General features: G+C 44.2%; 48 protein-coding genes and 2 tRNA genes (1 of these 50 only partly in view). 24 read left to right on the plus strand and 26 right to left on the minus strand.

Annotated features, from left to right (window positions below):
- Positions 1-73: 73 nt before the first annotated feature.
- Positions 74-952 carry a PPK2 family polyphosphate kinase gene (locus tag B0I21_RS12890; protein WP_133640899.1) on the plus strand — a complete coding sequence of 293 codons (879 nt, stop codon included), beginning with the start codon at positions 74-76 and terminating at the stop codon, positions 950-952.
- A gap of 23 nt (positions 953-975) precedes the next feature.
- Here B0I21_RS12890 and B0I21_RS12895 read toward each other — a convergent pair whose 3' ends face one another.
- The 5 genes from B0I21_RS12895 to B0I21_RS12915 all read right to left on the minus strand — a co-directional run bounded on the left by B0I21_RS12895 (position 976) and on the right by B0I21_RS12915 (position 9881).
- On the minus strand, positions 976-1764 hold the full coding sequence (locus B0I21_RS12895; protein ID WP_133640900.1) for an SDR family oxidoreductase: 789 nt from the start codon (positions 1762-1764) through the stop codon (positions 976-978).
- A gap of 8 nt (positions 1765-1772) precedes the next feature.
- Entirely contained in the window at positions 1773-3647 is a 1875-nt protein-coding gene (locus B0I21_RS12900) for an Nramp family divalent metal transporter (protein ID WP_133641119.1), read from the minus strand.
- Positions 3648-3907: 260 nt separating this feature from the next.
- Positions 3908-5779, minus strand: a complete 1872-nt coding sequence (locus B0I21_RS12905; protein ID WP_133640901.1) for a RagB/SusD family nutrient uptake outer membrane protein — start codon at positions 5777-5779, stop codon at positions 3908-3910.
- A gap of 12 nt (positions 5780-5791) precedes the next feature.
- Positions 5792-9025, minus strand: coding sequence for a SusC/RagA family TonB-linked outer membrane protein (locus B0I21_RS12910; RefSeq protein ID WP_133640902.1), 3234 nt, complete (start codon positions 9023-9025; stop codon positions 5792-5794).
- Between the two features lie 472 nt (positions 9026-9497).
- Complete coding sequence (locus tag B0I21_RS12915; RefSeq protein ID WP_133640903.1) at positions 9498-9881, minus strand: hypothetical protein; 384 nt, start codon at positions 9879-9881, stop codon at positions 9498-9500.
- Between the two features lie 131 nt (positions 9882-10012).
- On the opposite strand from B0I21_RS12915, the gene B0I21_RS12920 reads away from it, so the two are divergent.
- The gene (locus B0I21_RS12920; protein WP_133640904.1) at positions 10013-10393 is read left to right on the plus strand and encodes a hypothetical protein; all 381 of its coding nucleotides are present in this window, start codon (positions 10013-10015) and stop codon (positions 10391-10393) included.
- Here B0I21_RS12920 and ribD read toward each other — a convergent pair.
- Positions 10390-11448 (minus strand): bifunctional diaminohydroxyphosphoribosylaminopyrimidine deaminase/5-amino-6-(5-phosphoribosylamino)uracil reductase RibD, encoded by a 1059-nt coding sequence (gene ribD, locus B0I21_RS12925; protein WP_133640905.1) that lies wholly within the window; start codon positions 11446-11448, stop codon positions 10390-10392. The genes B0I21_RS12920 and ribD overlap by 4 nt on opposite strands.
- 63 nt (positions 11449-11511) lie before the next feature.
- On the opposite strand from ribD, the gene prmC reads away from it, so the two are divergent.
- The 6 genes from prmC to B0I21_RS12955 all read left to right on the plus strand — a co-directional run bounded on the left by prmC (position 11512) and on the right by B0I21_RS12955 (position 17354).
- Positions 11512-12375, plus strand: a complete 864-nt coding sequence (prmC, locus tag B0I21_RS12930; RefSeq protein WP_133640906.1) for a peptide chain release factor N(5)-glutamine methyltransferase — start codon at positions 11512-11514, stop codon at positions 12373-12375.
- Between the two features lie 142 nt (positions 12376-12517).
- A tRNA-Lys gene (locus B0I21_RS12935) sits at positions 12518-12590 on the plus strand.
- A gap of 801 nt (positions 12591-13391) precedes the next feature.
- A complete protein-coding gene (locus tag B0I21_RS12940; RefSeq protein WP_133640907.1) occupies positions 13392-13961 on the plus strand; it encodes a Crp/Fnr family transcriptional regulator in 570 nt (189 codons plus the stop codon).
- Positions 13962-14041: 80 nt separating this feature from the next.
- Positions 14042-15016 carry an aldo/keto reductase gene (locus tag B0I21_RS12945; RefSeq protein WP_133640908.1) on the plus strand — a complete coding sequence of 325 codons (975 nt, stop codon included), beginning with the start codon at positions 14042-14044 and terminating at the stop codon, positions 15014-15016.
- A gap of 371 nt (positions 15017-15387) precedes the next feature.
- Positions 15388-16386: an aldo/keto reductase gene (locus B0I21_RS12950; protein WP_133640909.1), complete on the plus strand. Its 999-nt coding sequence runs from the start codon at positions 15388-15390 to the stop codon at positions 16384-16386.
- Positions 16387-16454: 68 nt separating this feature from the next.
- Positions 16455-17354: a helix-turn-helix domain-containing protein gene (locus B0I21_RS12955; RefSeq protein ID WP_133640910.1), complete on the plus strand. Its 900-nt coding sequence runs from the start codon at positions 16455-16457 to the stop codon at positions 17352-17354.
- Between the two features lie 295 nt (positions 17355-17649).
- Here B0I21_RS12955 and B0I21_RS12960 read toward each other — a convergent pair whose 3' ends face one another.
- From B0I21_RS12960 to B0I21_RS12980, 6 genes are all read right to left on the minus strand, one after another.
- Entirely contained in the window at positions 17650-18039 is a 390-nt protein-coding gene (locus B0I21_RS12960) for an AAA family ATPase (RefSeq protein WP_208292339.1), read from the minus strand.
- Positions 17951-18283 (minus strand): hypothetical protein, encoded by a 333-nt coding sequence (locus B0I21_RS20585; protein ID WP_394346360.1) that lies wholly within the window; start codon positions 18281-18283, stop codon positions 17951-17953. Before B0I21_RS20585 ends, B0I21_RS12960 begins: the two co-directional genes overlap by 89 nt.
- An 18-nt stretch (positions 18284-18301) precedes the next feature.
- Positions 18302-18955: an NAD-dependent epimerase/dehydratase family protein gene (locus B0I21_RS12965; RefSeq protein WP_133640911.1), complete on the minus strand. Its 654-nt coding sequence runs from the start codon at positions 18953-18955 to the stop codon at positions 18302-18304.
- 421 nt (positions 18956-19376) lie between these two features.
- Positions 19377-19736 (minus strand): DUF4345 family protein, encoded by a 360-nt coding sequence (locus B0I21_RS12970; RefSeq protein ID WP_133640912.1) that lies wholly within the window; start codon positions 19734-19736, stop codon positions 19377-19379.
- Between the two features lie 284 nt (positions 19737-20020).
- Positions 20021-20551: a GNAT family N-acetyltransferase gene (locus tag B0I21_RS12975; RefSeq protein WP_133640913.1), complete on the minus strand. Its 531-nt coding sequence runs from the start codon at positions 20549-20551 to the stop codon at positions 20021-20023.
- 99 nt (positions 20552-20650) lie between these two features.
- On the minus strand, positions 20651-21682 hold the full coding sequence (locus B0I21_RS12980; RefSeq protein WP_133640914.1) for a helix-turn-helix transcriptional regulator: 1032 nt from the start codon (positions 21680-21682) through the stop codon (positions 20651-20653).
- A 362-nt stretch (positions 21683-22044) separates the two neighbouring features.
- Here B0I21_RS12980 and B0I21_RS12985 point away from each other — a divergent pair, with 362 nt between their 5' ends.
- Together B0I21_RS12985 and B0I21_RS12990 are read left to right on the plus strand one after the other, a co-directional pair.
- Positions 22045-23466 carry an RtcB family protein gene (locus B0I21_RS12985; RefSeq protein WP_133640915.1) on the plus strand — a complete coding sequence of 474 codons (1422 nt, stop codon included), beginning with the start codon at positions 22045-22047 and terminating at the stop codon, positions 23464-23466.
- 282 nt (positions 23467-23748) lie between these two features.
- Positions 23749-23821: transfer RNA gene (locus tag B0I21_RS12990), tRNA-Lys, on the plus strand.
- A gap of 283 nt (positions 23822-24104) precedes the next feature.
- Here the strand turns inward: B0I21_RS12990 and B0I21_RS12995 are convergent.
- Complete coding sequence (locus B0I21_RS12995; RefSeq protein WP_133640916.1) at positions 24105-24683, minus strand: Crp/Fnr family transcriptional regulator; 579 nt, start codon at positions 24681-24683, stop codon at positions 24105-24107.
- Positions 24684-25087: 404 nt separating this feature from the next.
- Here B0I21_RS12995 and B0I21_RS13000 point away from each other — a divergent pair, with 404 nt between their 5' ends.
- From B0I21_RS13000 to B0I21_RS13015, 4 genes are all read left to right on the plus strand, one after another.
- Positions 25088-25663, plus strand: a complete 576-nt coding sequence (locus tag B0I21_RS13000) for an isochorismatase family protein (protein WP_133640917.1) — start codon at positions 25088-25090, stop codon at positions 25661-25663.
- A 70-nt stretch (positions 25664-25733) separates the two neighbouring features.
- Positions 25734-26465 (plus strand): pirin family protein, encoded by a 732-nt coding sequence (locus B0I21_RS13005; protein ID WP_133640918.1) that lies wholly within the window; start codon positions 25734-25736, stop codon positions 26463-26465.
- Positions 26466-27177: 712 nt separating this feature from the next.
- Positions 27178-28329 (plus strand): serine hydrolase domain-containing protein, encoded by a 1152-nt coding sequence (locus B0I21_RS13010; RefSeq protein ID WP_133640919.1) that lies wholly within the window; start codon positions 27178-27180, stop codon positions 28327-28329.
- A 93-nt stretch (positions 28330-28422) separates the two neighbouring features.
- Entirely contained in the window at positions 28423-29463 is a 1041-nt protein-coding gene (locus B0I21_RS13015) for an MBL fold metallo-hydrolase (RefSeq protein ID WP_133640920.1), read from the plus strand.
- Positions 29464-29565: 102 nt separating this feature from the next.
- On the opposite strand, the gene B0I21_RS13020 is transcribed toward B0I21_RS13015, so the two are convergent.
- The gene (locus tag B0I21_RS13020; protein ID WP_133640921.1) at positions 29566-30477 is read right to left on the minus strand and encodes a sugar phosphate isomerase/epimerase family protein; all 912 of its coding nucleotides are present in this window, start codon (positions 30475-30477) and stop codon (positions 29566-29568) included.
- A 48-nt stretch (positions 30478-30525) separates the two neighbouring features.
- Positions 30526-30915, minus strand: coding sequence for a DUF1398 domain-containing protein (locus B0I21_RS13025; protein WP_133640922.1), 390 nt, complete (start codon positions 30913-30915; stop codon positions 30526-30528).
- A gap of 290 nt (positions 30916-31205) precedes the next feature.
- On the opposite strand from B0I21_RS13025, the gene B0I21_RS13030 reads away from it, so the two are divergent.
- Together B0I21_RS13030 and B0I21_RS13035 are read left to right on the plus strand one after the other, a co-directional pair.
- Positions 31206-32084, plus strand: coding sequence for a hypothetical protein (locus B0I21_RS13030; protein ID WP_133640923.1), 879 nt, complete (start codon positions 31206-31208; stop codon positions 32082-32084).
- A gap of 64 nt (positions 32085-32148) precedes the next feature.
- Complete coding sequence (locus B0I21_RS13035) at positions 32149-32664, plus strand: hypothetical protein (protein ID WP_133640924.1); 516 nt, start codon at positions 32149-32151, stop codon at positions 32662-32664.
- A gap of 47 nt (positions 32665-32711) precedes the next feature.
- On the opposite strand, the gene B0I21_RS13040 is transcribed toward B0I21_RS13035, so the two are convergent.
- Together B0I21_RS13040 and B0I21_RS13045 are read right to left on the minus strand one after the other, a co-directional pair.
- On the minus strand, positions 32712-33029 hold the full coding sequence (locus B0I21_RS13040; RefSeq protein ID WP_133640925.1) for a hypothetical protein: 318 nt from the start codon (positions 33027-33029) through the stop codon (positions 32712-32714).
- A 242-nt stretch (positions 33030-33271) separates the two neighbouring features.
- Positions 33272-33487 carry a hypothetical protein gene (locus tag B0I21_RS13045; RefSeq protein ID WP_133640926.1) on the minus strand — a complete coding sequence of 72 codons (216 nt, stop codon included), beginning with the start codon at positions 33485-33487 and terminating at the stop codon, positions 33272-33274.
- A gap of 256 nt (positions 33488-33743) precedes the next feature.
- On the opposite strand from B0I21_RS13045, the gene B0I21_RS13050 reads away from it, so the two are divergent.
- Positions 33744-34127 (plus strand): hypothetical protein, encoded by a 384-nt coding sequence (locus B0I21_RS13050; RefSeq protein WP_133640927.1) that lies wholly within the window; start codon positions 33744-33746, stop codon positions 34125-34127.
- A 40-nt stretch (positions 34128-34167) separates the two neighbouring features.
- On the opposite strand, the gene B0I21_RS13055 is transcribed toward B0I21_RS13050, so the two are convergent.
- From B0I21_RS13055 to B0I21_RS13075, 5 genes are all read right to left on the minus strand, one after another.
- Positions 34168-36048 (minus strand): MGH1-like glycoside hydrolase domain-containing protein, encoded by a 1881-nt coding sequence (locus tag B0I21_RS13055; RefSeq protein ID WP_133640928.1) that lies wholly within the window; start codon positions 36046-36048, stop codon positions 34168-34170.
- A gap of 123 nt (positions 36049-36171) precedes the next feature.
- The gene (locus B0I21_RS13060; RefSeq protein ID WP_133640929.1) at positions 36172-36759 is read right to left on the minus strand and encodes an NAD(P)H-dependent oxidoreductase; all 588 of its coding nucleotides are present in this window, start codon (positions 36757-36759) and stop codon (positions 36172-36174) included.
- A 46-nt stretch (positions 36760-36805) separates the two neighbouring features.
- Positions 36806-37378: a Crp/Fnr family transcriptional regulator gene (locus B0I21_RS13065; protein ID WP_133640930.1), complete on the minus strand. Its 573-nt coding sequence runs from the start codon at positions 37376-37378 to the stop codon at positions 36806-36808.
- Between the two features lie 74 nt (positions 37379-37452).
- On the minus strand, positions 37453-38871 hold the full coding sequence (locus B0I21_RS13070; RefSeq protein WP_133640931.1) for a sugar MFS transporter: 1419 nt from the start codon (positions 38869-38871) through the stop codon (positions 37453-37455).
- A 384-nt stretch (positions 38872-39255) separates the two neighbouring features.
- Positions 39256-40086: an SMP-30/gluconolactonase/LRE family protein gene (locus B0I21_RS13075; RefSeq protein WP_208292340.1), complete on the minus strand. Its 831-nt coding sequence runs from the start codon at positions 40084-40086 to the stop codon at positions 39256-39258.
- 293 nt (positions 40087-40379) lie between these two features.
- Here B0I21_RS13075 and B0I21_RS13080 point away from each other — a divergent pair, with 293 nt between their 5' ends.
- The 4 genes from B0I21_RS13080 (at position 40380) to B0I21_RS13095 (ending at position 47156) form a co-directional block, all read left to right on the plus strand.
- Positions 40380-43439, plus strand: coding sequence for a SusC/RagA family TonB-linked outer membrane protein (locus tag B0I21_RS13080; protein ID WP_133640933.1), 3060 nt, complete (start codon positions 40380-40382; stop codon positions 43437-43439).
- An 11-nt stretch (positions 43440-43450) separates the two neighbouring features.
- Positions 43451-45130, plus strand: coding sequence for a RagB/SusD family nutrient uptake outer membrane protein (locus B0I21_RS13085; RefSeq protein ID WP_133640934.1), 1680 nt, complete (start codon positions 43451-43453; stop codon positions 45128-45130).
- Between the two features lie 212 nt (positions 45131-45342).
- On the plus strand, positions 45343-46461 hold the full coding sequence (locus tag B0I21_RS13090; RefSeq protein WP_133640935.1) for an aldo/keto reductase: 1119 nt from the start codon (positions 45343-45345) through the stop codon (positions 46459-46461).
- Positions 46462-46565: 104 nt separating this feature from the next.
- Positions 46566-47156: a DUF4202 domain-containing protein gene (locus B0I21_RS13095; RefSeq protein ID WP_133640936.1), complete on the plus strand. Its 591-nt coding sequence runs from the start codon at positions 46566-46568 to the stop codon at positions 47154-47156.
- Positions 47157-47365: 209 nt separating this feature from the next.
- Here the strand turns inward: B0I21_RS13095 and B0I21_RS13100 are convergent, their stop codons facing one another.
- The 3 genes from B0I21_RS13100 to B0I21_RS13110 all read right to left on the minus strand — a co-directional run bounded on the left by B0I21_RS13100 (position 47366) and on the right by B0I21_RS13110 (position 54455).
- Positions 47366-49750 (minus strand): TonB-dependent siderophore receptor, encoded by a 2385-nt coding sequence (locus tag B0I21_RS13100; protein ID WP_133640937.1) that lies wholly within the window; start codon positions 49748-49750, stop codon positions 47366-47368.
- A 313-nt stretch (positions 49751-50063) separates the two neighbouring features.
- On the minus strand, positions 50064-52655 hold the full coding sequence (locus B0I21_RS13105; protein WP_133640938.1) for a TonB-dependent receptor: 2592 nt from the start codon (positions 52653-52655) through the stop codon (positions 50064-50066).
- A gap of 435 nt (positions 52656-53090) precedes the next feature.
- Positions 53091-54455: a MutS-related protein gene (locus B0I21_RS13110; protein WP_133640939.1), complete on the minus strand. Its 1365-nt coding sequence runs from the start codon at positions 54453-54455 to the stop codon at positions 53091-53093.
- 252 nt (positions 54456-54707) lie between these two features.
- Here B0I21_RS13110 and B0I21_RS13115 point away from each other — a divergent pair, with 252 nt between their 5' ends.
- Positions 54708-55397, plus strand: a complete 690-nt coding sequence (locus B0I21_RS13115; RefSeq protein WP_133640940.1) for a hypothetical protein — start codon at positions 54708-54710, stop codon at positions 55395-55397.
- A 528-nt stretch (positions 55398-55925) separates the two neighbouring features.
- On the opposite strand, the gene B0I21_RS13120 is transcribed toward B0I21_RS13115, so the two are convergent.
- The gene (locus B0I21_RS13120; protein WP_133640941.1) at positions 55926-56273 is read right to left on the minus strand and encodes a hypothetical protein; all 348 of its coding nucleotides are present in this window, start codon (positions 56271-56273) and stop codon (positions 55926-55928) included.
- A 192-nt stretch (positions 56274-56465) separates the two neighbouring features.
- Here B0I21_RS13120 and B0I21_RS13125 point away from each other — a divergent pair, with 192 nt between their 5' ends.
- Together B0I21_RS13125 and B0I21_RS13130 are read left to right on the plus strand one after the other, a co-directional pair.
- Complete coding sequence (locus B0I21_RS13125; protein WP_133640942.1) at positions 56466-57596, plus strand: MBL fold metallo-hydrolase; 1131 nt, start codon at positions 56466-56468, stop codon at positions 57594-57596.
- A gap of 50 nt (positions 57597-57646) precedes the next feature.
- Positions 57647-57671 carry the 5' end (the start) of an alpha/beta hydrolase gene (locus tag B0I21_RS13130; protein WP_133640943.1) on the plus strand. It continues 620 nt past the right edge of the window, so 25 of the gene's 645 nt are visible here — the first part of the coding sequence; the start codon lies at positions 57647-57649; its stop codon lies beyond the right edge, outside the window.

Consider the following 57671-nt stretch of genomic DNA (forward strand, 5'->3'; position numbering starts at 1 on the left):
AAAAATATTCCAGTAAATAGTCAAGAGAAATATTGCGGTATAATTTTGGATGTATTGTGGATAAAGCATAGTTATGAATAAATACGCTAAGAAATTACGGGCTTCAAAAAATTTTAGGCATAAGGAGTTTGCCACCGATATCGCTACCGAGATAGATCCAGCATTTGCTACCGATGAGTTGAAGAAAATTCGCAAGAAGCTAGCAAAGCTACAGGATATGATGTATGCGCACAACCGCTACAACGTATTGATATGTCTACAAGGCATGGACACCGCCGGTAAAGACAGCCTAATACGCGAATTGTTTAAAGATTTTAATGCGCGAGGTGTGGAAGTAAAAAGCTTTAAAACACCGACCTCATTGGAGCTGCAGCACGATTACCTTTGGCGACATGCGATCAATCTGCCTGCGAAAGGTAAGTTCGGCGTTTTCAACCGAACACATTATGAAAACGTATTGGTTACCCGCGTGCACCCGAACTATTTATTGAATGAACACATTCCCGGTATTGAAGATGTTGCGTCTATTCCGAAGTCCTTTTGGAAAGACCGTTATCAGCAAATCAACGCCTTCGAAAAACTGCAGACGGATAATAAGATGATCATCTTAAAATTCTATCTGCATTTAAGCAAGGATGAGCAGAAACGCAGGTTGCTACGTCGCATCGAAAAGGGTCAACACAACTGGAAGTTTTCGCCAGCAGATCTCAGTGAAAGGAAGCTTTGGGATACCTATATGGACTGTTATGAAGATACCATCCAGCACACCAGCAAACCCAATGCTCCCTGGTACATTATACCGGCAGACAACAAAGCGGTTGCTCGATACTTAGTCGCCAACATCCTCTTGGAGACCCTCAGCAAATTTAAAGACATCAGCTACCCGGTACTTGATGATGAAATCCAAGAGCAATTGAATCATTACAGAAAGGAGCTGCAAAATGAATCCTGAGGATTTCATCAGCATTTCACCAGCTATAAAAACCCTATACTTGCACCTCCATCCAATGGAATAGCTGTACCCGTAAGAAACGAAGAATAATCAGATGCCAGAAACGCTACTAAATTGCCGTATTCTTCGGCTTTGCCTAACCGCCCCATCGGGATAGCCGATAGACGTGCTTCTTTAATATCGGAAAAAGGGACGCTTCGCTTATCCGCTTGCATTTGCATGAGCGATTGAAGCCTGTCAGTATCAAAAAATCCGGTAAGTATAGTATTTACCGTGATGTTGTCTTTGGCCACTTCCGATGCCAGTGATTTGCTCCAACTCGCTAGCGCGGTTCGCATGGTATTGGATAGCACAAGCTCTGCACTTGGCTCTTTTACGGTCATCGACGACACGTTGATCACGCGACCGAAATGTTGCTTCCGCATGTGCGGGATGGCTAGGGTTGTCGTCCATACAGCGTTCTGGAACAATAAATCAAATGCTTGTTGGTAGTCGTGCTCGCCCTTTGAAAAGATATTTCCTGCAACGGGGCCATTGGTATTATTGATTAAAATATCAACTTGCTCCTTCGCAAAAAAGTCTTTCATCGTGCTTTTGTGTGCTTCGTAGTCGTTAAAATCGGTCAATAGATAGCGATGATGCTGCCCTTCGCTCGTATCCAATTCTTTAACGACCGCTTGAAGCTTGTCCTCATTTCTTGCCATCAATATGACATCTGCTCCGCAAGAGGCCAATACGGTGGCTATCCCCTTCCCTATGCCGGCGGTGGCTCCGCCTACTAATACTTTTTTTCCTATTAATGATATATGCATAACAATTTTTATTGTGCAATTAAAACCGGAATGTTAACTGCATGTCTTAATTTATTTACCGTTTCACCAAATATAATGTCTTTTACACCGGTGTGTCCATGACTTCCTACAATCAGCAGATCAGCACCATAGTCCAAGCAACATGCTTTTATAGCTTTGATCCGATTGTTGTAGCCTAATGTGTAGCGCACCTCATAGTGCTGCTGCGCCAGAAAATCTGCATATCGTTTCACTCTGGCTAAATCTTCACGGGTTTCAAAATCATCGCTGTGCCCACCAGTGTATTTCACGCCTGCACTTTCCACCACGTGGATTAAAATGAGCTTGCACGTATGCGGATTGTATTGAAGAACTTGATTGATAACGTGCTCATCGGATTTTGAAAAGTCCAGTGCTAAAAGTATAGTACGAAAGGAGGATGCAGGCTTAAATTGCAGCTCTTCAAACGACGTGTGCACATCAACTTTCGTGGGCCTTAATTTAGCGATCCACGGATACACGACTGTCATCACCAGTAACACCAGTAAGCCTACAGCGGCGGCAACGAGGAGGATCTGCAAAAAAACATTGTCGATATGTGCGAGCCAGCCGGTCACCTCTTCAAAAACCAATTGAAAATTTAATACGGCGATGACAATAGCAATGAGCCAGCTAAAAAACTTTAGATAAGGGCCAATCACGAATTGCCCCATCTTTTCCTTATCGCTAACGAAGTGAATCAACGGAATCACGGCAAACGCCAGTTGCATACTCAATAACACTTGGGAGAATAGCAACATCTGCCCTACTTCCTTATCACCAAATAGGAGGATAACGATAACGGCCGGAACAATAGCTAATAAGCGGGTAAGCAAGCGCCGTAATAGTGGGCTGATGCGCAAGCGCAGGTAACCTTCCATGACAATTTGCCCAGCCAGTGTACCGGTAATTGTGGAGCTCTGGCCAGCCAAAATGAGCGCTATAGCAAAGAGCTTTGGTGCCCATTCCGATCCTAAGGTAGAGCCTAGCAGTCGATAGGCATCCTGTAACTCTGCCACGTCATGCATTCCATTGTTATGGAAAACAGATGCCGCTAAAATGAGAATGGCAGCATTGACCAAAAAGGCAATGTTCAAAGCGATAGCGCTGTCCAGAAAGTTATATTTCAACGCCCGCCGGATGGACGGAGCTGTCTTTTCGATCTTCCGTGTCTGCACGAGGGCAGAATGCAAATATAAATTATGCGGCATGACGGTGGCCCCGATAATACCGATCGCAATATACAATGCCGCATTGTTTGGCAAAGATGGTACAAAGCCTTGTATCACCTCTCCAAATTGCGGTTGTGCAAAAAACATCTCCACCAAAAAACACATACCTATCAACGTGACGAGGCCAACGATAAAAAGCTCCAGCTTGCGCATACCTAGCCGCTGGAGATAAAGCAGTAAAAAGGTATCTGCAAAGCTGATCAACACGCCCCACAGGATATCGATGCCAAACAGCAGGTTGAGGCCGATAGCCATACCCAACACTTCGGCCAGATCGCAAGCCGCAATGGCAAGTTCGGCCAACGCATATAAGGCGAAATTCATCCGTTTGGGATATATCTCTCGATTACATTGTGCTAAATCTTTTCCGCGTACAATACCTAAGCGCGTACACAAGCTCTGTAGCAGTAGTGCCATCAAATTGCTCATCAGCAAAACCCATAACAATGCATAGCCAAACTGACTGCCGCCAGCAAGGTCAGTTGCCCAGTTCCCCGGATCCATATAGCCCACACTGATAAGATACGCAGGGCCAAAAAAACTAAGCAGACGTTTAAATTTTGATTTTCCTTGATGTACCTCTACACTCCCATGTACATCGTCTAACGACTTCGTGTGCTGCCCATCCTTCATGACGTGTAATTTACCGAACTTTCCATAAATTACCATCATCAAAAAGCATAATGCGAAAATATTTAAACTCGTTTTTAGCTATCTCCTAAAAAAATGATGCTGTCTAAAAAGTGATTAGTTTTCGTCATCGAGAAGGAGTGACGACCACCAAGCAATCTTAGCAAACACAATGCAGATTGGTTTCCTTCGGCGGTCGTCATACTTCCTCGCTATGGCGCAATTTGAAGTTAATCAATTGTCTTTTTAGATATCCTCATTGTTTAATAGCCGGGGTTCTGCACCAGCTTTGTATTTCTATTAATTTCATCACGGTGGAAAGATGTGAAATACATCTTATCATTCCAGGCGCGGTTTTCAATACCTGGATCTATTTCGCCCACGGTGTACGTGTAGGAATAGTTATCGGTGTTATATCGATAGCGGTTCACTACTTGCCCTGCCTTTAGTCTGCCTTCTATACGGATAAGCGTCGCCTTGCGTCCTAAGGTCTGCGCCGCGATCATCCATCGGCGTGCATCGAAGTATCGGTGCTCTTCATAAGCGAGCTCTACGCGGCGCTCATTACGATAGCGCGCCCGGAGCGCATCCCCGGCATCTGTTATCGCTGGCATCCCAACCCGAAAGCGAATTTTATTCAACCACAACCGCGCTTCGGCCTCTTCGCCTAACTCCATGCAGGCTTCTACATAGTTGAGAACGGCTTCTGTGTACCGCAACAGCGGCCAAGGCACACGTTGCCGGGTATTTTGATCGATTATAGCCGGGTCTGCATCAACAAACTTACGGTAGTAATAGCCGGTATACGACCCGTTCCAATCTTCCACCGGACTGTTCCGTGTGTCCAGCCCATATTGGACAACTTTTGCGCCCGAACTATTGATCACTTCATATTGCCCCGTCTGAATCTGGTTGAAAGGGTCGCGCTCTTTGACATCATCCGTACGGGGCTTCCAATTGGCGCCATCGTACAAAATACTTGCATACAAACGCGGATCCCGATTTTGATAGGGAGCTGCCCTATGCGCTGGATTGTTCCAATCAAAGCGTGCCCCATCCGTCATTTCGTAATCATCCACCAAAAGTTGCGTAGGCGTATTTCCCGCCCAATTATGGTAGCCGTTGGGGCCATTATCACGCCCGACCCAACCGCCGCGCTCATCTTTGAGGTCGTTAAAAAAGCGTCCCAAGATCAGATCGCTCTTGGCGGCAGCATCGCCTAATGTACTACCTCCGCCCATAGCGATAGACCGGTAATTTTCTGTCCCCTCGTCCACAGTAGCCTTTTCGGTCAAATCCAGCTTGTACGCGTACTCCGTATGATCGAGAACAGCCTTAGATGCCTGTTTGGCCAAGTTCCATCGCTCCGTTCTGCTGCCGGATGCATAGCCGATAAATGCTGGATTTGCATAGCCATTGATCAGTGTTGATTTCGATTTGGCAGTGGCATTGTCGTGCAGGTCGCTAGCCGCATACGTCAATACGCGGGCTTTGAGGGCTAATGCGGCAACATCATTTATCCGACCGTCCACTTTAGCCACGCCATCTAAGAGTAATGCTGCAGAATCACAATCGTTAACAATGAAATCGACGCAGGCGGCGTACGTATCACGCGGACGGGAATGATCTGTATCCTCCAGCTTAAATGTAAAATTGATCAGCGGAACCCCGCCATAGGTGCGCAAAAGTTGTTGGTAGAAATAGCCCCGCAAAAAGTACGCTTCGCCCAATAGCCGATTAGCCCGTGCCTGATCATCAAACTGCGGATTTCGCAAATTGGCAATGGCGATGTTCGCAGCGCGGATGCGAATATACATCTGCTCGTAGCTGTAAGTGTCCATAAGCCGTCCCTGATCGGCATCGTTAGCACGTCCTTCCGTAACCGTATTGATACCTCGACCAGGATGCGTAAACAAAGCTTCATCGGTCAACGAGGCCATCTGTTCCTCATAAAATCCCCCTACCCCAAATCCGTTGTATATTTCAAAAACAAATGCTTCCGCTAAAGCAGCATTTTGCCACACCAATTCATTAGGGACTTCTTCCAAAGGTTGCGTGCTTACAAAGTCATCGTTGCACGCTGTAGCTAGAACCAGCGCTAATGCTGCGCCTATAAAATATCTTAATGTGTTCATGTATTCCATCGTTTAAAATGATACCATTACTCCCCCATTAACCAACCTTGCCTGCGGGTAATACTGCCCCAGCTGATTCGTTGATTCCGGATCGTATACTTTCAGTTTGCTCCACGTCAAAAGATTCAACCCGCTTACAAAAAGACGCAGGTTACTGATTTTCATCTTCTCCAGCACCGAAGAAGGAAGGTTGTAACCCAGCTCGACGTTCTTCAATCGAATGTAATCGGTGCTACGCAGCCAGTAGGTATTATTGTTTGAATAGTATTGATCACTCCGATCCGTGATCCGCGGGTGCTCGCCGCTTGGATTATCTACGGTCCATCGGTTTTCATAGAAGTCCAGCAAATAGTTTCCAATTGCCCCAGATTCATCAGTAGCCACGCGCAGTTCGCCACCGGTTGCACCCTGAAACAAAATACTGAGGTCGAAATTTTTGTATGTTAAGCCGAGGTTGATCCCTCCCTGAAAGGTAGGATCCGTGTTTTTATCGCGGCGCACGCGGTCATTGGGCGTTATTCTTCCATCACCATCGTAGTCAACGTATTTCATGTCTCCAGGTCGTAAGTTGCTCGTGATGGCACCATAGTCAATGGTATTGGCGTCGATCTCCGCCTGATCGCGAAACACGCCGTCATAGACGTAATACAATCCGGCATTGATAGCGCGTCCTGTGCTTTGCTGCCATAGCGGAGCACCCGGTGCCTCATCCCAGAAGATAATTTTATTCTTTGCATAGCCCCCATTGACGGACACACGGTAGCCTACCTCGCCGATCTTGTCTTGCCAACCTATATTAAATTCCCAGCCGGAATTATCAACTTTCCCTATATTCTCTGCCGGAAGCGTCATTCCACTGCTATGAGGTATCGAGGCGTTGCGTTGCCAAAGAATACTTTGCCGGCTATTCCTGAAGACATCAAATTCCACATTCATTTTTCCGCTGAATAATTGCAGATCGACGCCGAGATTATAATTGTTGGCTACTTCCCACGTAATGAACCTATTTGGAACCCGACTTTCAAACAATGATTTTACCACATCACCGCCTATGATATAGCTGCCAAATGCGTAGGTAGAAAAATATTGGTACTCCTGAAGCGCATCGTCGTAAAAAATATTGTCATTTCCCATCTGTCCGTAGGACGCGCGCAATTTGAAGTAATTGACGACCGGCACATTGTCTTTCCAAAAGCTCTCTTCCGAAACCAAATAGCCCAACATCACGCCTGGGAAAAATCCATAGCGCTTGTTTTCGGGAAACATGTATGAACCATCGTAACGCCACAAAAACTCGCCGATATACTTCCGCTTATAGTTGTAGCCCACACGACCGAAATAATTAAGCCGAGCCCGCTCCCAAGCGCCACCGTTATTATCCTTTTCGGCATCGCCACCGGCAAAAAGATAATCGATATCCGTAGAAAGGAAGTACCGTCTGAAAGCGCTTAAATAGTCGTTTCGAATGGTTTCGCGGTTCACGCCCGCAAGCAAACTCAAGCTATGGTCGCCGATGGTTTTATCATAACTTAGTACGGCACCCATCAAGATATTAAGTTGGTCTTCATCTTCGTGCGTCAATCGCGGTTCAGCAGGGCCGCGTATGCCCCGCACCAATCGCGGCGTTGTGCCATCATCTTCATAAGCGCCCTGCCAGGTGTATAGATACCAAGGAATTTCCCAGTTTTTAGTTTTTTTGATATACTTATCTACCGATGCATTTAGCGATAGCTTCAGCCCCTCTACCCAAGGATTTGTAATATCCACCTGTCCATTGGTTTGCAAATAATACCGTTTATCCCGATTGTATCCGGTTTGGTCGGTGGTGATGACGACCGGATTTTCACCATGTTCAATGTCTGGCCCGGGCATTCCATTGGGCCAAAAGGCGGGCATGGTTGGGTTTCCCCGCATTAGCATTCGAAAAATTGTGGCGGCAGACTTTGTGGGATAGTTACGGTCTTCCTGTCTTCCCATCACGCCAAACTGCGTTTTTATATAGGGATTTATATTGGCATCCAAATTAATCCGAAAATCATACTGCTTGTAGCCAGTAGCGGAATTTTTGTAATAGCCGTCTTGGTTTTGGTAACCCATTGACAGGAGGTAGCGCATGTCTTCCGAACCGCCATCGATCTGGACATTATGCCTTTGCTGCGGCGACCAATTTTTCAACGTAGCGCCGTACCAGTCGGTATTGAGGTGCCCCCAAGGATCGTTTCCATTGGCAAAGAGAGCTTTATCTTCTGGCGTAAACGGGGCTTCGAGCGTTGTTCCATTCGGACGTTGGTAGTTGCCGCTGGTGTTAAAGCCATTTAATGCGCTGGACCACTCCGAAACGGGGAGCTTAAATATCTCCAGCTCATTCCGCATTTCAGCATACTGACTGGCGTTGGCAAGCTTAGGAATGACCGTCGGCTGCGAGTACCCTTGATTGAAATTGTAAGACAATTTTGGCTTTCCGGTCTTACCGCGCTTCGTTGTCACGAGGATGACGCCGTTAGCAGCGCGGGCTCCATAGATTGCCGCAGAGGCATCTTTTAATACCGATATGTTTTCTATCTCGCCAGGATTTAAGCGCTCGAAACCTCCCTGACGCGCAGGTATGCCATCAATAACGATCAGCGGACCACTATCTCCCAGCGTGTTAGAACCCCTAATTCGGATTGCTGAACCGTCGTTTCCAGGCTCGGCACTCCCGTTTGTCGCGATTACGCCAGGAACACGTCCTGCAATAGCGTTGGATAGATTGAGCGCCGGGGATTTTTGTAGCTCTTCTCCTTTTACCGCTACAACTGATCCGGTTACCGTCTCCCGCCGCTGCGTGCCGTAACCTACCACAACAACCTCATCGATGTTGGCGTTGGAAGTAAGCAACAGTACGTCTATGGCCGTTCGCCCATTGACCTGCTCGGTCACCGGATCCATCCCCACCATATTGAAATGTAATTGCCCTTGCGCAGGTACATTTGGCAGTTCGTAGAAACCTTGCGCATCTGTTGTCGTAGCCAAAGCTGCGCCTACGACCGTTACGGTCACTCCGGGTACACCTTCACCATTTTCTTGGTTTCGTACCACGCCTTTTACCGTAATTTTTTCCTGCTGGAGATTGATCAGCGGAAGCGGTCGATCTTCCGAGGCATACAGCCGCTGATGCGGCAAGGAATAACCGAAGCAGATCAAAACTGACGTTCCCACATACAGAAACCGTCGAAAATCTTTCTTGTAGTTTTGTGTTGTTCGCATAAGTATAAGTTTATGATGATTAGAAAAATTTTAGGAAAGTCGGTTACTTGAGGTTTCATTGTGGGCAGTGCGAACCATCGCTTTCTGTTCGAGGGCAAAAATTCTTCCACAGCACAGCCCGACAAGGTTGTTAGCGGACCTTATCAGTCAAAATGAATATCAAGTATTTAACAGAAATGTGTTTGAATCGTACTCCGGTTAACGTTACCCTTAAGCAGCGAAATGAGTACCATCATCATTCACCATTTTCGATCACCGAATTAAAAAACTATTCGAAAGTAACAGAAGATGGGAGCGTAGATGATTTTTTGTGCGTCAGGAAAATTTGAAGGGATAGGATGAAATAAGTCATAACAATAGTCAGTTTATTAAAAGTTGTTTATAGTAGTAGCTTTATAAAGCTAGGCATTAAAAACAAAAGGAGCGAAATTTTTCCATATCGCTCCTTTTAAAAAACTGATTATCAGCAATTTTAATTTTTCTTCGGATAACCTTCCTCATCCAAATCATCTCGAAAGTCTTCCATATCTTCAGCAATCTTTTTATCGTAGGGACTGGTTTTTAACGCATCTTCCTCCACAATATGCATATTGGAGTTTTCTAAATTATCTTCTTTCAACTCGTCTTTTTCTGCATATTCATCACCCACGAAAGGATTTGCTTCGTCATAGGTGGAATCATCGTCTTCAGCTCCCTCACTCAAAGTTGGGTAATCTGCAGGATGTTGGTAGTCAGGGTTGTCTCCCGCTACATCGTATTCATATGATTCTTTTTCGGAATCGTAGATTAGATCGTCCGACGGTCTAGCAACCGCATCTTCTTCCTCTTCATTTCTTTTATTTGATTCTGGTATCATGTTTCCTCCTATTTCTTTTATCTATGGGTAGAACGCTCGTTAAGCACATCTGGTTTTTATAAAAAATTGTTTACGCTTTTAGAAATCTTTTCTTTTTGCTACCTTTAATCTAGATTATAAACTTCTTTATTATGCACACGAAAACAGAATACCTGATATGGGATAAGATCGTCCATAGTGCTAGAAGCAGAATTGACTTAGCGACATACGGCGAGAAAGCAGCGAAAATCCGCCCTGAAATTCTCGACAAACTGGTATTGCATATCATTGTAGCTTTTGCTTCCGGCGAGGATCACTGCAGCATATCGACCAACTTGCACAATGAACTACAGCATATTGGTATAGCGGTAAATGAAGACGTTATCGACAAAATTATTGCGGATAAGCATGTGCTGTTCAGCGCTGAAATTTACGCCGCTTACCTTACTTTTTCTATGTTGGAAGACGGGCATACCGAACATGAGGTGTTGGGTTATGTTTCGGATTTATTGGATAACCCGAAGGTCTATTAACGATCGTCCTTGAAGTAGAACGATAACCTATCATTGCCAACTTTCATGGACGAAACCGGGTCTTTAGCTAACCTTGGAGACGCAATACCTGATTCCCAACGCACATCGGATCGAAACACGCGTGCCTCATCCCAAATGCCTGCATCAATAAAAAGCTGTAGCGTCTTTGCGCCGCCTTCTATGATGATGGATTGCACATCCATCAGGTAAAGCTGGTACATAATATTCTGCGGGAGATAAAGCGAAAAGTTTTCCAGCGCAATGTGCTTTCGCTTGGCTTGCCAATTGGTTTCCTTCGCATTGAAAACAATGGTCTCGGTAGCGTCATCAAACAAAGCTGCATCTGCAGGAACACGCAAATTCCGATCGATCAAAATCCTTTTCGGATTACGCCCCTTCCATAAACGCACCGTCAAAGCAGGGTTATCAACTAAAGCAGTAGTAGTTCCTACTAACACGGCATCCTCTTCAGCTCGCCACTTGTGTACCAACTGTTTACTTGCGGCATTACTAATCCACTGCTGGCCGGGCACCGAAGGAGCAAAAAAACCGTCCTTGGTCTCCGCCCATTTCAAAATAACGTAAGGACGTTGCTGCAAAATGCGCGTGAAGAAACGGCGATTGGTAAAAAGACATTCATCTTCAAGGACGCCAACACGTGTTTGAATTCCCGCATCTGCTATTTTTTTAAACCCCAAACCGTTTACTTTCGGAAATGGATCAAGACAACCTATGACGACGCGGGCAAATTGATAGCGCACCAACATATCCGCGCAGGGCGGTGTTTTCCCTTGATGCGCGCAAGGTTCCAAGCTGACATATAATGTGGATGACCTGAACAGGGTTTGTGCACGCTCCTCGCCATAGGTATCGATAACGCTGCGAACGGCATTAACTTCGGCGTGTGCCCCGCCATAAGGCGACGTATAGCCTTCCCCAATGATGCGATCTTCGTAAACGACAACAGCGCCTACCATTGGATTTGGACTTACCGACCCCGCCCCTAAAACGGCTAAATCCAAACAGCGACGCATATACAATTCATCCTTTGTCATGATACAAACATAGTATTTAGCAAAGAATATCAAAAGTGTTTTTAGCTTTTGTAAGTTTGTGTTATGAAAGATTACAAAGCATTGGCGGAACGTTATGCGCAAAGCCTCTCTTCCCTTTACGATGCAGACGAAAGCAAGCAACTTTTTCTGATGGCCTATAGCTTTATCACACAAAGGAAGACGATCGATTATGCTTTGGAAAAAAGCAAAACGGTGGACAAAAACGTGTTGCCTAAATTTGAGTTGATTTTAAATGATTTGCTGACCGGCAAGCCTATTCAACATATTATTGGCGAAGCCGATTTTTTTGGTTTACGCTTCCAGGTTAACGAACATACGCTTATTCCACGTCCGGAAACCGAAGAGCTCGTTGATTGGATAATCAGACAGCATCAGCATGAAAAAAGCTTATCCATTCTAGACATTGGCACCGGCTCTGGCTGCATAGCGATAACTTTAGCGCAGCATCTAGAGTCGGCGAGGGTCGATGCCTTAGATATATCAAACGCCGCCATCGCTACAGCTCGCCAAAACGCGAACAGACTGCATGTCGACGTCAACTTTATCGAAGCGGATGTTTTGGAATGGGACGTCTTTATGGAGCAGTCCCAACAGTATGACATCATCGTGAGCAATCCCCCCTACATCACACCAAAGGAGCAAGAGCATATGCATACGAATGTCCTACGCTATGAACCGCATGCTGCGCTATTCGTTGAAGAGCATAATCCTTTACTTTTCTACGCAACGACTGCAGACTTGGCCAAGCAACATTTGAAAGACGGTGGAACCATGTATTTTGAGATCAATCAATATTTGGCAGAACAAACAATGGATTTAATTCGTAAAAAAGGGTTTGCCGATATTGTCCTCCGAAAAGATTTGAATGCAGTGGAGCGTATGATCGCTGCTCGGATGGATTTTTAACGATTTTTTCAAACTGAAAAACAAGCATTTAATTCCTTTTGCAAAAAATAAAACTGCGTAGATTTGGCTTAAATGAACATTTTTTCTACCTTTGCATCACTTCAAACAAGGAAAGCAAGTTTGTTTTTTTAGTACGAAGAACGATTCTGTAGCTCAGCTGGTAGAGCAATACACTTTTAATGTATGGGTCCTGGGTTCGAATCCCAGCGGGATCACGGAAGGCACAAGAAATTGTGCCTTTTTTGCTATTTAAGGGATTCGAACAGAAGGGTTGGGATGGGTTCGAACTCCCTCGTTCCGGACTTGTGTGCGGGGATGCGCGACGGAACATATCCCAGCGGGATCACGGAAGGCACAAGAAATTGTGCCTTTTTTGCTATTTAAGGGATTCGAACAGAAGGGTTGGGATGGGTTCGAACTCCCTCGTTCCGGACTTGTGTGCGGGGATGCGCGACGGAACATATCCCAGCGGGATCACGGAAGGCACAAGAAATTGTGCCTTTTTTGCTATTTAAGGGATTCGAACAAAGGGGTTGGGATGGGTTCGAACTCCCGGATCATTTACAAAAGTTGTGGAGGAGATAAAAAATAATTAGATCTTTGTTGCTTTATATTTTACCTAGATACACGATTCTTTTAAAGCCCTGCTCCCTATAACGGATCAAGCGGAATTTAACATCCCCCCTAGCCCTTGTTTGCAGTATTAAAGCTTCCTTTGGACTAAAAGTTGCAAGTAAGCCATTAGCTTTTAGATAAGCGGGTACAGCACGTTCCGGATCGATATTGACTACAACCTCCGCTTCAAAAAAAGCAGCTCTCGCATTTAGATATTCATCGGATCCCCGATATTCTTTTCCAACTTTTCAAATTCCAATGCCATTTCCAGATCACTTTTACAAAATTTATCGACATGCCGAAAACACGGCGCTGCTTTCTCATTGTTAGAGAGCTTCTTTAATTTCTACTTTTTACCAAATGGCAAATCGGCCGCAAAGAAAGATTATTAACTTTATGTGATGGAAAAATTTATTGAATACATATTGCAGTTCGGCAATTTAAATAAACAACAAATTGAACTTATTACAAGTAAAGGGACAGAACTGAAACTCGGCAAGGACGAGTATTACTGGGAAGCAGGAAAAATAGTAAAACAGATTGGCTTTCTTATCGAAGGCGTTATCCGCGTGTCTTATTACAACAATACCGGTGAAGAAATTACCCGTTACTTCATTGACGAAAATCATTTGATCCTATCAGGTAATAGCATTGATGAAGTATATACGCCATCGGAATACCTGTCTGCTATCACAAGTTGTAAGCTTATCATTTTTTCCAAAAAAGATTGGAAGGAGATCAACGAAACAATCATTGGCTGGGAAACTATTCTCCAGAAAATAACCACGAAATATCATAAGGAAAAAATAGCAAGAAGAGGCGAAATGGTTGCGCAAGATGCCACTACACGGTATCTTGATTTTATCGACAAATTCCCGACCCTGATAAATCGTGTGCCACTATCCTTTATTGCTTCTTATTTAGGGATCACACAATCTTCATTAAGTAGAATACGAAAGAAAATCCGCTAAAATCATTTTTTGTCAAATGGCAAATGATTTTATTTTTTATTGGACAATCTTTGTAGTATAAATTTTAAAATCAGGAAAAAATGGAATCAAGAAAATTAGGGACCAATGGATTAGAAGTATCCGCATTAGGTTTCGGTGCTATGGGGTTAAGTTTTCCGAATGCTCCTACAAAAGAGGAGAATATACAGTTATTACGCTGGGCAGTCGAACTGGGTATTACTTTTTTTGACACAGCGCAAGGTTATGGAGAAAATGAGCTCCTTGTTGGCGAGGCGCTGGAGCCATTAAGGGATAAGGTAATCATTGCCACCAAATTTGGTCTTAAAAACGGAGATGTCAGGCAGGGATTAGATAGCCGCCCTGAAAATATAAGAGCCGTTGCTGAGGCATCTTTAAAAAGGCTAAGAACGGATGTGATCGATTTATTTTATCAGCACAGGTTCGACCCCAATATTCCCATTGAAGATGTTGCAGGCGCTGTAAAAGATTTAATTCAACAGGGTAAAGTAAAATACTTCGGCTTATCTGAGGCAAATGCCGAAACCATCCGCAAGGCTCATACCGTTCTGCCTGTAACTGCGCTGCAAAGCGAGTACTCTATGTTTTATCGTGAACCTGAACATGAAATTATTCCGGTACTGGAAGAGTTGGGAATCGGTTTCGTACCATTCAGCCCATTAGGTAAAGGTTTTTTGACCGGGACTGTCGGTGCTGATGTTGAGCTGGACAAAACAGATGTCAGAAGCATGTCGCCGCGCTTCAGTAAAGAAAACCGGGAGGTCAATCAGGTATTGGTTGATCTGGTCATTTCTATCGGAAAAGAAAAAAATGCCAGCCCTGCACAAATTGCTTTAGCCTGGCTTCTGACACAAAAGCCCTGGATCGTTCCAATTCCGGGAACCTCAAAACTACAGCGCTTGCAAGAAAATATTGGTGCTACCATTGTTTCGTTAACTATTGACGAGCTCAATAGCATAAACGCTGCATTAGCTGCAATAAATGTCGTAGGCGAGCGCTATCCTGCCCATATACAAGCAGCTACAGGAAGGAAATAAAATAAAGATCCGAGACTTCAGTATTCCGCCTTTTCAACCGACTTTAACCGCCCTATTTTAAATTACACAAAATGTACAATTTTTAGTATATTTTGATGTATTAAAAGTTGGTCTATATGAAGGTAAAGATACTCAAGTTAGACGAGGATATTTTGGTAGATGCGGATATACTAGATCCAAAAGCGACAGGACATATACTACCTTCATCGACCGACGGATGTATTCTTTTTTAAAATTATCTCCCCCCAAGAATTCGGTATGATCCCTTTCTTTTGCTCTTCCTTGGTTTGCATACAACGTTCAGGGCTTTGCAAACATCCATTACGGTATCCTTTACGAACTTTGATCTATCAACAAGGAATAGTTTAATCATGAAAAAAGTAAATTTAGGAAGTCACGGGTTGGCGGTGCCCACTATAGGTTTGGGTTGTATGGGTATGACCGGCTTTGAAGAAGGAAATATGTATGGCGAAGCGGATGAACAAGAAGCCATCGCCACCATTCATCGCTCGCTGGAATTAGGTGGCAATTTTTTAGATACGGCAGACTTATATGGCCCATTTAAAAATGAGCAGTTGATTGCTAAGGCTATAGCTGGCAAAAGGAATCAATACATCATCGCGACAAAATTTGGCTGGGAAATCGATGATAACAACAAGGTGACCTGGGCTATTAATGGTAAAAAAGAATATGTAAAGAAGGCGGTGGAACGTTCGCTGAAGAACCTTAACACAGACTATATTGATCTGTACTACATGCACCGCCTGGACAAGACGACACCCATCGAAGAAACCGTTGAGGCCATGGGCGAGCTGGTAAAGGAAGGGAAAGTTGGCTACCTTGGACTATCCGAGGTATCTTCAGAAACCATCAGAAAAGCGCACGGCGTCCACCCGATTACGGCTGTACAAAGTGAATATTCACTATTCGAGCGTACAGCAGAAGAACGGGGCATACTGGCAACCTTGCAAGAACTCGGAATAGGCTTCGTTGCTTATTCGCCATTAGGCCGGGGCTTTCTGTCCGGACAAATCCGAACGATAGACGATTTACCGGAGAATGATTTTCGCCGGGCCATCCCCCGCTTTCAGGAAGCTTATTTTTATAAAAACATAGAATTGGTTAAGGCGATCGAGACCATGGCCGACGAAAAAGAGGTGACTTCATCACAATTGGCGCTGGCTTGGATTATTAACAAAGGCATCTTGCCTATTCCAGGCACCAAGCGAAGAAAATATCTAGAGGAGAATCTAGCAGCTTCCGGAGTTGAATTAACCGAAGCAGATCTTTCAAAACTCGAAAGCATTGTGCCCTTAGGAACTGATACCGGTAACCCTTACGACGAATTTAGCATGGGGCTTATCGATTAACATGCGTGTACGGTTGCATGAAAAAATGCAACCGCTACGCTATCCATTAAAATGTTTACATTAGTAGTATGAACGCTATCCGATCCGTATCAGAATTTCACCGCCTGCTCTCCTTACCCGAGCCACGCCACCCTTTGGTAAGTGTGATCAACCTTGCGGAGAGTATTTTTTTGGAAGATGATGTGTGGAAAGGATTTGTGAATAGCTTTTATTGTGTGGCCCTGAAGAGAGAGGCCAAAGGTAAAATACGATATGGCCAGCAACATTACGATTATGATAAGGGAGTGCTGAGTTTTACAGCTCCAAATCAGGTTCAATATCTTGATCTGAATAGTGTTGAGTGCGGATCAGGCTATTTACTTATTTTCCATCCTGACTTTTTACTCGCCCATCCCCTAGCAGCTAGCATTAACCGTTACACGTTCTTCTCTTACGCGGTTAGCGAAGCCCTTCATCTTTCTGCCGAAGAGGAAGATGATCTCCTTGCTATTTTGAATAAGATCGATAAAGAATGCTTGCATATTGATAAATATACGCAGGAAATTATTTTGGCACAGATCGAATTGTTGCTCCATTATTCCAATCGATTTTATGAGCGGCAATTTATCACCCGGAAAAACCACAACCATCAATTGCTCACCAAATTTGAACGCCTCGTAGACGAATATTTCCAAAGCGTTGAGACCTCGCAACCGCAACTCTTGACGGTACAACGCATAGCTGAAAAGATGAGCTTGTCTCCAAATTACCTAAGCGATCTACTCCGCATGCATACCGGGCAAAGTACGCAGCAGCATATCCACCAGCGGCTGATCGAAAAAGCGAAAGAAAAACTTTCTACTACAAATTTGTCGGTGAGTGAAATTGCGTATGGGCTTGGCTTTGAACATGCCCAGTCGTTCAGCACGCTATTTAAGAAGAAAACAAGTTTGTCGCCCCTCGAATTCCGCCAAGCATTTACTGCCTAATCGAGATATTCCTCCATGCGATCGATAGCAAGGCCTATTTGAAGCGCGCTACACTTCGAAATTTGCTATCCATCCGAATAGTCCGACTTATATCGATGGGAACATAACCATCTTATTTTAAGCGTTTATCCTGAATATGTTGGAGAATAAACTTCACCCGTTCCGTGGTATTGGATTTTGGAACCATGATGATGTTGTAGCCGAATTCAAGATACGTTGCTTTCATCATTTCGAACGTATGCTCAGCTTCATCCCAGTTTTGCTTTCGTTCAGCATCCGTCTCATAAATCTCTTTTCAAGGGGGAAGCATAAAAACATCGGTATCGTAAACATACTTTTTCGTCAGTTCGATTACTTCTTCTGAAATCGGCATTTGCTCCATTCTCATGTAGCAAATAGCATCTAACAATCCGCGATCAAAGAAAGTAGGATTTGATTCTCGACTAGCCACCACCGCCAGAAAACTTTCTATAGATGCTTGAAGCATAAGCGCCGCATACCGTTGTTTACTTTTCCAAGGTAACCCCTCGCCTTTTGCTTGCATTTCATTTTTTATGATTCGTCTTGCATCTTCGTCAACGATTCGAAATCCGCAATCATGCAGACTTTTGATTAGCGTTGTTTTGCCAACGCCGGGGCCGCCAGTTATTACATGGAAATGTTCTTTTATTGTTTTTATGCTCATGGATGTTTAAAACTTGTGTTGCTGAAGGATATTTAGCTGTGCTGATCGAAACGCTGATCCCTATCCGGAGCATTTGGGGCAATAGTAAAGGATGCTGATCATTCTTGACAGGATCAGAAAGCTTCGTTCGTTGAAGATCTTTCCCTTCCCACAAAATAGCGGCAAGCCCCGCGTCTGACGCAATCAGTCTTATTGTACCCAACGGCGAGGTCATATATTTATACGCTAACTTCCGGGTTTCCATATCAGCTTGGTCATAAATTTAGTGCCCCCGTTTCGCCAATATTAAGATATCCTCCACCTCTAGAATTTGCGTTGGATAACCGCTCGCAACAGCGTGGATCATCGCCTTCCCAACATCCGAAAGTTTAAGCGTTTTGGCAGATAAAAAAGGCGCCAGCAGCGGCCCCATGATCTTGTATAACGTCTTCACGTTTTTCTGGCCTTTGAAACCTTTCATAATCGCCGGACGGAAGTTATACTGCCCTTTAAACGGTAACTTCATCAATGTATTTTCAGTGCGCCCCTTCACTCTAGCCCACATCACGCTGCCTTTCTCCGTGCTGTCTGTACGGTTTCCAGACACATAGATAAAGGTGAGTCCAGGATTGATTTTAGCAAGGGAAGCAGCAAATGGCACAACAAAATCAAACGTCTTTCTGGTAAAACTTTCCTCATTCTCGCCCAGCGAACTAACGCCAGCACAAAAAAAGCAACCGTCATATCGACTCAAGACATCCGAATGATCATTAATTTCAGAAAAGTCTTTCACGATGAGTTCCCTAAGTTTAGCATGCTGCATTCCGTAGCTTCTTCGACCAATGATCAATACTTCAGATACCGCGGTATTGTCTAAACACTCAAATAAAACACCTTCGCCGACCATTCCCGTGGCGCCTGTTATGATTACCTTCATATTTCAATAGATGAATAAGAACCTGTTTAAGTTATACATGCTGATATTTTTTTACAGTCTATCATGAGAACGAACCGGGGAAAATTTTGCAGAGACAGCAGATCGCTCCCTCGAAGAATTTAACCGAGCTGCAGCCAAAAGAAAGTCTCAAAAAAACGAGTAGATAAATTTTAAACCGTCTCTCAATCAAATCTCGAAAATAAAAATGGTTTAGCCTTCGTTACAGAGGCAATATTTTTTATTTGACGATTACCTACTACATCTTATTTGGGCGTGTCCCTTTGCATGGTTTCCACACGCAAAGCCAACACGCGCCATGCAAGCGGGTCGGGCTATCCGCTATATCTTTTGTTCCGCCAAAGCGGCACAAAAGGATGCCGCTTCTATCCCTCACGCAAAGCTTATCCAACCGAGCGGGTGTTTAAGTCCGCTGCTTCCAATGCAAAAAACCAAATAAAAGCAAAACAACCAGTTCGATCAGTAGCCACCACAACTGTTTTATAAAAAATCCGTCGAGAACAAAGCCCGTTAACCTGGCTATGATAATCCCCAATGTCAACGTAGCAAGCAATGCTGTTGCAATAAGCCGCCATGATGTCCAGTCTGTTTGATATAAAACAAATATTCCCAAACCCATCAAAAGGCCCCATTTCACTCTTTTTTCGATGATCTCATAAGGGGTAATGGAGGCAGGAAACTTATCCAGCAACTCCGGTTTTAATGTGAAGATGATTCCAAGAAGAAGAAACAGAAACCCTGCTATTTTTAAGATTATATGCATGACAATAGATTTAAAAGCATTTACTATGAGCAAGCTGTTGTTGCTATGTTATTTCGTAAAGTGATCAACCACTTACATCAAGCCCTACTTTTTACCAAAATTTCCACCATTTTTTTTCAGGCTTCGCGTCTATCGTTTGGCCGTTGCTTTTTGCGTAATAAACACAAATTTGATCCGTTAAAAAGTCATAAACGTCATCCTCCAAATAAGGGCGTTTAGCATGCATCAATTTCATCGTCGAGCTGAGGATGATATCTATTTAAATTTTAAACAATAGCCTGTAATCAAGTATAGTTAATTAAACTCATTTTCATCATAATATCCGTTTGTTCATCCTTCCCAAGTTTGAAAATGTGTTTGTCAAATTCCACGAATCCGTTTTTCTTGTAAAAACTAATCGCTCTTGGGTTTCCCTCCCAAACGCCTAACCATACGTAAGTGGCATGTTGTTGTTTAGCGATGTCGATGGCCTTCTTATAAAGCATTTGTCCAACTTTCTTACCATGAAATTCGTTCAGCACATAAATTCGCTCAATTTCAAGTGCGTCGTTGTCTTGTATCTCTGTTTGTGACTGGCCAACGTTCAGTTTAAGGTAGCCGATGACTTTTTCGCCAAGTTTTGCGAAATAAAATGCAGAGCTTTCGTTATTGAGTTCAGCAGAAACTTTGTCAATTGAAAAGCCATTATCTAAGTATTCTCGCATATTCTCCTCGGTATTGCTGTCAGAGAATGTCTGATAGAACGTTTCCTTGGCGATAGTTTGTAATTGCAGAATTTCGCTTTCTACAACCTTCGTTATTTCAATATTTTCCATTCGTAAAAGGATTTATTGTATCCTAGAATTTTTATTGTTTATAGCCACTTTGAATACGTATTATGGAATGCTGACATGGCTGACATCATGTGGCAGCCATCAGCAATCCACTGCGGAATCAGTATATTTCTGCAGCATCTTATACGCTCTACGCTTAATCTGTTCCTTCAATCCTTTTGGAACTAGCACTTCTATGCATTCACCGAAGCCAAGTATTTCCCGTTCTAGTTCAAAGTTCAACACAACATCCAAACGTATCAAAATACTCCCGTCCTCGGCGGTTTTTAAAAGCTGCTGTGAGGCGTGTATAGGCTTGGTTAACACATAGGGTGCATTGTGCTTATCAACCTGTAAAATAACCCGCTGTCCCCGATCCTTCTCCGATTTGGTAACGCCGATGGTATCTGCATAGTAACGGTCGAAATCGACGCCGTTGTAATCGACAAAACCAAACTTACTCATTTCAGCGATATCTTCCATACGATCAAGAGCTAGTGTAGCCAACATCTTCCCTTTCTTGGGTTTACAGATCAAGAACCACCTATTCCTGTATTCTTTTAATAAGTACGGGAAGTACACGCCATCTTGAGCTGACTTGGACTTGAAAGATCGATACGTGATCAATAGCGGCGTCTTTTCGCGTATCGCCTTATGCAAAGTCGTTATCCAGTTCAGCCCCTTTAGCAGCTTATTACTTTCCATTTGTATGCAGGAAACTGTCTTATCCTCGCTTTTGGATAGATTATTTTCTAGCCTAGCGATCATATCGCTCATTTCATCGAAATAAGAAAATCCATTCAAATGCTTTAAAATATCCACCGCTTCTTTCATCTTGGACATATCGCTATCCGATAGCGGCGAATTACTGATGGAATACCCAGGATCTTCATACGTGTAAAATTTTCGCTTCAACACGGTGATGGGCGCATTGTATCCTAACTTATTACTACGCATGATTTGGATATCGCCCTGTATGGTTCGTTTCGAAACCCCATTATGGATACCCTCCAATTCATACAAACCGTCAGCAACCTTTCCGATAAGATCATCCAACGTCCATTTTCGGTGTGTTTGCCGAAGACAGTCGTCAATGATTTTGTACCGAATTAGCGCAAGTTTATTGATAGACATACCTTATTCTATTAAAAGTTGCACGCTAAAGGTAATCACTTTACGGCAAACTACGCAAAGCATCTGCGTACTAATATTTAAATCCACTGATCTGTGCAAGATAATTAAATTTAAAAATCTTTATATCAGATGATTACAAGTAATCATCCAAAATACATTCGATTACGCAAAACAGCTGCGCAGTAGAGATAGCACCTTTGTATTGTCGGGTATGGGAATGCCCCACACCGTAAAGATGCCACTGGTTTTTTAAAGCAACCACGAGGTGTGGCGTTCGAATGCGTGATTTTAGATGACAACAGTGAAGATGCGCAAGGGACAACTTACACATATAAGAACGCAACTTTACAATACATAAAACAATGGAAAATAAAAGAATCAACGGCAACGATTTGATGGCCTTGGGATATAAAGAGAATCATGCCATGGGTGTGGCACTCAAGATCAATAAAAAAAGACTGGGATTTAGCCGGGACGAGATGTTAGCCAACTTCAAAAATGTGCTCGAAAATCCTGAAAGCTATGTCGCCGACAAGATATTCAGGCCATTGGCAGAGGTACTTTTGAACATAGACAGCATGGCTCGGGAAACGATTGCTTTGAAAGAATCTCCGGTTTCTTACACCGTTTACGGCGAAGCGCAGATTGAAGAAGGTGCAAAAAAACAGATGGATATCGCCATGACGCTTCCCATAACGGTAGCCGGCGCCTTGATGCCCGATGCGCACCAAGGTTACGGTTTGCCCATTGGCGGTGTACTAGCCACACAGAACGCCATTATACCATATGGTGTGGGTGTCGATATCGGCTGTCGGATGGCACTGTCCGTGTTCGACTTACCGGCCAGCTATTTGGAGGCCAACCACGATAAGTTGAAAGAGATCTTAATGAGCAACACGCGCTTCGGGGCCGGGAAAGGTTATCTAAAACAGGAGCGTATGGATCATGCAGTTTTAGATAATCCGCTATTCAAAACCCATGCCTTAATTCGTTCATTAAAAGATAAAGCCTGGACGCAGTTAGGTTCGTCGGGCGGTGGAAATCACTTCGTGGAGTTTGGCATAATGGAATTTACCGAGAAAGATGAATCCTTAGGCGTTGAGCGTGGCAGATATTTAGCGTTGCTATCACATTCTGGTTCTCGTGGCCTGGGGGCTACCATCGCCGACCATTATACCAAGCTAGCCAAAGCGATCTGCCGCCTCCCCTATCAGGCACAAAATCTGGCTTACTTGGATCTGCATACGGAAGAAGGCCAAGAATATTGGTTGGCGATGAATTTGGCAGGCGATTATGCTTCTGCATGCCATGAGGTGATTCATGAGAAAATAAAGCGAGGCCTGGGTGCTGGGTTATTGGCGAAAATAGAGAACCACCACAACTTTGCCTGGAAAGAGCAGTTTGAAGGCGAGGAGGTTATTGTTCACCGCAAGGGAGCGACGCCCGCTGGTAAAGATACGATGGGAATTATTCCAGGATCAATGGCCACACCGGGGTTTTTAGTTCGCGGAAAAGGAGAAGAGCTTGCGATAAACTCCGCCTCGCATGGCGCTGGCCGCTTGATGAGCCGCACGCAGGCCATCAAGACACTGGCTGATTCCGATTTAAAACAGATGCTTCGTGACCACGGCATTACCTTGCTTGGTGCGGGAATGGATGAGGCGCCGATGGCGTATAAGGATATACATACGGTTATGGCAGCGCAGGTTGATTTAGTGGACGTCGTGGCCACATTCTCCCCAAAAATCGTCCGCATGGCCGATGATGGGTCCAGGGAAGATTGATTCAAGTACTATACAAAATCATTACTCAACAATGAACCATAATAAGCCGCAATGACCGTTGCGGCTTTTCTATGCCGCAAGTTTAACAAAAATGGGGATACGTGGATAATGTATCTTTTTATCTATGCAATAAAGTTGGATCACGCACCATTTTATCCCGCTGATAATCAACAAATACATTATTAAACACAAAAATAAACTAGTTTTTATTTGTCATAAACCATATTTTTTCTACCTTTGCATCACTTTAAACAACGGAAGATTATTCTTCCAGATTTAACCGATTCTGTAGCTCAGCTGGTAGAGCAATACACTTTTAATGTATGGGTCCTGGGTTCGAATCCCAGCGGGATCACAAAAAAAGCTCAATCGAAAGATTGGGCTTTTTTTGTGCGCTGGGATGAGAACCCAAGGGTTCGAACTCCCTCGTTCCGGACTTGTGTGCGGGGATGCGCGACGGAACATATCCCAGCGGGATCACAAAAAAAGCTCAATCGAAAGATTGGGCTTTTTTTGTGCGCTGGGATGAGAACCCAAGGGTTCGAACTCCCTCGTTCCGGACTTGTGTACGGGGATGCGCGACGGAACATATCCCAGCGGGATCAATTTGAAGATTCTTATAGAAAAGAAGACCTAAGCTAGCGCAAGCTCTTTTTCCGAATCCTACTCAATGTTTCCCTTGATATTCCCAAATAGGAAGCGATCTGGTGCAGCGGAAAGCGTTGAATCATGTCCGGATGACGGTCGACGAAACTTTCGTAACGTTCCAGCGCACTGAGGCTTATCGAATCGTCAACCCGGCTTTGCAAAGCAATATGATTGTTTTCACTCATTTTCCAAAATGTTGCTTTCACGCTCGGAATCGCTAAGAAAGAATCAAGGTTATGTCTAGGAAAAACCAACAATTCTGTGTTCTCCCAAGCTTCGATATAATATTTTGACGGGGTTTGGTTGATAAAACTTTGCCGGTCAACGATCCACCAGTTTTCTGTAGCCAGTTGAAGAATGTATTCAATGCCATGACTATCTATACTAAACTGCCGGATAGCTCCCTTTAATATAAAGCCTGTATAGAGACAAACATTGCCCTCTTCCAGAAAATATTGTTTCTTTCTTAGTTTTTTAGGCACGAGCAGCGACTCGATCTGTTCTTTTTCTTCCGATGAAAGACTTGAATCGCTATAACGTTCGATATAATCAAAAAGTGGTTTGTACATCTGTTTTTTGAAAGCTGTTAAGGCACGCAATCTATCAAATTTAAAATTTTTTCACTATTGAAGCTGAATATTTCTACGAGTAGATAGAGACTGCTCGAAGCGCCCCGCAATGATGAACAGCTAAGCAGCCTATCGTTACCGGAAGGAAGGAATAGTGTCTACCATGAAAACCTGGCGATCTTGCACTACGTAAGTGGCCCGTATAAAAACAAACAATGGAGCATGAGATAAACGAGTAAGGCGATAAATGCAAATTAATTTCTACAATTGACATTTATCACTGTTTTTTTGTGTCAAATATCAACGTCCAAGTAAAACCATTCCACGTAATTTTGTTTTACACATTAAGCAATCATCAAGCTGATGTACATAAACAAAATAATATTAATTTAAAAACATTTATTATGCACACAAAGGCATTCACCCCAGAAAACGCAGCCATGCTGCTTATTGATCATCAAGTAGGAACAATGGCTTGGACACATTCGCATGACATCAATTTAGTGAAGCAAAACACTATTAAACTGGCGAAAATTGCAAAAGCGCTCAATTTACCCGTGATTCTAACATCAAGCATGGAAGATCATGCGCAAGGACCGCTCATTGACGAGTTAAAGGAAATTTTACCCGAGGCTTATGAAGCACGTGTTAAAAGACCAGGAATCGTAAACGCGATGCATCACCAAGGTTTCAATAATGCTGTAAAAGCCGTAGGTAGGAAAAAGCTATTTGTGGCTGGGATTACAACGGAGATCTGTGTTACGTTTCCCGTCTTACAAATGTTAGATGAAGGCTATGACGTTCAAGTTTCTGCCGATGCATCGGCGTCTTACACCCAGTACGGTGATAACTTGGCACTAGAAAGAATGAGACAAGCAGGAGCAGTGATCACAACGGTAGATCAGATTATCTCCGAGCTGGCAATCGACTGGACAAGTCCGAACGGACAAAAATTGATTGGAATTTTAAACTATCAATAAAATAAGGTTGGAACATTACCCTCTCATTGTTTAACAACGCGCATCTTTTGCTTTAATTAAAAAACAGGTTATGAAAATCATCAGAGCTTCAGAAAAGCACACCCATGGGAATCATCTTTTTCAGATAAGTATAGTATACCCGGGAACAAAATTGAATAATAAAGATACTGGCTTTTTGTCCATCGGGCGAATTGACCACGCATCATTCAAGCCTCCTGGGCTAGTTCCCATGCATCCTCATCGGGATGATGAAATACTCTCTTATATGCGTTCGGGTAAGATGGTTCATCGAGACAGCACAGGACAGGAAGAGCACCTTAACAATCGGTATATGATGCTCATGAATGCCGGCAGCGGCATTTCACACGAAGAACGTGCTGAAGAAGATGTAGAAATGCTACAGATCTTTATGCGACCCTCTGAACGATATTTGCCGCCAATGGTTCAGTTCCATCAATTTGCCAATGTTTATAGTGAAAACGCTTGGAGACTTATTGCAGGAAACCATCCCGATGCACCATTAACATTGCGGGTTGATACGAATATTTCTGATGTCAGATTACGTGAAAACACCTCCATTGAAATTCCGGATAACAAGGATGATAGTGTTTACTTTCTTTATTGTTTTAACGGAAATATTGAGATCGGAAATGAATTACTTACAAAAGGTGACAGCGTATTTCTGGAAGATAATGTATTTATCAAAGCAATATCCGACAGTGATCTGATCCTGTTCGAGATAAAAAAAGATGCACAGTACAGCGATGAAGGGATGTTTAGTGGAAACAAACTCGCTTTATAAGTTTTTTCCACCTGTTGAATCTTTAGCTATTTAAAACCACAAAGCATGTGCTGCTAAAACATGTAGAAGTTGGTCCCTACTAATTTTTTTGGACAAGCTCAAAACGCAGCGTGCACCACCATAAAAGCTCAATCGAAAGGTTGGGCTTTTATGGTGCGCTGGGATGAGACCCCAAGGGTTCGAACTCCCTCGTTCGGGACTTGTGTGCGGAGATGCGCGACGGAACATATCCCAGCGGGATCACAAAAAGCAATACCTTCGCGCAGCCTTAGCCCCTATACGTGAAGAATAAATTGATCGGGCTCTATACAGTTTTATTAAAATCCTAGTGGCTGCTCTCCCTCGCTACGAACTGCATACATATAGGAATGAACAAAATCTCATTTTCTGTTCATAGGCTCCTGTAGGCAACTTGACTAGGGCAGCGAGAGGCTGCCCTTCGCAAATCTGCTTCACGCTGAGAGCACTACGTTTGGTATCAACGAAACAGTTGATGTTCCAATAAATAAACCTCATCATGCATAAATACAAAAATATTGCGTATGTTCACTGGTAAATTTTCAGCGCATATGCATATGGAAAACATAAACCTTTCCTCCGCTAATGCAAGGGGAAACAGCTAACAGGAGAACGTGAGGACTACAGCCGTTACCTCAAAAAACTGCATACAGCATGTCAGCGACTTGAAAGATCTATTAGGAACAGGGAAATTATGCGATCAGTATTAAAATTTTTGGGCTGGACAGCAGGAGTCGTCCTCTTCATCATCGCCTTAACGTACGTCTTCAAGGTTGATTATATTTTAAAGGCCGTGCGCGTCACCTACTTCAATGGGCATACGACGGCATACTTATCAGATTATGTGTACTTCGATAACCATACCGTCGAAACTTCTGCTCCCCAGCCATGGGCAGAGAAAACGCAGAAAATACAGCTTCCAGATAGCGTAATCCAATTTCATAAACGGGAAAAGTCCGTCGCTTACGTCATCATACACCGAGACAGTATTGTTTTGGAGCATTATTTTGACGGATATGGCCGTGACTCCAAATCGAATTCATTCTCTATGGCAAAAAGTGTGGTCTCAGCTATACTGGGAAAGGTCATAGCGGACGGAAAAATTAAAAGTCTGGATCAAAAGATCATCGACTTTGTTCCTGAACTGGCCGGAAAGTACGCTGCAACCGTTACGTTCCGCGATTTGGTAAGTATGAGCTCCGGCATGAAATGGAAAGAAAGCTACTACAGTCCGTTTTCCATCGTTACCCAACTCTATTTTGACAAAAATCTAATAGCTGTGCTGCCTGAATTGCCAATCGATAATAAGCCAGGCCAGCGATTCAGCTACCAAAGTGGCGACACCCAATTATTGGGCATCGCTATACAGCGTGCAACTGGCCTATCGCTCAGCCAGCTTCTCTCCGAATATTTCTGGAAGCCCATGGGTGCCGAACAAAAGGCATTGTGGCAAGTGGACAGCGAAAAACATGGTATTGAAAAAGCGTACTGTTGCCTCGCAAGCAATGCGCTCGACTTTGCTCGATTCGGCAAACTATATCTTCAAAAGGGAAACTGGAAGGGCACACAGCTGCTACCTAGCGCATATGTGGAGGAATCGCTAGAACCTAGGTTTGAAAACGGCGAAAACTACGGCTACAGCTGGTGGCTGGGCAATTTCAATGGAAAGCCCTACTTCTATATGGATGGGCACTTGGGGCAGTTTGTCATTGTGGTCCCGGAAGACGAGCTGATTGTCGTACGGCTAGGTCACCAGTTTGATAAAAAACCAAAAAATCAACCTGGATCACCTTTTTATAAATTTATCGACCATGCCTATCAATTGTTGGGCAGCACAGTGCGCTAAGTCGTCGAACGCTCGTCTGCGAAAAAGTATGCTTATTTTTAAAGTAAAAGGCAAACATAGCCGTCTACCGTACCAATAAGACATTTGTATCGCATGAAATTAAGTAAGATGTTTGGACAGTTTCCGGATCAGAAACGAAAAGCCTATTTCAAAACACTCAAAAATTATAAAGACGGACAGTTCCAAAATCAAATACCCACACCGGCCCTATTGGAAGGCGAAAGTATGGGGAAGCTCCTTTTGGAATTTTTCGGGAAACACTTGGATACCACACCGCGCTCCCCGCTCCCCCATGTGAAAACAGATCTTTTCCGTTTACCACGAGACAAAGATACCTTGGTGTGGTTTGGCCACAGCTCCTATTTCATGCAACTTTCGGGCAAAACGTTCCTCGTCGATCCGGTTTTCAGCGGAAATGCTTCGCCCGTTTTCGGCTCGGTAAAGGCATTTGCTGGAGCCGACGAATTCAAAGCGGGCGACATGCCTGAAATCGATGTGCTGCTGATCAGTCACGATCATTGGGATCATCTGGATTATGGAACGATTCGTTTACTAAAAGAAAAGGTCAAACTAGTCGTCTGTGGCTTGGGCGTGGCACAGCATTTTATCTATTGGGGCTGGCCGGCAGAGAAGATCGTTGAAAAAAATTGGTATGAAGAAGTGGATGTAGCACCCGGCATCAACATTACCCTTACGCCTGCCCGACATTTTTCGGGTCGGTTTCTTACCAGAAATATTTCCTTATGGACATCGTTCGTCTTGCAAACGCCGGATAAAAAGTTGTTTCTGGGCGGCGACAGTGGCTACGGGCCGCATTTCAAAGCAATAGGCGAAAAATTTGGGCCTTTTGACCTCGCCATACTGGAGTGCGGGCAATACAATGAGCGCTGGCCCTACATACATTCTCTGCCTCCGGAAATAATTCAAGAGGTAAAAGATTTGGATGCGAAAACGTTTATGCCAGTACACCATTCCAAATTTAAACTGGCGCAGCACCCTTGGTACGAACCCTTAGAGCAGGTAAGCACCTTAGCAGAAGCGGAATCGATCGCTATCGCGACACCGAAAATTGGTGAACAAGTAGATCTGTCGGATATCAAAACGCAATGGGACAAATGGTGGACACCGCATTAGAGATTACTTACAACGTGAAAAATCCGGGCTGTTGCACGATGCGCAACAACACGGATTTTTAAATTTACGCCATCGCTAAACGCTTATGGCAAGAAAAGCCTTTTACTTAGCATAGGTAGCTTTAACGAATGGCGCAGCCAATAAGTAGTCGATACTTTGCTTCAGCCCTGTTTCCAAATCGCCTGTAACTTCTTCGACTTCAACAAAGATGTGTCTTACACCAGCTACATCCGTGTTATTGAAAATCGCATCAAAGCCCACCATACCGCTTTGACCTATTTCCCGGTGGTCTTTAATGTGTAGAGCAGTAAAGCGTCCTGGATATTTTTTAAAGTAGTCTACCGGGCTTGCTTTGCCAATCACTGTCCAATACACATCCATTTCGAAAAACACATTTTCCGGATCGGTATTTTCAAGCATATAGTCAAGCATTACGGCTTTATCTTCCACTTTCTGAAATTCGTGAGCATGATTGTGGTATCCATATTGGATGCCGTGCTTGCGGCAAAGCTTGCCTATTTCATTCAAATACCGACATTCCGTAGCAAGATCAGCCATGGTTTTGGGAACGTCCAACCAAGGTGTCACGATATATTTCATCCCCGCAGCCTTGTGTGCTAAAATAGTAGTCTCCCACCAGGCCAAAGACTCGGAAAAATTTCCAGAGGCAAGCTCTTCTTTAGACAAAGGCTTCGCGGCATGCGAAGAGAGAACTTTCATACCCGCCTTTTCTACGTTCTTCTTGAAAACTTCGGGGGTAGTATTGTAAAATTTACCTTCGCGGTATCCTGCCGCTTCGATAGCCGTATACCCCATCTTAGCCAATTTCTCTAATACGGCCGAATAATTTGCGTTGTAGGCGTTTGGATCGGTATGACTCCCCATCATGCTGCGCACGGAATACAATTGTAATCCAATGTCTTTTTTTGCCTTTGCTGCTTGCGCAAAGCTGTCCTGCGCCATCAACCCCATGCCCACGAACAAAAGAGACGCTGCTAAAAATTTGATTTTCATATGTATTTGTTTTGTGTTTTTTTATTGTTTACTCTTTTACCGACGGAATTACTGTGGCACTTTTTCCATCAGCACATCATTTCCATTCACGTCATAATAGGTACATGTTAGCGCTTGTAAATCCATTATCCATTTATATACGCCGCTGTTCGCACAATCGGCACAAAACGTAGCATAATCGGTATCACCACGCTGATGTGCCTTCAGTGCGCTATGGAAAGCATTCGCCGTATAGCTATCCGATAAGGCGAGCCCCGCATACGTGGCTGGATCCAATTGGGTATAGTTTCCTGCGCCAACGTATATAGAATGTCCATCCACAACGAACGTTTCATAGGATAACACGCCTAAAGAAATCAAATCCTGCACATAGGTAGGGAAATCAGCTCCCGACTTAACTTTTGCATGGGCGGCCTTTATATCGCTTAATGTAAACATATCCCTATTTGTTATTTGTTGTGTCAATATAGAAAAAAGAAATAGATTTTTTTTAAAAAAAATTTGGACTTAGTGTATAAAACACACTATATTTGTATCATCATAATTTAGGTTTATAATTGGTTAGCTAAAGGTTTTCATTCTCCCCGTTTGAAAACCTTTTTTTTTACCCTAAATATCGACCTTCATCAGCAACAATAATAAATATCACTGCTTTCAGGGAAACAACAAGCTATATAAAACTGTTAAATTTGTAAGCTACTTTTACTACAACATGATTTGACTATAAGATGAAACACGCATTTATCTACCTCTTTTTGATTCTTCATCCCTTTTTTGGAAAAGGCCAAGAGCAGCCTGCCGCGTATGTGCTTGCTGAAGAACAAAGTATTTGGTGGCTATCTGCAGGGGATACGGCCTATATTTACGCAGACAATGCCTACCTAAGAGATGAACCAAATCTAAAGGGAAGGATACTAGATTCCCTGCAATGCGGGACGATGATCACGATTTTAAGCCCAGCCTACGGCGGTAGCAAAGTCAGAGGTTTTTACGCCCCATGGCATGAAGTCGCCTACAAAAAAGACAATGTCGTTCAGAAGGGGTTCATATGGATTGGGTTACTGGCTTTGGGGAAAAAGATGGATGGACAAGGGAATGCTTACCTCTATGGTTTTGACAGCTTTATCCCAGCCGATGACAAAAAACCAGATCGATATATGTGCTCTGTTAAACTGCTCGACGAAAAAAACACGCTTCTGGGCAAGCACCAAATTGAAATGCCGTATACAGAGCAAAGTTTTATGGAGGCCAAACTTCTTCCACACATGGGCCTGAAGGGGCTAAAACATATTTTCCGTATTGCTTTCTCTGGAGAGGCTTGTGGTATTCCGACGAATTATTACTACGCCGGATGGAATGGGGCTCAATTTTTTGATTTGCCATCGCGGTACGTAGTGAGTGATGCGGGCGTCTATTATTACCAAGAGTCTATGCTCTTTCCTGCAGAGCACAAAAAGGAAGCCAACGTTATTTACAAAGTAATAGAAGAGGGTGAAGCGCAAGAAAATACCGACGAATTCGCCGCGATAAACTACAGCATCCGTAAAAAGGAAGAAAAATTTCTATGGGACGGAAAAGGTTTTACTAAATTAGCAGATGTTAAATAGCGATCTTGCACGTCACTACGATCGTTATCTGGCACGTGCATGATCGTACGCTATACAAAAATCCATGAAAACATCAACCTTTGCATTATTGGGATTAGCTATGACCTGTCTGTTCATGGCCAACTGTCAATCCACGAAAAAAACAAAAGACAATAATATCGCCATTGCCGATAGCACGGGTGGCGGAGCAGATACCACGCTTGTCGCTCGTATACAAGCAGACCCACATTATCCATTGCATGATAGTATCTCGGTTTTGTTTATCGTTTCGAACCCAACCAACGACACGTTACGCTTTACGCAATACCATACACCCTTTGAGGGTTTTTTCAGTAATTTTTTAACGATTACGGATGCGAGCGGCCAAGAGGTGCCCTATATAGGTGCAATGACCCGCCGAATAATGCCCCCTCCAGCAGACACCTATCATACCCTAGCCCCCGGGACGGAAGACAGTGTCAGGTTTAACGTTACAAAAGGTTATCGCTTTGAAAAAGCCGGCACCTATACGCTGTTATACAATAGTGGAGCAATCAGCGGAATTTTGCAGACCAAATCGATTTCGATCGTGCTAGACTAAAAAACCGCTATCGCCAAGCAATAAAGGGGATAAGACGGTCATAAAGATTATTGTGCGGCTAGCCTGTGGCTAACTTCTACATGGACAATATCCTTTATCGAGCCGCTGTACTGTCGCTCATCGTAATAGGCAGTCGTATCTAACGTTCCCGTAATCGTAACAAGTGCATCGTCATGCTCTACTAAAAAATCATGGAGTTCATCCTCATCAACTTGTAGCGAAACAGGTTTAAAATCTGATGGATCATTAAACGGATAAATTGCCACATCATCGTATTCGTAGACCAAACGGCCCTGTAATTTCACTTCATTGCCATGCAGCGAGGGCATCTTTTGTTCGATATTACCAAACCAAGTGCTTTGCATTATTGAATCTGATCGATGGCTTTGTTGCCAGCTGGCAGCGGATAGCTGATAACGGGGTTCCTCACACCCGAAACAACCTGTAGCCAAAAAAAATATACACGTTCTAATCATAATCGGACAAAAGCATTATTTTATAGTTAGATAAATAGCCCCACCAGCTATAGGACATATAGTGATAACGAAAAAATATCAAAACACGTATATCGAACAACATACTTTCGCGCAAAATACATTCGAATAGCCTATAACGACTTGTGCAAGAGACGCTGAATAGCGCACCATTCCTGATATTCTGACTCGTTCCAAGTGGTGCGAAATTTATGAAGCAGTTCGTAGGATCTTTTCCGCAAACCATCTATATAATCTGCATGTGCCGGCTCCGTGGAACCATTTTCTGGATGAGACGCAGCAAACAAATGTAAAGGAGCTGCTTGTTTCGATACATGTAGCGTGGCCATAGTTTTTTGTATATTAACCTTTTCAAAGGTAATAAACGCGCAGAAAAGACGTGGTAAACAACAGATTAATTTACCGTTAACATTTCTTTACGCCTACCATCGTTTTGCTAATTTCTGCCGCGTATCGCTGCATAAAAGTAGTAAGAGGTGTACGCCATGCAGCCAGCAGATTGGAAAAAAATGATTTTTTGAAAAACGAATGGCTGATCTCAGACGTTTTTTCATAGTAATGCAACATTAATTTAACACAACACCTATGAAAACAACAGTTAAAATCCTAGGCTTACTATTCGTTTCATTGTTTATCTTCTGCGCGTGCAGCAAAGATGACGATCCTGCAGACAATGACTTATTTGTAGGCACGTACAATGGTACCATATCGTTCCGCAGCAGCAATGATGGAGAGGCTAATGTTACTTCCACGGAGGGATCCGTCCGAGTGGTCAAGGTTGGAAACAATTACAGCTTCAACTTTTCCAATGACATCCGTACATTGGGCGATATTGAAATGCAGAAAAACGATAACAACACGATTTTTTTTAATGATGAGGCTATCGGATCTATTACGGTTTCGGAGTCTACGTTGCGTATTTTATACAACAGGGACGGTCGAACCTGGACGGCGAATTGCAGTCGTTAAAAACAAACAAATAAAAAATAGGGCTTCCGCCCTATTTTTTTTATTGCCCTAACGAGACCGTTAATTTACTATTCAGTCGTTCTGCTTGCGCAACTAACTTCCCGTCTACCCACACGCATAGCATGCTTTGGTCGCCGACTTTTGTTTCGTCCCAATCTTTCTTCCATACGATATCAATATCGTGATCGTGATAGCGCAGACGACCCAGGTAAAAATAATCCCATTCCTCTTCCGGTAAAAGTGCCTCTATGATAAATTGGTTATCGTGCAGAGCCTTAAAGCCTAAAAGATCTTCGATGATGATGTCCGGATAAGTGGAGTGGAAGTAATCCTGCTCGCCCCCAAAAGTTTGACCATCACTTGGTATATACCATTCACCAATATTCGGCTCCGCTGGATTATGCAATTGGGTCAACTTCTCTATCTGGCGATACAATAAGGAGCGATCCGCGTCCGTGATTTCCTTTTTGTAGTTGCGCAAGTAATTCGCGTATGCCTTGTAAACTACAGAATTTTGAAAGGGCCATCCTCTGCCATTCCAAGCGTATGCCTGCTCGTTGTAATAGGGATGTTGCCGCTCGGCGGTAGTCATTCCCTGCTTGTTGTTAAAACCTTTATCGGACGCAAACATGCGCCAAGCTTGTTCATAGTGCCTCCCCTTGCCTGCCGGAATCATATTGAAATACCAAGGTGTATAACCTACAGATTCGCGTACACGCGCTTCAAAATCGCGCACACCATATGCATTGTCACCCGCACTATACGTATTGAAAAATTGGTCGTCACCATTCCAAAGTATATCCATTACCCTCCGTTGCAACGCCATAGCCCGCCGCGAGTATGCTTCGGATTTCGGAACCGCAAGCGCCGGTGCATATGTTTTTTCGTCCAATGTATAGAGATCGCTCAAAGCCTTGATATTTCCATAAGCATAACTGTTTACGGAAGGGCGAACAAGATAGAAATCAGGATACCCTTTTCGGTAGGCGCGAGGGTACTTAGCTGCTTGTACAGAGGCAGCGGCTTTAGCGGTTGTTTCCCAACCTAGATAATACGCTCGCCAGTTATCCGCCGTATACGTTGCGTAGGCGCCATCACTTTCAATGAGCCCCAGCACGGCGGAAAGACTAAACTCCATGCCATCATACAAGTCTAAAATTTTGTACAGTCCATCTGTCTTCGACCCTTTTTGCTGCACGGTAAATAAACTATCCCATACAGCTTGGTGCTGCTCCAGATGAGGAAGGATATCATGCAACCAAGCCGCATCGGGATGAACACGTTGAAACGCATCCACGCCATCAATCATCCAGCTGGAAAAATGATGGCTCTCCGGTCTACTCAAATAAGTTAAAAAATTGCCATTCTCCCTTTGATTTAACCGAGAGGCCGATCCTCGCATAAAATAATCGGCATATGATTTTAGAAACTTCGGATCGCGAAGCCAGCGAACATCGTAAAACTGATGCCCTGCCGGGCAGGTTATCGCTCCGCTCAAAGATGCCCAAGGCTTTACGCCAAAAAATTCGGTCACCACCCAATATTTTTGCTGATCTTCCGGATCGGCGTATTCCTTCAAATGTTTGCTAACCATCCACCAGCGGTAGTTGTAGACTTTGTTTACCGCATCATCTGAGCTGATAAATAGCGGGATATTTGCTTGCAAAAAAGCTTTATTGTTCCGCGCGTCAAACGATCCGTCAGATGCCGGACGCCCTGCATAGCTGTTAAATTCATCCACTTGGGTTGCCAACAGCGTATCGGATAAGGCCTGCAGCCGATCCCGTTCTTTGCTGAAAGCGAGTTCTCTGTTGCTGGAGCATGCTGTCGTTAGCCAGAGCGCCACGAACAGCATAACAACATAAGGCGTAGATGATGAACGGACGCATGAAGGTAAATACATGGATACGATGATGTTCATACGTGGTTTATAAAATTGTTGATTCTTAAAGATAGTGCATCACACCTAAAGAAGCAACAAATCGGATTAAACAGTTGCTAAAACCATTATCCAGCCCTAGCCAAGCAACACAGCTCCAAAGGCTCATTGCTGTCTTCTTCCCAACTTCTCCACCTTCAACAACCAGTCTTTCCGTTGTTTTTCCGTCGAACGCCGAATGATGCCTACATAAGAAACTTTTACGGGGCGCACGCCACAAAATTCGAGTGTCGCCTTCTTCAGCTGATTCACGCTAGGCCGACCAAATAAAATGTGATAAATAAAGCTGGGCTGATCCAACGTCGTGATAATTCGTGCCGTACGCCCTAATAGCAACTTGTCCCAAAAGATGGAGTCTTTCTTGTACACGTAGGCCATTCCCGGTAGGAACAATCGATCGATAAATCCTTTTAAAAGTGCAGGGAGTCCGCCCCACCACACGGGGTGTATCCATACGAGATGGTCCGCCCAAAGAATATCCTCCCAAGCTGATAATAAATCGGGTTCCAAATGCATTCGTTTGTGGTAACCTTCCGCTAAATTTGGATTGAAATCAAGTTCAGCGACAGTGAGCATACGCACCTGCGCGCCAGTAGCTATCGCTCCCGCGCGGTAGGCTTCTGCCAGTGCTGTGTTAAACGATCCCCGACGAGGGTGCCCATTAATGATAATAATTTTTTTTGAAGCTTGCATAGCTACAAAGCTATTGCTTTGCAAAGCCTGCAGATCGGACAAATGTCTAAAAAACAATTTCTCGCCGAACACGACTAAGATGCCTCGCACTAATGCCTAGATAAGAGGCGATATATTGCAAGGGAATATGCTGTATGTAATGAGGATGCTTATTAACTAGTTCTTGGTAACGCTCCTTCGCCGAAAGGCGCTGCAAACCAAATACCCGATTTTCCAACTCTAAAAACTGCTGCTCGGCTATATACCGAAGAAAACGAGTACCGGCTAAAGTCGTTGCTAACGACTGCGCTATGTCTTGCTTTTTGATCAGTAATACCTCGGCTGCTGTAATGGCCTGTATGGATTCTATACTGGGACCGCCCGTAATAAACGAGGAGTACGCACCGACAAAGTCTAGTGGAAAACGAAAACAGTAGGTCATATCGATACCATCTGCATGCGTGTAAAACGATCGGAAAACACCTTTCTCCACAAAAGCGACAGCGGTGCAACGTTGCGATTCGCGCACAAGAAATTCACCTTTGTTTACGTGTGTACGTTCGGTAAGCGAGACGATTTCTTCAAGCTGCGGTGTCGTAAAAAAATTAAGACCGCGCAAATATGCTAAGAACTGATCCATAATACGCTTCTTTCACTTATCGATTCTTAAACAAGAAAAGATAGCGGGATGCTATCTTTTCTTGTTTACTTTTTTTAATGCCCTGCCTTAGCGTTGGCGTCCATTTTTACTTGACTCAGCGTCCGCAGACAGTAGATACCGAATATTAAAATAACGGCATAGCATAGCGCTGGAATGATAAACGAATCCTGTACACCGATCTTATCGGCTAAATAACCTTGTACAATAGGAACAATGGCTCCACCTAAAATCGCCATAACGACTAAGGATGAACCTTGGCTTGTATACTTTCCCAACCCTGCAATAGACAAGGTATATATATTTGAAAACATAATCGAATTAAAAATCCCTATGCCCAGCACGCTATACATCGCCCAAATACCCGTATTTAATATGGTAGAGGCCAACAAGAAGACGTTTATCGTGGCAAATACCACCAACGTTCTTGCCGGAGCAGATTTACCGATCAAGAATGCGATAAAATTCAGTGCAATAAAACCGAGGAAGAATGAAATTTCGGAGAAACTAAGACTTACTACACCATATATCACCAAGAATACGGCTAACGCGGTCAACAGCATATAAATCGTTTTCTTGCTCTCCGCAATTTCTTGACTTAGCGATATGGCGCCAAGGAACCGGCCAATCATCGCGCCGCCCCAATACAAAGCAAGATAGTTTTTACTCACCGCCTCAGTAAATCCCATCACTTCTGGGAGCTCCAAGAAACTGATAATAAAGCTTCCCACAGCGACCTCGCCGCCCACGTAGCAAAACATCGTACCTACGCCGTACATAAGATGTTTAAATTTTAACGCGCCCCAACCCTTCACAGGCTCCGAATCATCCGTTTGGAATGAAGGTAGTTTCACCCGCGAGATCATTAAGGCTACAAGCAGTAAGATACCACCGAAGATGAGATAGGGTAAACGTGTTGCCACGGCGCTGAAACTGCCATCAGGCGAAGAAAATAGTTCGAAGATTAAATGTCCGCCCAAGACGGGCGCTATCGTTGTTCCGAAAGCATTGAATGCTTGCGTCATGTTTAAACGGCTAGACGCAGACTCTTCCGGTCCTAAAAGCGATACATAAGCGTTTGCCGTAATCTGCAGCACCGTAAAACCTAAGCCTAAAACGAAAAGTGCGCCTAAAAATAGTGGATACGATGAAAGACTGGCTGCTGGATAGAATAGCACACAGCCCGCCGCAGCGAGAAATATACCAAATAAAATTCCTTTTTTATAGCCTACTTTATTGATCGGGTCTTCTACCAACGTTGAATAGAAAAAATAGATTAGGGATCCAATAAAGTAAGCTCCGAAGAAGCAAAACTGCACCAACATGGACTCAAAGAACGTTAACGAAAAAAGCTGTTTGAGATAAGGTATTAAAATATCGTTCATGCAGGTAATAAAGCCCCACATAAAAAATAATGCTGTGATGGTAATTAAAGGAACGAGGTAGTTCTGTTTAGTCGTTGTTGTCGTTTGCATCTTTATTATATCAATTGTCAAAGGTTTTCAACAGCGTCCCGGCCCCTATTAAACAGTGTTTTGCGACACCAAATACCGTTTCCCTGCAAAAAACACACTGTTGTTTAGCAAAAGAATAGATCAATTGAAAGAAATCCATGGAAAACGTGCTCGCCCAATAAACATTTGCCCTATGCCTTTGCGCTAGCCTAAATTTAATTTGCAAAAAATTTCCCTCAATCGACACCTCTCTTGCGTCTTAAATGCGCTAAAACCATTTAATAACTCTAAAAGAGGCGATGCAATTGTACACTGAATTCGGCGAAATTCCAAATGCATAGCAAAAAACTTGTGATAAAAAGTAAGTGCCCACTTTCGAACCTAGAGAAAATGACAAGCCTCGGCCTACCAATCTGGGTAAATTTTGAAAATCTTCTCGGACGCTGTAATGAACAGGTAAGCATGTTGCTTTCCGCCAAAACAGACATTTGCAGTCCACTCGGCCGGTACGTCGATGTGATGGATTTGCTGGCCATCTTTGTTGTAAATGAAAACTCCCTTTCCGGTAAGGTAAACATTTCCTCGATCATCGACAGTCATGCCGTCTGAGCCCTTTTCACAGAAAAGCCGTTTGTTGCTGAGCGTTCCGTCGCCGTTCACATCATACACGAAAGTCTTATCTGCGCCTATATCTGCAACGAACAAGTGTTTGCCATCGGGCGAACCGATGATCCCGTTAGGTTTATCGAGTGCAGCATCGATTTGAATTAATTTTCCCTGCTGCAGCATATACAAGGCCTGCGGAAGCTCGCTACTGTCACGCTGCCAATAGTCACGGTCGTAAAATGGGTCGGTAAAATACATAGTACCGCGATCAGACACCCATACGTCATTTGGTCCATTTAGCAGCTTATTTTGGTAGCCGGTGACGAGCACATCGACAGCTTTCGATACCGGGTCTATTCGCCAAAGTTCATTTTTTTCATCAGCACAGGAAACGATAAAACCTTCCTTGTCCATAAACATTCCATTGGACCGTCCAGCTGGCTGCATAAACAAGGAAAGTAAACCATTGGTATCATATTTCCAGATGCTGTTATTCGGCTGGTCGGTAAAGTAAATATTGCCTTGCTCATCTGCTGTGGGGCCTTCTGTGAATGAAAACTGTGCGGAGATCTCAATTAGTTTACCTTTAAGCTGCGCCTTGCTATAAAGCGTGGTTAGTATCATTATCATAAAAAATACAGTTTTCATATCCTGCTATTAACATATGATAAACGGGATCGTTCTGAAAAAAAATAAAATGTTACAAAACAAAAATGCCAGATATGAAGTTTACGAGTTGACAATTTCCTAAGCAACTAAAAAATAACATGTTGTAACAACAACGTGTTTTGAAGTTGACTTTTAACATTTTTTTTTCAAATCATGTTAATAAATTGCGTGCCGTATCAAATCGTAAGAGTAGCGAACAAAATAACTTACATACACTTTAAATCAACACGTTAAGCATTGCTTATTCAATCTTTATGAGACAAAAATCACTAGCACGATGTGCACGACTGTTCGGAACAGTTGTTGTGCTCACCACTATGCTCTTTGGCCACGCTTTCGCTCAGCAGCGTACCCTTAGAGGTGTCGTCAAAGACGGCAGCACACTGGCCCCCATCGCCGGCGCCAGCGTTAGCGGTGCCGACCGCTCCAATAGTACCTTAACGGACGAACAAGGAGCATTTACCCTAGGTGTAGACGCATCGACGGCAAGCCTGCAGGTTACCTTTGTAGGTTATGAAGCCCAACAGGTGCCCGTTGCCGATCGCGATACCCTATCGATCTTTTTAGTCGCTGTAGACACCAAGCTGGAAGAGGTGGTCGTTACCGCGCTGGGGATCAGCCGCGAGCAAAAATCGCTTACCTACTCCACACAGCAACTGAAGGGCGAGGAGCTGACGCGGGCAAAAGGCACAAACATGATTAATAACATCAATGGTAAAGTCGCGGGTGTTAATATATCCTCTTCGTCGTCCGGTATTGGCGGCTCCGCGAAGGTTGTCCTGCGAGGAAATAAATCGGCTTCCGGAAGTAACCAAGTATTATATGTTATCGACGGTGTGCCAATCAACAACAGCTCTTCGGGGGTACAGCCTGGCAATATCTTTGGTGGCGAGCGCGACCCGGGTGATCCTATCGCCCTGATCAATCCGGATGATGTGGAAAGCATGTCGGTTTTGAAAGGTGCATCAGCGGCGGCGTTATATGGTAGCCAAGCGGCAAATGGCGTTATTTTGATCACGACAAAATCCGGAAAAAACGGGCGTACGACGATTGATTTCTCGAGTAGCGCACAAATTGAAACACCAGCCGTTTTGCCGAAGTTTCAAAACAATTACGCACGTGGTACTGATGGCGAAAACACCAATTCCCTAACCAGCTGGGGCGCAAACACTGCGGGCGGCGGTGGTGATCAAGTCGGGTCGTTTTTCCAAACCGGAACTAACTTTACGAACTCTATCGGCCTTTCTCGCGGAAATGAGCATATGCAAACCTATATCTCCTACGCCAACACATCGGCCAAAGGGCTACTCCCCGAAAATAAACTGAATAGACATAACATTAACCTCAAGCAAACAGCCAACTTTTTTGATGACCGTTTGACCTTGCAAGGTGGTGCCAATTATATCCAACAAGATTTGCAAAACTCCCCGCTGACCGGGTTTTATTTCAATCCTATCGTGGGATTGTATCTCTTTCCAAGAAGTTTAAACCTGAACGACTACAAAACGTTCGAAACTTTCGATCCCGCGACTAATCAATATGTGCAAAACTGGCATTCCCTGGGTGATAGTGAGACTACGCAACAAAACCCGTGGTGGATTCAAAACCGAAACACGTCCACTTCAGACAAATCACGGCTTATCCTAAACGGTAGCGCGAAATTTAATGTCAACAATTGGTTGAGTTTGCAAGCACGCGGTAGTATGGATCAAACGACAGATGTTTACGACAGGAAATTGTTCGCCGGTACACAGTCGATCATCGCGCAGCGCAACGGTGCCTACAACTACTCTAAAATTACCATTACGCAGAAATATGCGGACTTTATTGCCAACTTCAATGGCAATATCACAGACAAGCTAAAATTCAACGGGCTTGTTGGTACCAGCATTACCGATTGGAATACTGAAGGCATGTCCTTTAACACCGGAGCGACCGGTTTGCGCATAGCAAACGTATTCGCCATGCAGAATACGACAACGCCTATCACACTGACCGAACCCACTAATCGCAGACAATTGCAATCGGTATTTGCCAGCGCAAACTTCGATTATGATGGCTGGATGTTTTTAGATCTTTCCGCGAGAAACGACTGGTCGAGCACCTTAGCCTTCACGGATACACCTTCGTTTTTCTATCCTTCGGTAGGACTTAGCGCAAACATCCACGAAAAATTAGGTCTTCCAGATTTTATCAATTTTATGAAAATTAGGGGATCTTGGGCTGAGGTCGGAAATGATTTGCCGCCATACAAAACGAGACTTTTGAATACGTTAGGTAATTTTGGAAATATTAACATCAATACGGTCACGTCATTAGCAAAATTAAAACCCGAAATCACCCGCTCTATCGAGGCCGGTACGGAGTTAAAGATGTTCAATAACCGGTTAGGTATCGACTTTACGTATTATAAAACGAACACGAGAAACCAATATTTTGAGATCGCCGCTAGCGAAGCCAGCTTGTTTGGTACCTATGCGATCAATGCAGGTAATATCCAAAATGAAGGTGTCGAGTTATTGGTAAATTACGATGCTATACGTGGTGAAGATTTTAATTGGTCTACTGCGGTAAATTTCTCAACCAATAAAAACACCATCATCGCGCTAGACGACGCTATCCAGCAGTTTTCGATCACAGGCGAAAACCGCAGCAATTACGCGTCTCGGTTTGAGGTTGGCGGATCCTTCGGTGATATCTATGGTATTGACTTCGCGCGCGATGAGCAAGGCCGTATCCGTTTTAGTGAAGACGGCGTACCGTTAAAAGGCTCAGACTATGTTAAATTGGGCAATTCGAACCCACGTTGGCAAATGGGATGGAGCAATACCATCAACTATAAAAACTTAGGTCTTTACTTCTTGATCGATGGCAAGTTTGATTATGACGTGCTTTCGATTACCGAGTCCGTCATGGATGGTTATGGTGTCTCTGCACGTACCGGTGCCGCACGTGATGCTGGTGGCGTTTCCGTAAACGGTGTATTACCATCTGGTGAGGCGGTAACGTCCGTGGCACCACAGACCTGGTATACTACGGTTGGCGGTATAGGTCCGGTTACAAGCAATTATATGTACAACGGATCAGCTATCCGCATGCGTGAAATAGCCCTGTCTTACAACTTTAAGATAGATAGTAAATTTGTAAAAGGACTTCGTGTTGCCGCTACTGGGCGGAATCTGTTTTTCTTGTATAAAGATGCGCCTTTCGATCCAGAAACTTCGATGTCTACCGGAAATGGCTTAAGCGGTATCGACATTTTTATGATGCCTTCGAGCCGCAGCTACGGACTATCTTTAAACGTTAACTTTTAATGACCTACAACATGAAAATTACATTCAATACGATATATACCCGCTATAAGCTCCCCCTGGCTGCACTTGCGATAGGTGCCACGCTAGGGCTTACGAGCTGTACAAAAAACTTCGAAGACTTCAACACGAACAATACGGGGGTTACACCAGAAGATCTTTTGCCCAATGCCGAAAATCTTAAATTGTACTTCACCACTGCGCAGCGTGCCGTATTAAATTTTTCCGGCGGAGGTGGGCCTAACTCCTACCAATTGCAGCAAAATTTGATGGGTGATGTTTACGGTGGATACTTGATGAGTGCTACGCCATTCAACAGTGGACAAAACAACACGAACTACGCGCTTGTGAACGGATGGAATACCGAGCCTTTCAAGGTACTGTATCTGAGTGTCCTCGGCCCAATCAAACGTTTGGAGGAAACGAATTTAAAAGAAACATATCCTGCGGTGTGGGGCTCTGTGCTTGCGATCAAGGTATTGGCAACAAGCCGCGTAACCGACATCTACGGCCCTATTCCGTATAGTATAGTCGGCAACAATACCACGACGAGTATTCCTTATGACTCGCAAGAAGAGGTGTATAACCAACTTTTCACGGAACTGGATGAGGCGCAGTCGCTTTTAGAAGCGTATGTGAACGGAACCAACCGGGAAGAGCTTCCGCCGAATTTGGATGAAATAGACCTGATTTATAGCGGAAACGAAAATACGGTACGATTTACGAAATGGTTAAAGCTGGTGCACTCGCTACGCTTGCGGCTAGCTATGCGCATCGTGAAGGTTAACCCTAGCCTCGCTCAACAGCAGGCGGAAAAATCATTAAGCAGTGGCTATCTTTTCGAAAGCAATACAGATAATGCCAAAGTACGCATTGACGAAGAGGCGGGCTTCTTGAATCCCTTAGAATTTATCTCAAACAACTGGAGTGATATCAACGTTAATGCATCGCTCGAATCTTACCTTGTCGGCTATCAAGACCCACGCACCGCAAAATACATAGATCGGGCAAGTGGTTCAGGAGTCGAGGGCTACAAAGGAATACGCACAGGCGCTATCGCTTTAGTGAAGGAAACGTATGCTCGATATTCTACGATCAACTTCAAAGATGGCGCTACACCATCCTTCACGCCTACCACGCCAATGATGTTGATGACAGCAGCAGAAGTTTATTTCCTCCGCGCCGAGGCAGCGCTACGGGGCTGGGCTGGCAACGGTGGTACGGCAAAAAGCCTATACGAGACGGGTATCCAAACATCGTTCGAACAGTGGGGAGCCACAGGCGCAGCTGCCTACATAGCAAATAGCAGCAACATGCCTAGTGCTTATGTAGACCCCTTAAACAGCAGAAATAATGCCGCGCAGCCTTCGACGATTACGATACAATGGAACGAAGGCAGCGCGCAAGAAGAGAAACTAGAACGCATCATCACGCAAAAGTGGTTAGCCATGTTTCCTGAAGGCCAAGAGGCGTGGTCCGAATTTAGACGTACGGGGTATCCGAAACTCTTCCCTGTTGCACAGAACAACAGTGGCGGACTGATCGATACGCAGGTGCAAATCAGAAGAATTCCGTTCAGTCAAAATGAATACAACACCAATGCCGCGGAGGTTCAAAAGGCGATCGGTCTTCTAGGTGGAAGCGACAACGGTGGGACAAGATTATGGTGGGACGTAAACCGAGCAAATTTCTAAGGTAAATTTCGCGCGAAAGCTTAGCGATGCGTATCGCGCCAATGCCATGGTCAGCAACCCTATTACAAGGTTAATGACCATGGCATCTTTTGTTAAAAGCGAGGTTAATAGCGGTAAATTTATAGGCTGTAAAACCGATGCACGTGTTCGGTTGTTGACTAAGGAAACAATAAGCATAACGTGCTAGCAGTAGCATATCGCATTATTATCTTATGGAACGAAGAAAATTTTTAACACAAGCCGCGTTGGCCTCTGCAAGCGTCGCACTGGCAGCAGCGCTACCGGCTACCTTATCAGCAAATCCTATGCATAATATAACAACATTAACAGGCAGCTCTTCCAAACGCTTTCGTCCGCTCCACAAAGCGGGCCTTGGCGGCGTCGCTATAGGCAATGGGTTCCAACAGCATTCCGATGTAGCCAGTCTACAGACTATGGAAGCCGCTTGGAATGCCGGCATTCGCTATTACGACACTTCACCATGGTATGGTTTGGGTATCAGTGAACGCCGCATGGGCATGTTTTTAAAGGATAAACCGAAAGAACAATTCACGATCTCCACGAAAATAGGCCGTATACTGGAACCGCATGAGAATTTCCAGGCAGACGGTTTACTTTGGGAGGGAAAAATGAATTTCAAACACCGGTATGACTACAGCGCAGCGGGGGCACGAAGGAGTGTGGAAGATAGCTTGCAGCGATTAGGTCTATCATCGATCGATATTGTTTTTATTCACGATTTATCTCCGGATAATGGCGATATGAAAGACAAGTGGACAACGTACTTTGCCGAGGCCGCCAATGGGGCGATGAAAGAACTCACAAAAATGCGTGAAGAAGGTCTCATTAAAGGCTGGGGATTGGGCGTTAACACCATAGAACCTATATTGAAAACTTTGGAAGTGGCCGATCCGGACATCTTTTTGTCTGCCTGTCAATATTCCTTAATAGAGCATGAAGCTGATTTGGATAAGGTGTTTCCGAAAGTAGCGGAGAAGGATGTCTCGATCGTCGTAGGCGCGCCACTATGCGCGGGCTTCTTGGCAGGAAAAGACCGTTACCTATACAGCGGTAAGTTTCCCGCTGGAGTTAAGGAGAAATTAAAGGCCCTGCAACAGGTCGCACAAAATCATGGGGTAGACTTGCGTACTGCTGCATTGCAGTTTGCTGCGGCACCCGATGTCGTTTCTGCGGTGATTCCTGGTGCCAGCAATGCACAGCAGGCCATCGCAAACACCGAATCTTTCGAGGCCAAGATTCCGGCAGACTTCTGGAAAGAACTGAAGGCCGAAAAATTGATAGCGGCACACGCGCCAGTGCCGGCCGTTTAAACCGGCATCAGCGATACCAGCTACGCCGTGAAGCCATGAAAAATCGATAGCGTTTTTCATGGCTTTATCAGTTAAAAACCTTTATTTAGGAAAAAAGAAGGATAATGACCGAAAAGCTCCAATTGGCATTTGAACATTTTGATGCCTACAATAAACGCGATCCACAGACCTTTGCTTGGCAAGGGAAAAGCTACCCACAGGAATATTTCTTGGCGATGAAACTATGGGAATGGGTAAATAAACTAGACCCACAAGCGAGCGAACCCTTGCAACTAGCTTCGCGCTGTCAGCATATCGGGCGATGGGAAAGCCCGCGCAACAATTATCCAATGGATAGAGCCGGCTACCTGTTGTGGCGTAAGGAACTTGCCGAACACCATGCCGCGGTAGCGCGCGCCATCGTAGAAAAGGTTGGCTTCAACGAAGGAATAATCGTCGATATGGAGCAGATCGTCATGAAAAAAAAGATTAAAGTAAATCCTGATGTGCAAACCATGGAAAATGCGTTGTGTCTTGTTTTCCTGGAATTTCAGTACGAAGACTTCTTTCCGAAACATCCGGATAAAATTGTCACCATCCTGCAAAAGTCGCTGTTGAAGATGGATGCACATGGTCACAGCTTCGCCCTGCAACTGCCCTATTCTGAAGCTGGTTTAGCACATATACAAGCCGCTTTAGATCAGCTTGCCAAATAGGACTAGATTAACAGATGCTGCCATGACTAAACGCGCGAGCGAGGTAAAGGGTCTGTTTGAAAGCTTACAGGTCGAGTTGGAAGCTTACAGGTCGAGTTGGAAGCGACCGTTGTCAAATAAACGCCCTATTGATTGAAAAAAACGTTTGCTACCCTCCTGTGTACAGCAAGAGGGTAATTAAACGCCTTATAACACTGCTTTTTTAGTCCCTAAAACTTATAGCCAAAGGTTAGTCGGAAATTCCTGGGCAGCTCGGCTTGCCAAGAATAAACCGGTGTAGAAAAATAATCATCATAATACGATCCGCCCGCTAGCAAGTAGCTGTCCGCCAAATTTTGCACGTTAAATATCACAGTAAAATTATCCTTGTGATAGCCCAACCCGGCATCAAAACGTAGATAGTCTGGCAAATTCCATTCCGGATGATCGTCGGAGTAAAAAGCCGTTGTACGATCTACGTTAGTCGTCATGCCAGCACGAAAGCTTAAACCGCTTAAGGCACCTGCTTGCAGATGGTAATCCAACCAAACGTTAGCAATATGCCGATCCGCGCCAGATAGACGCTGCCCAGCATAGAAGCCTTCGACCTCGGCATTTACTTTCGTAATTTCAGCATCGGTGAACGCGTAGTTTGCTACGACATCAAATCCAGGCGCAATACGCCCCATGATGTCAACCTCTATGCCGCGAACACGTTTTTGGCCTATTTCAATATTTTCATTTGGACGAGGACCATAGGCTGTGACCTCATTGTTTTTCAAGATTTGGTATGCACTAACCGTAGTGCTTAAACGGTTATTAAACCATGCGCGTTTAAGCCCCAATTCCATAATATCGCCGGTTAAGGGCTTAACAGCCTCACCGGTATATAAAACACCGTTTTGAGGAATGAAAGATTGATCGTAAAGCGCGTAGGCTGAGGTGTTCCTATCGATAGAATACGAAAGACCAACTCGTGGAGTTATCTTCTTGCTTTCAATGGGATCACCACCCCATGATGCTTGTGACATAGCCGTGTAGCGAGCAGCTAAGGTAAGGCGGAGTTGGTTATCAAAGAAGCCCAACTCATCCTGTAGGTAAGCGGAGGAATAATGCGTTTGTATAATGCCGCCGCCAGCCGCCGCCCGAATTTTTAAAGGAGTTGACCGGTTGAATGGTGTATATGGAAAATCTAAGCCATATTGAGGATCTCTGGGGTTAAATTCACCACCATTCAAAGAATCCAAAACGAACGATTGGCTCCAATCGGCATAATAGTCTTTTCTTCCGAAATCTAAGCCACCCAAGATGCGATGTTTAACGGCACCGGTCTGCAAGTTGCCGTTAACAAAAACCTGGCCTAAGGCCATCGTGCTGGTGGCATCCCAAATGCCGGTCTGCCGAACCACATCACCGTTTGCCAGCACATCCTTCGGCCAACTGTTAGCACCAATCTGATCGTAGCTAAAATAGGCCCCCTGAGCCGTCAATTTCCACTGCTCGTTTAGGTTACGCTCTAAGGTTAAAAAGATGTTTTGATCATTCACTTTTATTGGCTCTAGCCCTGGCGACGAAAATGTGGTTTCTCGAGGAAGAGCTTTATAGCCGACAGGCGAAAAGACGTATCCCGAACCTACATCAGTCATCTGTGCACGCTGGTAGGTATACTCTAATGTAGCTTTTGTCTTGTTATCCAATTGATAGGACAAAACCGGCGCAATCACCAAACGCTTATTTTCCTCGAACGGCCGGAATGAGCCCTTAGTATCACCCGCAATATTCAAGCGATATAGCAACCGCTTATCTTTTGATAGCTTACCATCCAAATCTACCGTAGATCGATAACTGGAGAAACTGCCCATTGAAAAGGTTACCTCCCCCCTCTCCACACCGGTCGGCTTTTTTGTAACGACATTATAAATCCCGGCCGGATCACCGCTGGACATCATAAAACCCGCCGGTCCCTTGACTATTTCAACCCGCTCCACGACAGACATATCCTCAGACAATGGGCTCCAAAACGAAGAGACGGCATTCATACCGTTTCGGAACGCTTGGATTTTTGAGCCGCGCATATTCAGGTTTACATACATATCGTTCCAATGCGACAAGCGGCTTACACCGCTCACATTGCGCATCAAACCATCCGCCATGTTAAAGATCTGTTGCCTCGCCATCAAATCAGCGTTGACAATTTGTACACTTTGGGGCAGTTCGATTAACGGTGTCTGCACGCGAAGTGTCGGCGACGTAATCGTTTCTACTAAAGAAGCCTGGCCTTCGACCACGACTTCCTGCAGCATATGCTTATCCACGGACAACAACAAGTCGAAGCGTCTCTTTTCGGCATCGTGTAAGTGAATGGTATCCCGTTTGGTTTGAAGGCCGATATGGGTAGTGGAAAGCGCATATATCCCTGGTTTTAGGTTTCGGAAACCATATTCTCCAGCGCTATTTGCCTTTGTGCGTAAACTATCATTCAAAACGATAGTTAAATCGCTGGCAATTTCGTTATCGCTCGTCCGAACGACACCGCTAATGGCACCTGTTTGTGCGTAACTGCTTAGTGCAACACCCAGCGCGGGGATGAGCAGCATTTTACTTTTTGTTTTCATTGAATCGCAAAACTATATCTATATTGTTATTTAGACCAAATATAAATAAAGAATGCAGTAAACAAAATTATTTAATAAAAAGATTTAAATGTGACGTGGTCCTATGCTGGATTAAAAGATAACGTACAAGAACTAACCTCTTAAGAAATACTGCGGCTACAGCCATGTAAAGAATTATTAATCCGTCAGCACTGGATCGCGCGGAGGGTACAAAAACAATGAGGATACGATCAGGTTCTTTAGGTCAGTGTCGACAACAAAAAATCCGTTGGCTAGCAAGCTAACCAACGGATGGGGTGAGAGAATGTATATGTTATTTTAAGTTATAGCGCAATGTTACACCATAGGTTCTTGGATCGCCGATAACCCCGGCGTACTGCCCATAACTGCCCGGCGCAGCCAGTAGTTGTTCGTAATAATCGGTACCGGCGATGTTTCTTCCCCAAAGAATGACCGAAAGACCATTTGCAGCACGAAACCCAACACGGCCGTTAAGTAGGCCATACCCTTCAATATTCATGTAGGCCGATGGCGATGGACTAGACGAAAATGTGGAACGATAAAAAACATCTGCACCGACGAAGAAGCTTCCGGGAAGGCTAATCAGTTTTCCCTTTCGGCTATATTCTGCCCCAAATGAACCTGACCATTTTGAGATGCCCGGCAGCTGTCCACCAGAAACATCTTTAAAAGCCTCAGGTCCGCCGACCTCTTCGAGTGGAACAGGGGCGTTTGTAAAGCGAACATACTTCCCATCGGTGTAGGCAAATGCTGTATTCAGCAAAAGGCTATTGAAGAGACGAACGCTTCCATCCACCTCGACGCCCTGCACGCGCACTTTTTCAGCATTGGCCAAATACCCCCGGTTGACGCCCGGGTCTGGTGTTTGCACCAAGGTTTGATAATCTTTTATATCCGTTTGATACACGGTAAAATTGAGAATGGCGTTGCGCATTGGAATGGTTTTCACACCCAACTCCTTGTGATGCACCGCTTCCGGCTTTACGCGAGCCAATTCAAGCAGCACTTCCCCATTCGCGGTCGGCAGTCCGCCCACGTTAATGCCGATTGGCTTATAGCTCACCGAGTACGTAGCAAACGTATTGAATTGAGGGCTAAATTTATACTGTGCAGATAATTGTCCAGACCAATTCCCAGCCGACGCGTCTGTGTTAAACGACTGATCGGTATAGATGCCGTTTTTTAGCGCTTGCAGAGCCGGGTCTGATGTTTCCAAGCCGCCGTAGCGCTGCCGGTCATAGTTTGCTACCTTTTTATCATAGTTATAGCGTAAGCCAGGCAAAATGTGAAACTTCTCGGTCACGGCCCAATCAATTTGTGTGTAAGCCGCCAAGCTTGTCGATTTGATGCCGTACTTGGTACGGATGCCGTAATTATCAAACAAGCCGGGAGTTTCCCAAAGCTCGCTTGTAGAACTTTGCGCAAAGCGCCACAGCGCCGGCCCAGCTTCCTCCGTGTGCACCGGATCGGTTCGTAAATCTTGCCACAAGCCATATAAACCAACCACACCACTCACCTTTTCACTGATCTTTCCGGAATATCTAAATTCCTGCGACCATTGATCATGCACCGAGTTTCCCGCCGATACGGTGAAAACAGGTAAACCCAAATAATCCCGATCATTCAATGGCACCCAATCCCAATAGCGCCATGCCGACGTTGATGTCAACGTCCCGTTACCGATTTTTATATCGGCATTGACCGATATCCCACCGAGTTCATTATCAGCTTTGGATTGTGTATCCAGATCTACTTTACGTTCAAATGCACTAGTATAGGGAACAGTATAACCTAAATCGGCAATAATATTATTGAATTGTCGATAGTCGGCACGTTGCGTTTGCACCACGCCGGCGATTCCCCAGCCATAGCCATCTGGCTTCTGCTTAGAAACATCTCCGGCAACAACGATCTTGATATCCTCCGTAGGTGTATATAGCAACTGACCGCGAAAACCTAGGTTATTGATATTGTTTATATCCCTATTCGTATGCACATTATACAATGTACCATTACGCTGGGTGCCGGAAAACGAAACGCGTGCCGCTAATTTTTTCGATATAGGGCCTGTCAACGACGTTTTCGCCTGGATAAAACCGTAATTACCATAGCTAAGTTCGAAATTTGCTTCCGGGCTAAATTGTGGCAGGCGCGTCGTAATGTTGAAGGCTCCCGCCGTCGTATTTTTTCCGAACAAGGTACCTTGTGGCCCACGCAAAACCTCGATTTGTTCAATATCAATAAAATCGAGCCAAGTGGCAGCTGGCCGTGCGATATACACACCATCTAAATAGAAGCCTACGCCGGGGTCTATACCGTCATTCGTCAATCCGTATGTCGACCCCAGACCGCGAATATTCAAGGTCGTATTACGTGCGTTAGACGTATACAGTTGCACCGTTGGAACCAATTCCTTAAGGCGATTTACATTGAACGCACCTGCATCTTCTATGGCTGCTCCGCGAATCAAGGATACTGGAATGGGAACATCCTGCAATTGCTCTCGACGCCGACGCGATGTGACAACGACCTCACTTAAATTTTCCGTAATAGGCTTAAGTTCAATCACCGTGGGCGAAGTAGAAACCACCACGGTTTTCTTTTCGTAGCCGACGTAAGATAAAACCAGTGTGAAGGGTAATTTCTGTCCTGTAACAAATTGAAATCCGCCATCCCGATTGGTACGAACGCTGTGCGTTACCGCTTCCAGCTGCACGGTTACACCCTCTATAGGTTCACGGGTATCGGCATCAATCACGGTTCCCTCTAGCGAAGCATTAATTATTGGTTTCGTTTCTACTTGTGCTTGCGCAGGCAAGCTGCATAGCGCGATAAAAAGTGTTAAGATGCTGTACGCATAAAGACGCACTTTTCTTCTTTCCATAAATGAATGTATTAATAGATATATGTTCGTTGACAACGCCAATTGCAACTTATGAAGGCAAATATAAAAATTGTTACAATAAAGTCTACTAATTTTGTAGATTATTTTTGTGCTTTCATTTTTTATCCCTAGTTTTGGTGTATCATAAAGAACATAAGGTTTATAATTGGTTAGCAAAAGGTTCCATTCTCCCCGTCTGGAACCTTTTTTTATTGCACCTTAAAACCAACTTGAACGATTGCTAGCGCGAGGCACCACAAGGTAAGCGTAGACTGGACATGATAATAACTGCAGCGACATCGCTTATCAATGCGCAAGCCACGAAACGTATCACGATTAATCGATGAACAGATGGAAACGGCACACCTGCATGCCGACCGGCATCTGAAAATATAGTATGGCACTGATTACGTTTTCCGTATCAAAAAAAGGACATTATGAAGGATCGTCCTTAGGGCTAGGTTTTATCGCTCGAAATGTATCAAATACCGATTCCCTGTTCAGAAACCACATACCCAACTTCTCTGTGGCAACGCCGTCAATCAGCTTGTAAGTAAATCTCGCTCCCTGTTCCACATCAGCTAAGGTTTCGAGATGCTTTAAAGCTACATGTTTATTGTTTGCAATGCGCTCGCCGACATCGGTGATATGCGTAGAAATAAAGAAAAGGCTCCGCTCAATGCCGCTGATACTATTGATAAAGTTTAACGTTGCCTCGAAAGCATCTTGATAGTTTGTTCCCTTGAAGATTTCGTCCAACATGATAACCGAGGGACTATGTAACGCCATATGTTCACCCATCGCTTTCAGGCGCCTTACCTCTGCATAGAAATGACTGTATCCTGAACCGATATCATCGACAAGGTTGATGCTGGTCATTAGCCCGTTGTAAAATAGAATTTCCATAGATTCCGCAGGCACGGGGAAGCCCACGTGAGCAAGGTAAATGCAGATGCCGATACTCTTTAGCAGTGTAGATTTCCCAGTCATGTTTGCACCTGTCAAAAACCAGATATTTTTTCCCGTCGTAATGTGTAAATCATTTTTTATTGGTTTGTGCAGCGCCAAATTATAAAGCCCCACTATATCTAATAGCGAAGCGGGTGTCTCATCGGTATTCATTTTTGGAAAGCAAAGACTGTTTTCGTTCCACATCTTTGCCACAGCGACCAAAGCATCTATCGTGTAGAGCATGTCAAACAGTTCTCGTACCCGATTCTTATGCGGACCTCGGAAGAGATAATTATGCCGTAATGTAGAACGTCGCGATTTTTTTCCGCTTCCCATTCGGCGCAACTCTTCAGCATCAAAAAAAGACGCATTAGCTGAAAAAAAATCCGCATATTTTCGCAACAAACCAATCGCTTTACCCGATGACATGGCCGCATCAATTATTCCCTCTAAAGCTGTAAAGAGCATCGCAATCTCGCGGACGGATTGGTAAATGAACAGCCGCTCACGCTTCGCCGATAACGAGAAAAAAAGAAAAGATTCCCCCTTCGTAAGATCAGCTAACGGGTGACTTGCACGAGGCTCGATGGGTTTGCGCAGATAGCGCTCCAAATCGGCCATCATATGTTTATCAAACAGATCGGTAATATGCACCGTGCCCAGATAAGCTATCGCCTGTTGTCGCTCGATGATCGCATCGATGGATGCGAGGGGGTGCTTCAAATAGTTGTACAATTCATCTTGGCCACCCAACGTGAGGGTACGATCAAAATAACGCAATAGACTGGCGGAATTCCAGTCTAAGACATTTAAGTCAGTCAGCGTTTGTTTGTCGGTTTTTAACATCATGCAGCATGCTAAATATAGAAAATGCCTCGTAAAATCTGGAAATTATTAACATACTTTAAGATAGCTGCACCTGCCATCTACCCTTACGCTGCGTACTGAAAGATATGAAGTAACCGGTCGATTAGCTGCAAGGGATTCAGATGCCCAAAATAAGCCTGTAAAATCCAAAAAATTCACAGCTCTTTGATTAATACTCTTATCGTCGTGTAGCGATTTAACAATCCGCTCGTTTTATTGTGAAAGATCTATTTTATGAAACCTACAAAACTTTACCTGACCTTACTTTTATTTTTTATGTTTTTCCTTCATTCGTGTAGCAAGGAGGGCTTATCGTATGAAGAGCTATCGCGACTCGCGGCGCTAAAAACAGAAGAGGCGGTGGCGCTGACCAAGGGCCACGCCTGTGGAAATCTCGCAGAATGGCGTATAGATACGCTCTACTACACCTATGTGCCAGTACACCCAAGCTTTGAAGAGGCGTATAGGAAACTTCAGGCAGAAGCGCAAGAATTGTATAGAAGGGCAAACGATGCTTATGAAGGGCCGACTCGCTACAACACGAGCCCCGTAACCTTGCCCCCAAATTTCGGAATTCGGTGTATTAATGGCGAAGTAAAAGTAGCGTCCGCGATGGATCTGGAGCTAACGGAGATTAACATACGTTTAAGCCAGCTTTTTATCGATGTCACAACATTTTTTGAGGACAGGCCATGTACCGATCCCAGTAAATGGCAAACCGTTACCATTCGTAAAGATTGTGAGGCTATCGATGTCTTATATACGGATGCTCCAAGCTTTGCCATATTTGGCAGAAAATTAGAAGAATTTATGCATTTAGAATACGCTAAAAGGAATCTCGAAGGCAATGCTGCCTGCTCAACGAGCCCTATGCCCAATAAAAGGATAGTTTGCGAAAATGGCAAGCCTAAAGTGACCTATTAGTTTTTTAGATATAAGATTTGTCATAGAATCCAGGAGCACAGGGTTATTCTTTTAAAGCAGGATCCCAAATGTTGCTCATTTCTTTCTCAAAAAAAAGCATCCATCACCTATTATCACGAAAAAAAGCCGCATTCCCGGAGGAATGCAGCCTCATTAATCTGATCTTTAATGCCGATCAGGCATTTAGCCATCCATTTTTACGTCTTTTCGCTGAAAAAGACATGAAAAACATCAAGCTGGTTTGTCTATCTACATCAAACTTAAGAATTCAGAAAAGCTAAATCAATATAGCCCGATAATTTTAGTAAATTTTGATTTTTTCCTCCTGTTAGGATAAAAAAGCGCAACAATTCGCAACCTTAGCCCCATAAATAAGAGATTCAAGGTTTATAAATTACAAAAAGAACAATGCCACTAAGGATGGTGAAAATAAAACAATGTCCTTATCGAATAATTGGTTAGCTTATATATGAGGTGATTGCGATGCAACAAGCTATAAACGATAACACATGCTGTGTATTCAACCGGCTAGGAATGGCTACGCTCAAAGTATTCGATCCGATCGAGATTATGCGCACGAAAATCAAGACGCTCGGGTTGCAAGCCAGCTTCATCAGCAAATATGTAATATACATCGTTCGCTTGGAAAACCGCTAAAACCTGCACGCTTTTAAACGGATGTTCTCGACCAACTGCATACACGATCTCATCATTGTTACTATCTATATAGCTTATCGAATACATCAATTTATCCTCTACAACCTCACCGGCCCCCAAGCTTAGCTTCGATTGTAAAAACTGATACGTCGTTAGATGTTGCTCGGCAACATCATTCGGAAGATGCTGTGAATCTGGAATAAAAAATTGCTTTGCCATAGGTCTCCTTTCTGGTAACTGTATTTAACTAACGTCAAACCTTTGCAAAATAATATAAAAAAAACGAACGACAAAGCGTATTTTAGTCTTCCGACTTTTATTTTACAGTAATTTTATATTAACTTCATCTTGCAGCGGTCAGTATTGGTCGATCGTAACGTGCAACAAAAGTTATGCTCAATCCTCAGTTTCATGAACTCGAAAACAAAACGAATAGTTAAATATACAGTCTATAGTATTGGTGCGCTAGCACTGCTTGGCACCTGTGCGCTGGCTCTCTTTTTAAATGGGCGGCAATTCGGAAAAATGCCTGAGGGCGCACGCTTGGAACGAATCAAAAAATCGCCAAATTACAAAGACGGTGAGTTTGCCAACCAAAGTCCCACCACGCTGATGACCGGCGAAAAATCGCAGCTGCAGAATATTTGGGAGTTTATGGTAAACAAGGTGGCTGACCTCACACCTGTTCGAGCTATCCCTACAAAAAATACAGTGTTGACATCTCTTCCGCTAGAGGATGACCTGATCGTATGGCTTGGACACTCCTCCTTATTCCTTCAATTGGACGGAAAACGTATCGTCGTTGATCCCGTTCTCGTTTCCGCTTCGCCCGTATCCTTTGTCAATAAGCCTTTTCCGGGCGCTGATCGATATACCCCATCCGACATCCCCCCTATCGACCTGCTCCTGCTCACACACGATCATTGGGATCATCTCGATTACCAAACAATGTTGGATCTAAAAGATCGCATAAAATCGGTTGTTTGTCCGCTCGGCGTGGGCGCACATTTAGAGTACTGGGGCTTTGACCCTAAACTTATCCAAGAAGTGGATTGGAACGAAACACGACAGATCGATGCATCGATCAAGCTCACTGCCCTACCGGCGCGGCATTTTTCTGGACGTGGATTGACCTCCAACCAAACCTTGTGGACAGCTTATATGCTGCAAAGCTCCTTTGGCAACCTTTTCCTTTCCGGAGATACAGGCTACGATATCCATTTCAAGGCTATTAAAAAGCAATTTCCAACGATTGATTTTGCTGTAATGGAGAACGGGCAATATAATGAAGATTGGAACCTGATTCATATGATGCCCGATGATCTGGTTAAGGCGGTCGACGAGCTTAGACCTACCAGATTTATGACGGTGCATAACAGCAAATATGCCCTTGCACGACACGCTTGGTACGATCCTATGCAGAAGATAGCGCAAGCAGCAGCAGAAAATAGCCTGCCGGTGCAAACACCACAGATCGGTGAAGTATTGTTGCTACAGGACAGTACGCAGCCATTTAGCAACTGGTGGGAGGTTGCAGAATAATGACCTTCGCCAGGCATTTGCTGAAGCGCTTTTAAACAGATCACGCAACAATGGATACGCAAAAAATATACATCT

Origin of the sequence: Sphingobacterium paludis (assembly GCF_004364125.1) — a bacterium.
GTDB lineage: Bacteria > Bacteroidota > Bacteroidia > Sphingobacteriales > Sphingobacteriaceae > Sphingobacterium > Sphingobacterium paludis.

Bases quoted from the DNA above. Each gene is read 5' to 3' on its own strand.
- B0I21_RS13105 (WP_133640938.1), bottom strand. From the start codon at position 52,655: ATGGAAAGAAGAAAAGTGCGTCTTTATGCGTACAGCATCTTAACACTT.
- B0I21_RS13120 (WP_133640941.1), bottom strand. From the start codon at position 56,273: ATGGCAAAGCAATTTTTTATTCCAGATTCACAGCATCTTCCGAATGAT.
- B0I21_RS20585 (WP_394346360.1), bottom strand. From the start codon at position 18,283: ATGGAAACCCGGAAGTTAGCGTATAAATATATGACCTCGCCGTTGGGT.
- B0I21_RS12965 (WP_133640911.1), bottom strand. From the start codon at position 18,955: ATGAAGGTAATCATAACAGGCGCCACGGGAATGGTCGGCGAAGGTGTT.
- B0I21_RS13060 (WP_133640929.1), bottom strand. From the start codon at position 36,759: ATGCAAGCTTCAAAAAAAATTATTATCATTAATGGGCACCCTCGTCGG.
- B0I21_RS13095 (WP_133640936.1), top strand. From the start codon at position 46,566: ATGACCGAAAAGCTCCAATTGGCATTTGAACATTTTGATGCCTACAAT.
- ribD (WP_133640905.1), bottom strand. From the start codon at position 11,448: ATGACAAAGGATGAATTGTATATGCGTCGCTGTTTGGATTTAGCCGTT.
- B0I21_RS13075 (WP_208292340.1), bottom strand. From the start codon at position 40,086: ATGATAATGATACTAACCACGCTTTATAGCAAGGCGCAGCTTAAAGGT.
- B0I21_RS13100 (WP_133640937.1), bottom strand. From the start codon at position 49,750: ATGAAAACAAAAAGTAAAATGCTGCTCATCCCCGCGCTGGGTGTTGCA.
- B0I21_RS12940 (WP_133640907.1), top strand. From the start codon at position 13,392: ATGGAAAAATTTATTGAATACATATTGCAGTTCGGCAATTTAAATAAA.
- B0I21_RS12900 (WP_133641119.1), bottom strand. From the start codon at position 3,647: ATGAAGGATGGGCAGCACACGAAGTCGTTAGACGATGTACATGGGAGT.
- B0I21_RS13050 (WP_133640927.1), top strand. From the start codon at position 33,744: ATGAAAACAACAGTTAAAATCCTAGGCTTACTATTCGTTTCATTGTTT.
- B0I21_RS12920 (WP_133640904.1), top strand. From the start codon at position 10,013: ATGCACACGAAAACAGAATACCTGATATGGGATAAGATCGTCCATAGT.
- B0I21_RS12945 (WP_133640908.1), top strand. From the start codon at position 14,042: ATGGAATCAAGAAAATTAGGGACCAATGGATTAGAAGTATCCGCATTA.
- B0I21_RS12970 (WP_133640912.1), bottom strand. From the start codon at position 19,736: ATGCATATAATCTTAAAAATAGCAGGGTTTCTGTTTCTTCTTCTTGGA.
- B0I21_RS13115 (WP_133640940.1), top strand. From the start codon at position 54,708: ATGAAACCTACAAAACTTTACCTGACCTTACTTTTATTTTTTATGTTT.
- B0I21_RS12895 (WP_133640900.1), bottom strand. From the start codon at position 1,764: ATGCATATATCATTAATAGGAAAAAAAGTATTAGTAGGCGGAGCCACC.
- B0I21_RS12980 (WP_133640914.1), bottom strand. From the start codon at position 21,682: ATGTCTATCAATAAACTTGCGCTAATTCGGTACAAAATCATTGACGAC.
- B0I21_RS13040 (WP_133640925.1), bottom strand. From the start codon at position 33,029: ATGCAAAGCACTTGGTTTGGTAATATCGAACAAAAGATGCCCTCGCTG.
- B0I21_RS13015 (WP_133640920.1), top strand. From the start codon at position 28,423: ATGAAATTAAGTAAGATGTTTGGACAGTTTCCGGATCAGAAACGAAAA.
- B0I21_RS12995 (WP_133640916.1), bottom strand. From the start codon at position 24,683: ATGTACAAACCACTTTTTGATTATATCGAACGTTATAGCGATTCAAGT.
- B0I21_RS13125 (WP_133640942.1), top strand. From the start codon at position 56,466: ATGAACTCGAAAACAAAACGAATAGTTAAATATACAGTCTATAGTATT.
- B0I21_RS12975 (WP_133640913.1), bottom strand. From the start codon at position 20,551: ATGGAAAATATTGAAATAACGAAGGTTGTAGAAAGCGAAATTCTGCAA.
- B0I21_RS13030 (WP_133640923.1), top strand. From the start codon at position 31,206: ATGAAACACGCATTTATCTACCTCTTTTTGATTCTTCATCCCTTTTTT.
- B0I21_RS13000 (WP_133640917.1), top strand. From the start codon at position 25,088: ATGCACACAAAGGCATTCACCCCAGAAAACGCAGCCATGCTGCTTATT.
- B0I21_RS13065 (WP_133640930.1), bottom strand. From the start codon at position 37,378: ATGGATCAGTTCTTAGCATATTTGCGCGGTCTTAATTTTTTTACGACA.
- B0I21_RS12890 (WP_133640899.1), top strand. From the start codon at position 74: ATGAATAAATACGCTAAGAAATTACGGGCTTCAAAAAATTTTAGGCAT.
- B0I21_RS13010 (WP_133640919.1), top strand. From the start codon at position 27,178: ATGCGATCAGTATTAAAATTTTTGGGCTGGACAGCAGGAGTCGTCCTC.
- prmC (WP_133640906.1), top strand. From the start codon at position 11,512: ATGAAAGATTACAAAGCATTGGCGGAACGTTATGCGCAAAGCCTCTCT.
- B0I21_RS12950 (WP_133640909.1), top strand. From the start codon at position 15,388: ATGAAAAAAGTAAATTTAGGAAGTCACGGGTTGGCGGTGCCCACTATA.
- B0I21_RS13020 (WP_133640921.1), bottom strand. From the start codon at position 30,477: ATGAAAATCAAATTTTTAGCAGCGTCTCTTTTGTTCGTGGGCATGGGG.
- B0I21_RS12985 (WP_133640915.1), top strand. From the start codon at position 22,045: ATGGAAAATAAAAGAATCAACGGCAACGATTTGATGGCCTTGGGATAT.
- B0I21_RS12905 (WP_133640901.1), bottom strand. From the start codon at position 5,779: ATGAACACATTAAGATATTTTATAGGCGCAGCATTAGCGCTGGTTCTA.
- B0I21_RS13090 (WP_133640935.1), top strand. From the start codon at position 45,343: ATGGAACGAAGAAAATTTTTAACACAAGCCGCGTTGGCCTCTGCAAGC.
- B0I21_RS13085 (WP_133640934.1), top strand. From the start codon at position 43,451: ATGAAAATTACATTCAATACGATATATACCCGCTATAAGCTCCCCCTG.
- B0I21_RS13035 (WP_133640924.1), top strand. From the start codon at position 32,149: ATGAAAACATCAACCTTTGCATTATTGGGATTAGCTATGACCTGTCTG.
- B0I21_RS12915 (WP_133640903.1), bottom strand. From the start codon at position 9,881: ATGATACCAGAATCAAATAAAAGAAATGAAGAGGAAGAAGATGCGGTT.
- B0I21_RS13055 (WP_133640928.1), bottom strand. From the start codon at position 36,048: ATGAACATCATCGTATCCATGTATTTACCTTCATGCGTCCGTTCATCA.
- B0I21_RS13070 (WP_133640931.1), bottom strand. From the start codon at position 38,871: ATGCAAACGACAACAACGACTAAACAGAACTACCTCGTTCCTTTAATT.
- B0I21_RS12910 (WP_133640902.1), bottom strand. From the start codon at position 9,025: ATGCGAACAACACAAAACTACAAGAAAGATTTTCGACGGTTTCTGTAT.
- B0I21_RS12960 (WP_208292339.1), bottom strand. From the start codon at position 18,039: ATGAGCATAAAAACAATAAAAGAACATTTCCATGTAATAACTGGCGGC.
- B0I21_RS13005 (WP_133640918.1), top strand. From the start codon at position 25,734: ATGAAAATCATCAGAGCTTCAGAAAAGCACACCCATGGGAATCATCTT.
- B0I21_RS13110 (WP_133640939.1), bottom strand. From the start codon at position 54,455: ATGATGTTAAAAACCGACAAACAAACGCTGACTGACTTAAATGTCTTA.
- B0I21_RS13025 (WP_133640922.1), bottom strand. From the start codon at position 30,915: ATGTTTACATTAAGCGATATAAAGGCCGCCCATGCAAAAGTTAAGTCG.
- B0I21_RS12955 (WP_133640910.1), top strand. From the start codon at position 16,455: ATGAACGCTATCCGATCCGTATCAGAATTTCACCGCCTGCTCTCCTTA.
- B0I21_RS13045 (WP_133640926.1), bottom strand. From the start codon at position 33,487: ATGGCCACGCTACATGTATCGAAACAAGCAGCTCCTTTACATTTGTTT.
- B0I21_RS13080 (WP_133640933.1), top strand. From the start codon at position 40,380: ATGAGACAAAAATCACTAGCACGATGTGCACGACTGTTCGGAACAGTT.